The organism is Halalkalibacter sp. HAAS-P013, assembly GCF_056619925.1.
The window spans coordinates 114,179-171,849 of sequence record NZ_JBWQTU010000013.1; the positions used below are offsets into that span (position 1 = coordinate 114,179).

General features: G+C 36.5%; 41 protein-coding genes and 1 pseudogene (2 of these 42 running past the window's edge). 37 read left to right on the plus strand and 5 right to left on the minus strand.

Annotated features, from left to right (window positions below; translation table 11 throughout):
• From AC1FXP_RS17560 to AC1FXP_RS17575, 4 genes and pseudogenes are all read left to right on the plus strand, one after another.
• Nucleotides 1-845, plus strand: partial view of a Gfo/Idh/MocA family protein gene (locus AC1FXP_RS17560; RefSeq protein WP_480063285.1) — the 3' portion only. The gene continues 166 nt to the left of window position 1, outside the view; 845 of the gene's 1,011 nt are visible here — the last part of the coding sequence; the start codon falls outside the window, past its left edge; its stop codon occupies nt 843-845.
• A gap of 454 nt (nt 846-1,299) precedes the next feature.
• Nucleotides 1,300-2,253 carry a sugar ABC transporter substrate-binding protein gene (locus AC1FXP_RS17565; RefSeq protein ID WP_480063286.1) on the plus strand — a complete coding sequence of 318 codons (954 nt, stop codon included), beginning with the start codon at nt 1,300-1,302 and terminating at the stop codon, nt 2,251-2,253.
• Nucleotides 2,254-2,414: 161 nt separating this feature from the next.
• A pseudogene (locus AC1FXP_RS17570) lies at nt 2,415-2,603 on the plus strand (alanine dehydrogenase); the annotation flags it as partial.
• Between the two features lie 339 nt (nt 2,604-2,942).
• A complete protein-coding gene (locus AC1FXP_RS17575; protein ID WP_480063287.1) occupies nt 2,943-5,762 on the plus strand; it encodes a pullulanase in 2,820 nt (939 codons plus the stop codon).
• 186 nt (nt 5,763-5,948) lie between these two features.
• On the opposite strand, the gene AC1FXP_RS17580 is transcribed toward AC1FXP_RS17575, so the two are convergent.
• A complete protein-coding gene (locus tag AC1FXP_RS17580) occupies nt 5,949-8,306 on the minus strand; it encodes a glycoside hydrolase family 70 protein (protein ID WP_480063288.1) in 2,358 nt (785 codons plus the stop codon).
• A 1,037-nt stretch (nt 8,307-9,343) separates the two neighbouring features.
• On the opposite strand from AC1FXP_RS17580, the gene AC1FXP_RS17585 reads away from it, so the two are divergent.
• The 22 genes from AC1FXP_RS17585 to AC1FXP_RS17690 all read left to right on the plus strand — a co-directional run bounded on the left by AC1FXP_RS17585 (nt 9,344) and on the right by AC1FXP_RS17690 (nt 40,310).
• Nucleotides 9,344-10,651, plus strand: a complete 1,308-nt coding sequence (locus AC1FXP_RS17585; protein WP_480063289.1) for a sugar ABC transporter substrate-binding protein — start codon at nt 9,344-9,346, stop codon at nt 10,649-10,651.
• Between the two features lie 64 nt (nt 10,652-10,715).
• Nucleotides 10,716-12,164, plus strand: coding sequence for a carbohydrate ABC transporter permease (locus AC1FXP_RS17590; protein ID WP_480063290.1), 1,449 nt, complete (start codon nt 10,716-10,718; stop codon nt 12,162-12,164).
• Nucleotides 12,164-13,000 carry a sugar ABC transporter permease gene (locus tag AC1FXP_RS17595; protein ID WP_480063345.1) on the plus strand — a complete coding sequence of 279 codons (837 nt, stop codon included), beginning with the start codon at nt 12,164-12,166 and terminating at the stop codon, nt 12,998-13,000. Before AC1FXP_RS17590 ends, AC1FXP_RS17595 begins: the two co-directional genes overlap by 1 nt.
• Nucleotides 13,001-13,176: 176 nt before the next feature.
• Nucleotides 13,177-14,757 (plus strand): alpha-amylase family glycosyl hydrolase, encoded by a 1,581-nt coding sequence (locus AC1FXP_RS17600; RefSeq protein ID WP_480063291.1) that lies wholly within the window; start codon nt 13,177-13,179, stop codon nt 14,755-14,757.
• 257 nt (nt 14,758-15,014) lie between these two features.
• Complete coding sequence (locus AC1FXP_RS17605; RefSeq protein WP_480063292.1) at nt 15,015-15,959, plus strand: sugar ABC transporter substrate-binding protein; 945 nt, start codon at nt 15,015-15,017, stop codon at nt 15,957-15,959.
• Nucleotides 15,960-16,348: 389 nt separating this feature from the next.
• Nucleotides 16,349-18,076, plus strand: coding sequence for a sensor histidine kinase (locus tag AC1FXP_RS17610; RefSeq protein ID WP_480063293.1), 1,728 nt, complete (start codon nt 16,349-16,351; stop codon nt 18,074-18,076).
• Between the two features lie 11 nt (nt 18,077-18,087).
• Nucleotides 18,088-19,623, plus strand: coding sequence for a response regulator transcription factor (locus AC1FXP_RS17615; protein WP_480063294.1), 1,536 nt, complete (start codon nt 18,088-18,090; stop codon nt 19,621-19,623).
• 21 nt (nt 19,624-19,644) lie between these two features.
• Nucleotides 19,645-20,904 (plus strand): extracellular solute-binding protein, encoded by a 1,260-nt coding sequence (locus AC1FXP_RS17620; protein WP_480063346.1) that lies wholly within the window; start codon nt 19,645-19,647, stop codon nt 20,902-20,904.
• 283 nt (nt 20,905-21,187) lie between these two features.
• Nucleotides 21,188-22,957, plus strand: a complete 1,770-nt coding sequence (locus AC1FXP_RS17625; protein ID WP_480063295.1) for an alpha-glycosidase — start codon at nt 21,188-21,190, stop codon at nt 22,955-22,957.
• Between the two features lie 38 nt (nt 22,958-22,995).
• Nucleotides 22,996-23,259 (plus strand): hypothetical protein, encoded by a 264-nt coding sequence (locus tag AC1FXP_RS17630; RefSeq protein WP_480063296.1) that lies wholly within the window; start codon nt 22,996-22,998, stop codon nt 23,257-23,259.
• A 422-nt stretch (nt 23,260-23,681) separates the two neighbouring features.
• Nucleotides 23,682-25,466: a cache domain-containing sensor histidine kinase gene (locus AC1FXP_RS17635; RefSeq protein WP_480063297.1), complete on the plus strand. Its 1,785-nt coding sequence runs from the start codon at nt 23,682-23,684 to the stop codon at nt 25,464-25,466.
• The gene (locus AC1FXP_RS17640; RefSeq protein WP_480063298.1) at nt 25,444-27,027 is read left to right on the plus strand and encodes a response regulator transcription factor; all 1,584 of its coding nucleotides are present in this window, start codon (nt 25,444-25,446) and stop codon (nt 27,025-27,027) included. Before AC1FXP_RS17635 ends, AC1FXP_RS17640 begins: the two co-directional genes overlap by 23 nt.
• Before the next feature lie 43 nt (nt 27,028-27,070).
• A complete protein-coding gene (locus tag AC1FXP_RS17645; RefSeq protein ID WP_480063299.1) occupies nt 27,071-28,366 on the plus strand; it encodes an ABC transporter substrate-binding protein in 1,296 nt (431 codons plus the stop codon).
• A gap of 460 nt (nt 28,367-28,826) precedes the next feature.
• Entirely contained in the window at nt 28,827-29,450 is a 624-nt protein-coding gene (locus AC1FXP_RS17650; protein WP_480063300.1) for a YesL family protein, read from the plus strand.
• A gap of 401 nt (nt 29,451-29,851) precedes the next feature.
• Nucleotides 29,852-30,733 (plus strand): ABC transporter permease, encoded by an 882-nt coding sequence (locus AC1FXP_RS17655; protein ID WP_480063347.1) that lies wholly within the window; start codon nt 29,852-29,854, stop codon nt 30,731-30,733.
• A gap of 15 nt (nt 30,734-30,748) precedes the next feature.
• Nucleotides 30,749-31,708, plus strand: coding sequence for a carbohydrate ABC transporter permease (locus AC1FXP_RS17660; RefSeq protein WP_480063301.1), 960 nt, complete (start codon nt 30,749-30,751; stop codon nt 31,706-31,708).
• Nucleotides 31,709-31,732: 24 nt separating this feature from the next.
• Complete coding sequence (locus AC1FXP_RS17665) at nt 31,733-33,334, plus strand: extracellular solute-binding protein (RefSeq protein ID WP_480063302.1); 1,602 nt, start codon at nt 31,733-31,735, stop codon at nt 33,332-33,334.
• Between the two features lie 14 nt (nt 33,335-33,348).
• Entirely contained in the window at nt 33,349-34,794 is a 1,446-nt protein-coding gene (locus tag AC1FXP_RS17670; protein ID WP_480063303.1) for a glycoside hydrolase family 32 protein, read from the plus strand.
• Between the two features lie 126 nt (nt 34,795-34,920).
• Nucleotides 34,921-35,886 carry a carbohydrate kinase family protein gene (locus tag AC1FXP_RS17675; protein WP_480063304.1) on the plus strand — a complete coding sequence of 322 codons (966 nt, stop codon included), beginning with the start codon at nt 34,921-34,923 and terminating at the stop codon, nt 35,884-35,886.
• 42 nt (nt 35,887-35,928) lie between these two features.
• On the plus strand, nt 35,929-36,069 hold the full coding sequence (gene sda, locus AC1FXP_RS17680) for a sporulation histidine kinase inhibitor Sda (RefSeq protein WP_480063305.1): 141 nt from the start codon (nt 35,929-35,931) through the stop codon (nt 36,067-36,069).
• Between the two features lie 99 nt (nt 36,070-36,168).
• The gene (locus tag AC1FXP_RS17685; protein ID WP_480063306.1) at nt 36,169-38,853 is read left to right on the plus strand and encodes a GH32 C-terminal domain-containing protein; all 2,685 of its coding nucleotides are present in this window, start codon (nt 36,169-36,171) and stop codon (nt 38,851-38,853) included.
• Nucleotides 38,854-39,374: 521 nt separating this feature from the next.
• Nucleotides 39,375-40,310 (plus strand): sugar ABC transporter substrate-binding protein, encoded by a 936-nt coding sequence (locus AC1FXP_RS17690; RefSeq protein WP_480063307.1) that lies wholly within the window; start codon nt 39,375-39,377, stop codon nt 40,308-40,310.
• Nucleotides 40,311-40,787: 477 nt separating this feature from the next.
• Here the strand turns inward: AC1FXP_RS17690 and AC1FXP_RS17695 are convergent, their stop codons facing one another.
• On the minus strand, nt 40,788-41,540 hold the full coding sequence (locus AC1FXP_RS17695) for a PRC-barrel domain-containing protein (protein ID WP_480063308.1): 753 nt from the start codon (nt 41,538-41,540) through the stop codon (nt 40,788-40,790).
• A 727-nt stretch (nt 41,541-42,267) separates the two neighbouring features.
• Between AC1FXP_RS17695 and AC1FXP_RS17700 the strand changes: the two genes are divergently transcribed.
• The 4 genes from AC1FXP_RS17700 (at nt 42,268) to AC1FXP_RS17715 (ending at nt 46,202) form a co-directional block, all read left to right on the plus strand.
• The gene (locus AC1FXP_RS17700; RefSeq protein ID WP_480063309.1) at nt 42,268-43,563 is read left to right on the plus strand and encodes an ABC transporter substrate-binding protein; all 1,296 of its coding nucleotides are present in this window, start codon (nt 42,268-42,270) and stop codon (nt 43,561-43,563) included.
• 93 nt (nt 43,564-43,656) lie between these two features.
• Nucleotides 43,657-44,589 carry a carbohydrate ABC transporter permease gene (locus AC1FXP_RS17705; RefSeq protein ID WP_480063310.1) on the plus strand — a complete coding sequence of 311 codons (933 nt, stop codon included), beginning with the start codon at nt 43,657-43,659 and terminating at the stop codon, nt 44,587-44,589.
• Between the two features lie 20 nt (nt 44,590-44,609).
• Entirely contained in the window at nt 44,610-45,446 is an 837-nt protein-coding gene (locus AC1FXP_RS17710) for a carbohydrate ABC transporter permease (RefSeq protein ID WP_250095123.1), read from the plus strand.
• Between the two features lie 141 nt (nt 45,447-45,587).
• The gene (locus tag AC1FXP_RS17715) at nt 45,588-46,202 is read left to right on the plus strand and encodes a YesL family protein (RefSeq protein ID WP_480063311.1); all 615 of its coding nucleotides are present in this window, start codon (nt 45,588-45,590) and stop codon (nt 46,200-46,202) included.
• Between the two features lie 277 nt (nt 46,203-46,479).
• Here AC1FXP_RS17715 and AC1FXP_RS17720 read toward each other — a convergent pair whose 3' ends face one another.
• Nucleotides 46,480-47,157, minus strand: coding sequence for a YczE/YyaS/YitT family protein (locus tag AC1FXP_RS17720; protein ID WP_480063312.1), 678 nt, complete (start codon nt 47,155-47,157; stop codon nt 46,480-46,482).
• A 327-nt stretch (nt 47,158-47,484) separates the two neighbouring features.
• On the opposite strand from AC1FXP_RS17720, the gene AC1FXP_RS17725 reads away from it, so the two are divergent.
• Both AC1FXP_RS17725 and AC1FXP_RS17730 read left to right on the plus strand, forming a co-directional pair.
• The gene (locus tag AC1FXP_RS17725) at nt 47,485-48,333 is read left to right on the plus strand and encodes a helix-turn-helix domain-containing protein (protein WP_480063313.1); all 849 of its coding nucleotides are present in this window, start codon (nt 47,485-47,487) and stop codon (nt 48,331-48,333) included.
• Between the two features lie 336 nt (nt 48,334-48,669).
• Nucleotides 48,670-49,620, plus strand: a complete 951-nt coding sequence (locus tag AC1FXP_RS17730) for a sugar ABC transporter substrate-binding protein (protein WP_480063314.1) — start codon at nt 48,670-48,672, stop codon at nt 49,618-49,620.
• 170 nt (nt 49,621-49,790) lie between these two features.
• Here AC1FXP_RS17730 and AC1FXP_RS17735 read toward each other — a convergent pair whose 3' ends face one another.
• Entirely contained in the window at nt 49,791-50,654 is an 864-nt protein-coding gene (locus AC1FXP_RS17735; protein ID WP_480063315.1) for an AraC family transcriptional regulator, read from the minus strand.
• Between the two features lie 287 nt (nt 50,655-50,941).
• Between AC1FXP_RS17735 and AC1FXP_RS17740 the strand changes: the two genes are divergently transcribed.
• From AC1FXP_RS17740 to iolG, 4 genes are all read left to right on the plus strand, one after another.
• A complete protein-coding gene (locus AC1FXP_RS17740) occupies nt 50,942-51,805 on the plus strand; it encodes a sugar phosphate isomerase/epimerase family protein (RefSeq protein WP_480063316.1) in 864 nt (287 codons plus the stop codon).
• 491 nt (nt 51,806-52,296) lie between these two features.
• Nucleotides 52,297-53,739, plus strand: coding sequence for a sugar porter family MFS transporter (locus AC1FXP_RS17745; RefSeq protein WP_480063317.1), 1,443 nt, complete (start codon nt 52,297-52,299; stop codon nt 53,737-53,739).
• 310 nt (nt 53,740-54,049) lie between these two features.
• Complete coding sequence (locus AC1FXP_RS17750; protein WP_480063318.1) at nt 54,050-54,904, plus strand: sugar phosphate isomerase/epimerase family protein; 855 nt, start codon at nt 54,050-54,052, stop codon at nt 54,902-54,904.
• Nucleotides 54,905-54,961: 57 nt separating this feature from the next.
• Nucleotides 54,962-55,999 carry a bifunctional inositol 2-dehydrogenase/D-chiro-inositol 1-dehydrogenase gene (iolG, locus tag AC1FXP_RS17755; protein WP_480063319.1) on the plus strand — a complete coding sequence of 346 codons (1,038 nt, stop codon included), beginning with the start codon at nt 54,962-54,964 and terminating at the stop codon, nt 55,997-55,999.
• A gap of 139 nt (nt 56,000-56,138) precedes the next feature.
• Here iolG and AC1FXP_RS17760 read toward each other — a convergent pair whose 3' ends face one another.
• Nucleotides 56,139-56,975, minus strand: a complete 837-nt coding sequence (locus AC1FXP_RS17760; RefSeq protein WP_480063320.1) for a helix-turn-helix domain-containing protein — start codon at nt 56,973-56,975, stop codon at nt 56,139-56,141.
• A 220-nt stretch (nt 56,976-57,195) separates the two neighbouring features.
• Between AC1FXP_RS17760 and AC1FXP_RS17765 the strand changes: the two genes are divergently transcribed.
• On the plus strand, nt 57,196-57,671 hold the 5' end (the start) of the coding sequence (locus AC1FXP_RS17765; RefSeq protein WP_480063321.1) for a Gfo/Idh/MocA family protein. The gene runs 703 nt beyond the window's last position; only the first 476 of its 1,179 coding nucleotides appear in the window; it begins with the start codon at nt 57,196-57,198; its stop codon lies beyond the right edge, outside the window.

Below are 57,671 nucleotides of genomic sequence, written 5' to 3' on the forward strand. Positions count from 1 at the left end.
ACAAGGTACTCAGTGCAAAAGATGTAGATGGAGTTATTGTAGAGTGTGCCACCACAAAGCACAAAGAAATTATTGTAAAATGTGCGAACGCCAAAAAACATATTTTCTCGGATAAAGCCTTGGCGCTTACAGTAAATGATTGTCTGGAAATTAAAAAGGCCATTGAGGAAAATCAAGTGAAATTTATGGTGTCGTTAGAATCCAAGGTCATTGGTGCATACCGCTATGCAAAACAACTGGTGGACGATGGAAAGCTCGGTAAAGTGACATCCGTTTACTTTAGACGTGTTCACCAAGCGGCATTGGATAAAAACATGCTGCCTGCTTACTGGTTTGATCCTGCACAAACTGGCGGAGGAGTAACATTAGATTTGGGATGTCACGGATTATATCTTCTGCCACACTTTTGCGGAACACCTAAAAAGGTTACCTGTATGATGAATGAACTGTTTGGAACTGGCAGTGATGAAAATTCGACCACCGTCATTGAATTTGAAGGTGGTGCTATCGGTACAGCCCATACCTCATTTGTAGGCTATCGTATGGATAATATGCTGGAGATTGTCGGAACGGAGGGTATTTTGGTGATTTCTGGTGTAGATGATTCTAATTTCAGGGTATTGTTACAATCAAAAAATGTAGCTGGACACGAAGAATTGGTACCTGTTCAAAGTGAAAGCCTCCCAACAGATGATGAAATACCAAGTGCCCAATTTGTGAAATTGCTGTCTTCTGACAAGGGGCAGAGTCTACCATACTTTGATATAGATACTGCGATTACCTTAACCCGTCTGATAGAGTGTGCATATGAATCTTCAAAAGAACGAAAAACTGTTTTGTATTAGGTCGATTCTAGGGGGGAGTGCGACGACGGATATTTGTAGATTTGCTTCGATATGTATCTGGTGAGATCGTTGAGGTTCAATCGCTATTCGGAAATCGAGTGATGCATATGAAACTAGAATCTTTAGTGTAGCGGATGTGGGAATCGTGAACATGAAATTAAGTAACGGAATTGTAGCCAATATATCAAATACCTGTGTTCGAACTAGTTTGTTTGTACTCGCATGTCTATTGTTGTGAATTGGAGTCTTTCGCTTGGAGTTTATATTGAAATAAAAAATCACTTGTAATAGTACTATGGTATTATGTTATTAACACTTGTGATGGATGTGGTAGAAGGACCATACAAAAAGGTGAGAAATTTTAACTCTCCATCATCTGAAGACTTAGAGGTATAGCGTTAGTTGCTATTTGCTTAGTGTTACTGAACATCTTAGATAAAATGGGGATGATTGAATGTTGAAAAGAAGACAAATAATTATGCTTATCACTATATTAGTTCTTTCCACCAGCTTAATAGGTTTAATATCTAACCCATTTGTTAGTAACAAACCTACAGTAGTTGTAGTATTAAAGGACTTACATACTCAGTATTGGGAAATTGTAAAAGCAGGAGCAGAAAGGGGTTTTCGAGATTTTGGTGTGGATGGTAGAGTAATTGCACCTAGTTTCGAATCAGGAGAAGATGTACAAGAGTATCTTCTCAGAGAAGTCCTTAAAGAAAAGCCAGATGCATTAATTGTCTCTCCGAATGACTCCTCAATAATTCCTATTTTAAAAGAGTTTGATCAAATGAATATCCCTGTAATGTTATTAGATACAGATGACCCTTGGGAAAATAAAGTTTCTTATATTGGGACTAACAATGTCGATTTAGGCCGAATGGGTGGAATGTTATTAGCTTCACAACTTCAACCAGGAAATAAAGTGGCCCTGATTGCAGGAGATATGAATCATCCAATTTCAGGTGAGCGAATCAACGGGGCTAAAAAAAGTTTAGAGGCTGCAGGAATTAAAATAGCAACAGAAAAAACAGACTTACCAAATGAAACAGAGCCGATAAAAGAAGTAATGGAAACAATTTTACAAGATCACCCGGATATTAAAGGTGTCTTGACCGAGACGGATATCAAAGCACTAGCAATTTATGAGGTTATTGAAGAGCACGGTCTTAGCATTCCAGTTATAGGAGCGGACGGAATTATCGAGATGTTAGAGTTGATAGAAGAAGGGAAATTATCAGGGACAGTAGCACAGAATCCGTATGACATGGGATATTTAAGTGTTGAATCCGTGACTAAAGTAATTGAAGGTGAAGTAGTTGAAAATAATATTGATAGTGGTGTAGACATTATTATCAAAGGGAATGCAAAACAAAGGTTAGACTTTCAGAGAAGATTGTTGAGGTGAAGTATTAACCTCTGTTGAAAAGTGTGCTAGTTAACTTTAGCCTATAAAAACATTTCTATAATGTTTTTATAGGCTATTAGTATTTGACTGTAACGCATGGTTTCACAAGTAAAAGCCCTTTTTAGCGCCTTTTGCATCATAAAAAAAACCTTGACCCTTAGAATGTTACAGTTCCTTACGCATTACAGATTGCAAATAAAGGTGTATCCCAAGCCATTTCCGATAATCATTCTTTGAAATCTGGATTAAACGTAGCAAATGGAGAAATCACTTACGAAGCTGTCGCTAAAGTTCTTGGATATGAATTTGTTTCACCTGATAAAGTTTTTGAAAAGGTGCCTACAGCGTAGTAGAATTAGGTGACCTTCAACGTTGGTTGTAAAAGACAAGTAATGAAACGCCTTCTCAGGTTTTGAGGAGGCGTTTTTGGTGTCAAATGATAACGATCTTTATTGAGGACTTTCTTCGTGGTAAAAAATAGACTCAGTGTCTTATATTCTAATGGGAATAATAAAAAACACCATTAAAAAATCAATTGGTAATTATAGGCAATTAAATTGTAATATATGACACATCAACTATAAAGAAAGCGGTTTCATTTAAAGCGGTTTCTCGTAGATAATAAATATGCACTTTAAATAAGAGGGGGTGAAAAGTAAGAAGGTAAAAAAACAAAAGGAGGAGAGTATATGAAAAAATCTTTATTAGTAGTACTAGTTTTTCTAATAACATTGTCATTAGGAAGTTTTTTATTTAATCAACATGGGACAGCTGAACTGTCAGGAGCGAACCATCTAGAATCTAATGATATTCCCGAAAATACGCTCAGAATTCACTATCAAAGAGAGGATAATAACTTTACGGATCTTGGTCTTTGGTTATGGAACGATGTAGCTATACCTTCTGATAATTGGCCATCAGGTAGTACATCTTTTAAAGAAGACCAAATGACTAACTATGGTGCCTACCTAGATATAGAATTAACGGAGGATGCTAAAAAAGTAGGATTCCTTGTAATAAATACGACTACTGGAGACAAAGATGGGGGCGACAAAGTACTTGATCTCTCATCTTCAGACATTAATGAAGTATGGATTAAAGAAGATGATGACACGGTTTATACTTCTGCAGATGGAGAAGTTTCGACTAGAATCATTTCAGGAAAAGTGGTATCAGACACTAAAATTCAACTAGATTTTACTAATATAGGAGAATTAACAGAAGTGGATTTGGCAGAGGCTATTAAGATCTCGGATAAAGATGGCAATGAAGTAGAATTTATAAGTATAACAATTAAAGATAATAAAACGATTGAGATTAAGGGGGACTTTGACTTAACTCAGACACCTTTTACTGTAACTTACAAAGAGCAAACCATTACTGCTGTACTAGGATGGAAATTGATTGATGAACTGTACGCTTACGATGGTGATTTGGGTGCAAGGTTACATGACGATGGAACAGCGACGTTGAAATTATGGTCACCTATGGCTGAAAATGTCTCTGTCATTTTGTACGATAAGGATGATCAGTTTGTTGTTGTGAACGATAATATAGAGATGACAAAAGGTGATCGTGGGGTTTGGGAAGTCATACTTACAAAAGATAATACAGGAGTGGAGAATGTTGCAGGTTATTTCTATCATTACGAAATTGATCATGATGGAAATAGAAAAATAGCACTAGACCCCTATGCTAAATCTATGGCAACGTGGGATAACTTAGGAGAGTATCCAATTGGGAAAGCAGCGATTATCGATCCTTCAACGATTGGACCAGAGCTAGAGTTTGCGAAAATTGAAGGGTTTGAAAAGAGAGAAGATGCGATTATTTACGAAGTACATGTAAGAGACTTCACATCTGATCCTAGCATTGAAGATGAGCTTAGTGCACAATTTGGAACATTTGCAGCTTTTGTTGATAAACTAGATTACATTGAAGATTTAGGTGTGACTCACGTTCAGCTTTTACCAGTGATGAGTTATTTCTGGGGAAGTGAATGGAAAACTGCTGAAAGAATGTTAGAGTATGCTTCTACTGGAGTGAATTATAACTGGGGCTATGATCCACATAGTTATTTTTCTCCAACTGGTATGTATTCAGAAAATCCAGATGATCCAAAGTTAAGAATTAAAGAGTTAAAGATGTTGATCGATGAAATTCACAGCCGCGGTATGGGAGTGATCCTGGATGTAGTTTACAATCATACAGCTAGAGTCGAGATTTTTGAAGATCTTGTTCCAAACTACTATCATTTTATGGATGCTGACGGTACTCCAAGAACAAGTTTTGGTGGTGGACGTTTAGGGACGACTCATGAAATGGCAAGAAGAATTCTTGTAGATTCTATTACTTACTGGGTTGACGAGTTTAAGGTGGACGGTTTCCGTTTTGATATGATGGGAGATCATGATGCAGAAAGTATTCAAATTGCCTATGACCAAGCAAAGGAACTCAACCCGAATATCGTTATGATCGGAGAGGGCTGGAGAACATTTGTAGGGGATGAAGGCGACGATGTTATGCCAGCAGACCAAGACTGGATGCAGCATACAGAAAGTGTAGGGGTTTTCTCTGATGAGTTTAGGAACGAATTGAAGTCTGGCTTTGGAAGTGAAGGAGAACCAAGATTCATTACTGGAGGGGCAAGAAATATCGAGCAAATTTTTGACAACATAAAGGCTCAGCCACATAACTTTGTTGCAAGTGATCCTGGTGACGTTGTTCCGTATATTGCAGCTCATGATAATTTAACGCTCCATGATGTAATTGCTCAATCTATTAAGAAGGATCCAGAATTTCATCAAGAAGAAATTCACAAACGAATCAGAATCGGAAATGCAATGGTTTTAACCGCTCAAGGCAAGGCCTTTATTCATGCAGGCCAAGAGTTTGGACGAACGAAGCAGTTCAAAGCTGAAACTTCTGAGCCGCCATATAAATCTACTTATATGGAAGAAGAGGATGGAAATCCGTTTACGTTCCCATACTTTATCCATGATTCTTATGACTCCTCAGACGCTATTAATATGTTTAATTGGGATCAAGCTACGAATGAAGAATTGTATCCTATTAACAACCTAACAAGGGAGTATACAACAGGTCTGATTGCTTTAAGAAGATCAACAGATGCCTTTAGATTAGGAACAAAAGAATTAGTTGATTCTAATGTAACGTTAATAGATGCTCCAGAAATAAAGGAACAAGATTTAGTAATAGGCTATAGAAATGAAGCAACAGATGGAACAGCTTATTATGTGTTTGTTAATGCAGATACGAAAGAAAGATCATTAACAATTGGTGAAAATCTAATTAGAGGCACCGTTTTAGTAGATAGTGATGAAGCTGGAATAGAAGAGGTATCAGAAAGGTCTGGCTTTAAACTAACTGGCCGCAGTATAATGATCGATCCTTTGACAACAGTGGTAATAAAGATGGATAGTGAGAAAGGCAAGGATAACAAAGGTAATAATGGAAAAAAGGTAAATCAAAAGAGCAAAGGGAAGTAGGAATTCTTTTCAATGAAGGATTGCTTGATTACAGCAGGTAGTAAAGGGAAGCCCTTCATTCACAAAAGTTGACCGTGTCAGACCTTGGGGTGGAGTGAGCACAACTGATGTCTAACAAGAAACGAAAGGAACCAGTACGATTCTAAATACTGGTTCCTTTCTCCTTATTCTAAAGGATAATTTGCTTTATTGACTTTGATTGCGTCTTAGCCATTGTTGCCATGCATTCAATTCATTTTGTCTCCATGATTGTCCATTATTTCCTCTGTTGTTTTGAGGTTTGGTCTCATTGTTATCTTTATTGTTCACAATTGCTTTGGTTCCGTTGTCAGCATTTTTAGCTTTATTGCCCTTGCCGCCAACAAAGCCATTGTCTCTAGGTACCCAAACACCTAAATAACCATGTACTTGTGGGTTGCTCACGCCTTTAACGTCAACTGTTAAAATACCATTTTCATCTGTTGTTAACACTTCAGAGTTAAATCCAGTTATATCGACAAACCTTTGGTTGGCATGTAGCTCACCCATGTTGACATTGATCGTCGTATCCATGTCTGAATTATTTCCTATTACTGTTGCGATACCCGTGCTGCGATCTGTTCCAAAACGCACACTTGCAAGCAGGTCATGTCCTGGTGTTTCAGAAGTATTAGATGAGTAATACGTAATTTCTTGGTCACCCGATACATAATCAGTTCGTGCTTTCATTAGTTTATCGATTGTATCATAATAAATCGTCTTTTCTGACATGTAAGATGCATTTGATTTATATAGATCGCCATAAAAGACTGTAGGAACAGTATCTTTATTCGTTAACATATATGCATATTGACTCGGAACATTACGAGGTGCATACTGCTTATCTGTTTTTTCCATGTCTTTAAAATATTTTTCATATTGATACTCTTCATACTCACGTGTACCTGGTTCTGTACCATTAGCTTCTTCTTCTGTTAACGTGATTTCACGTAAGATGTTATGCTCCTGGTCATGGTTATTGACAAATGACCAATTTGGAATAGCCTCGGCACCACTAGTATCGGTACGGTTAACATAAGAAGAACTGACGATATCACTTAAAGGTCTCCAGCTTGATGCACTTCCTAAAGTAGCCATTAGAGCTCCATAAAGATGGTGATCATATGCTAACTGACCATTGTTATTATTGTTTAGAAAATCTACTTGGTTATCTGTGTAGGATTCAATATAACTTAAATGGTTGTTCAAGTCGTCACCATAACGAGAACTCATAAGCTCTGCTAAATCGGTAAGGATCTTTGTATTGAAATGAGACGCAGCATCAATACGGAATCCATCAAAATTATATTCATCCAGTAAAAATTTTGCCCAATTGAGCTGCTCTGCTTGGACAGTTGGATTAGAGTTGTCAATGTCTGATCCAACTAAAAATTCGTATTGTAAATTATTTTTGTTTACATTACTATTGTCTTCCTTGTTGAAACGTAAATTTCCACGGGGGTCGGTTTCAGCCGAATATCCTGGTTGAGCATGGATATAATCAGATGTTAATTGAGTGATTTCCTCACTATCAGCGGCAATAATGTTTTCCCTAACTTCTTGATCCGTTTCCCCGTCAAATCCATTAGCTCTCATATAATCTAGGTAGTTTTCATTAATCGCACCTGGTTGAGGATCCTCATAGTGAAGCAACAACGGAACCCATACTTGGTCATCAGTCGTATCTGCATTCTCAGCAGCATAATAGCCATCTACCGTTAAATAAGTATCAATCGTATTGATCGCATCGTACTTTGCGGCATCTGAATGAGCAAGCCATTCAGGAAGATAATTATTTGAATCATCAGGACCGAAATAACGGTAATGTGTACCATCTTGATCTACCATTAAACGGTATCTGCCTAAGTGTTGGGGACTAGTTCCATTTAAAAATGTGTGATTCCATTCTTTAATTAACCCATATTTTTCTTGTCCTTTGCCTCCGCCTTTACTATAAACAGGAACTAACTTATCAACAAAGTCAGGATCGTTCGGGTTTCCATAGTTATCAACGGAGGTGACACTGACAACTTCAGGTTTGGCTAGTCCAATCATTTGATTTGGAACAAGGTCTGCTTGAACACGAATCCCTTGATTGTGTAGTCTCGAGATTAAACCTTTTAATTCATCACTTGTTCCATATTTAGTTGCTCTTTCTCCATTTGGACCTTGTGGAAATTCTCCTAAATCATAACGATCCGCTACTGAATACCCTTCAAAGTAGTAGGAACCTTCAAATGCTCGATAAGCAGGCGGTGCCCAGACATCTGTCACACCCCATCTTTTTAGCAAGTTTATATTTCGACTAAAAGTCGTATACATATCCTTTTCATCTGGCAAGTAAAGCGTAAAACCTTGGAAGATCAAGCGCTCGTCCAATTCTTCACTGGAAACAAAGCCTTGCATATTATCTGTTGTTTTAGCTGACACAGGTGTAGAAGGGAATTGTACACTTGTCACAATTGTTACAACTATTAGGTTAACAATAAGTGCTATTGTTAACCCTTTTTTCATTTTATTAATCATATTCTCCTCCATTTTTACGAAACTATATTCGTAGGTTTAATCCCATACATACACATCATATGAATCCAGATCTAGATCCATAGTGGATACAAGTGTTTGCATAAATTCATTCTTTAAGCATAATTCTTTTTTTATTTCGATTGTCCCTTGCGCAAGGTAGTTACAGTGTATGGATTATTTGAAATTCGGTCAAACTACTTAATTATGCCTTTCGCTAAGAGGGCATAATTACTATGCAACTGATTGCATAAGGGTTTGCAAACGTACTCATTTTCTTTGACAGCGTTTTATTTATGTTTAAAAAACAGGTATAAGTTACTGGTTCTAGGCAGCGGCAATGTGATTTTTCTCAGTATAAAAGTCATGAATATTCTCAATTTTTCGGATTTTGTCCACTAAATAATGTAAAAAAAGAATTTAATTGGTTATTTTTAAGGGAAAAGTGTTTTATTTTACCTTTATAGAAGAAAATAAACCACTAGAAAAATCAAAAGAGACAGAAAACAGTTAGTTAATCCTAACAAAAAACACTACCTCTCAAATAATAATGGTTTCTTAAAGGGTGTGTCACTTAAATACTGATTGTTTATTGAACCAGCAGGAAATAAACGAATTATGTATTATTTTAATGATTGAGATGTGTTTAGGTTAATTTTAGAAAAAAAGAAACTTTTCCTGTTCTTTCTTTAAAGAGTGATGAAACTTTGAAGATCGAAAAGAAGAAATTCTTAAACTAGATTTAGATAAGGACGTTTTCGACCATAATCATCAGCAAATGAAAAAGTCATGACCTTCCTAGTATGGAGGTCATGACTTTTTATAGTGTGTAAAGTTCAACTTGAAATTTATGAATGTTTAGACAAACGGTGTCTTGTATTTTTAATTTGAAGAATATAAACCACCATAAAAGATAGTTGGTAAATATAGGTAAAACAATTGTAATAAAAGACACATCAATAGTAATGAAAACGGTTTCTTAAATGTCGTATCTGATAGAAAATTAGCATGTACTTAATAATTAAGGGGGAGTAGTAAAGATGAAAATCAAAAAATTTTTAAACGTATTAGCAACAGGTGTTTTATCGATAGGGATCCTTGCAGCTTGTTCCGGTCCGCCCCAAAGTGCACCTCCAGTAAGCAACCCTATAGATGGGGATGGAGGTTCAGACAACGAACTCGTTGATTTTGAAATCACCCCTGAAGAAGGAGCGGAACTGCTCGTATGGGACAATGGTGATGAACATCGAGAATGGGCTGAATATGTTGCTGAGAAATTTACTGAAGAATATGGTGTTCCTGTAACAGTAGAAGAATTAGGACATACTGATGCTCCTGGGGTTTTACAAACGGATGGACCAGCCGGACTTGGAGCAGATGTATTTGCAGGCGCTCATGATCATGCAGGAACTATGGACGCTGCAGGTCTTATTGTTGAAAACTTTTTTCCTGAGTACTATGAAGAGAATTTCATGGAAGCTGCTGTTCTTGGAACATCAGTAGATGATACATTGTATGGCTATCCTTATGCAATTGAAACGTATGCACTTTATTACAACAAAGATCTTGTAGAGGAAGTACCTGAAACATTTGAAGAACTTTTAGAATTATCAAGGGATTTTACAAATGTAAGAACAGATCACTACGGTATCATGTTTGAACCTGGAAACTATTACTTTACACATGCATTTTTAGGTGGTTATGGAGGCTACGTTTTTGGTGAAGACAATACTGATCCATCGGTTACTGGATTAAATAACGAAGGTGCTGTACGTTCTGGTGAATTTATGCGTGAAATAAGAGAAGCGAGTTTGCCACTTAATACGGAGGACATTACAGGAGATGTAATCGGAACTCTTTTCAATGAAAATCAGGTTATGTTCCGTATATCTGGACCATGGGATGTAAATGCACATATTGAGGCGGGAGTGAACTTTGGTGTTGCTCCACTGCCACTATTAAGTAATGGCGAGAATCCAACGAGTTTCTCAGGTGTAAAAGGTTACTATGTGAGTGCTTATACAGATTATCCTGATGCTGCTGCTCTTTATGCACAATTTGCAACGAGTGAAGAAATGCTAGAAAAACGTTTTGAAATGACTGGTGAATTACCACCACATTTAGCTTTACTCGAAAGTGATGTTATTTTAGACGATCCGATTTTATCGGCTTTCTTGGAGCAAGCACAATTTGCACAACCAATGCCGAATATTCCTGAAATGCAAATTGTGTGGGGACCAATGGGTGATGCATTTATAAGCATTTGGAATACGGACCGTGATATTGAAGACATTTTAGATAGTGCGGTAGATCAAATAAGTGAGTCAATTGATGTGTTAAACAATTAATGAAATGAAATTCCCAAGTTGGGAGTTCCAACTTGGGAATTATTTATAAAGGAGGCTGAAAATAATGGCAGGATTGCCGGCTCCAAAATTAAACCCAAATGAACAGGAACCAAAATTAAACCGAGTTGAAGAGGAAAAAAAAGTAAACCCAAATGAACAGAAACCAATAAAGAGTGTATTTAAAACGAAAGCATTTATTGCTTCTTTTTTATCATTGCTTTTTATGGGATTGGGGCAATTTTACAATCGACAAATTGGCAAAGGTCTCTTTTTCTCCGTTTTATGGCTCTATATCATCATTTTTTATGCTCAACCTTTTCAGTGGGCAATGTGGGGACTTAGAACACTAGGAGAAACCCCACAAATTCGTGAACGAGGCAGAGTTGTATTTGAAGGACATCATTCTATTTTCCTTATGATTGAAGGAATCATTGCTTTATTGATTGCACTAGTTATTTTATGTATCTATGTTATTAGTGTACGTGATGCCTATAAAGTTGGGAAAGAACGAGACAAAGGAGGTACACCGCGTACGTTAAAACAATCGCTTCAAAACAGTTGGGAGCATGGATTTGCCTATATTCTATTAACTCCAACTGTTATTTTCACGTTATTCTTAACGATTTTACCATTAGTCTTTTCTGTTATGATTGCCTTTACCAATTACTCAGGACCGAACTTTTTACCGCCGCGGAATTTAGTTGATTGGGTGGGTTTTCAGACCTTTATTGATCTCTTTAATAGGAACTCATGGAGTAGAACATTTTACGGTGTATTCATGTGGACTATTGTCTGGGCAGTACTAACAACCTTCACCACATTTTTTGTAGGTTTTTTCTACGCCGTTTTGATCGAGTCAAAAGGGGTGAAATTCAAGAAGTTTTGGCGTGGAATCTTTATTTTACCGTGGGCGATTCCGGCATTTGTTATGATTTTAATCATGCGTAATATCTTTAATGGACAATTCGGACCAATTAATAAATATATTAATAATTTGATTGATCAATATCCAATTTTAGCTGAATGGGGACTAAGTGCAATACCTTTTTTCACCGACCCAACATGGGCGAAAATCATGTTAGTTGTTGTAAACATGTGGTTTGGATTCCCGTTTTGGATGATTTTAATGGCTGGAGTTATGACAGGAATTGATAAAGAACAATATGAAGCGGCTGAAATTGATGGTGCTAGCGCTTGGCAAAAATTTCGTAATATTACGTTTCCAATAGTCATGTTTTCAACATCACCATTATTAATTATGAGTTTTGCAGGAAACTTTAATAACTTTAATATGATTTATCTTTTCACGGAGGGGCGTCCAACAAATCCTGACTATAGTTATGCAGGGTCGACAGATATTTTAATTAGTTGGATTTATAAAATGACCTTTGATCATAATCAGTTTGCAATGGCATCTGCTGTTGGTTTGTTAATTTTTATCGTAGTGGCGATTTTCTCTGTATGGAACTTTAGCAAAACAAGAGCATTTAAAGAAGAGGATATGATGCGATGATGAGTAAAAAATTAAAGAATTTCATTCGGATGTTTGTCATATATGGAGTGCTGGTGATTACGTGTATCATGATATTATATCCTGTTTACTTTGTCATCATTGGTTCCTTAAATCCAGGGAATACGCTTTTCGCCACAAGCTTACTTCCTGAAAACTTATCACTTCGACACTATATTTATTTATTTAATGAAACCGATTATCTACGTTGGTATATGAACACACTGAAAATCTCGTTTTGGAATATGCTTATTTCTACCTTTTTAGTGTTAACTGCAGCTTACGCTTTTTCGCGCTTTCGTTTTCCTGGTAGACGAGCAGGGCTGATGGCCATTTTGGTTCTACAAATGTTTCCAAGCTTTATGGCGATGATTGCGATCTATATTTTGCTTCTACAAATGAATCTATTAGATAACCATTGGGGATTAATTTTAGTTTATGCTGGTGGGTCAATCCCGTTTGGAGCTTGGCTTGTAAAGGGATATTTCGATGGAATGTCCAAAAGCTTAGAAGAAGCTGCCAAAATAGATGGAGCAGGTCATTTAACGATCTTCTTTAGAATTATGATGCCTTTATCGCTGCCAATTATGGTCTTTATCGCGGTAATGAACTTTATTGGACCATGGATGGACTTCATATTGGCGAGACTTGTGCTTAGGTCCGATGCCAATAAAACGTTAGCTGTTGGTCTGTTTGAAATGGTACAAGGTCTTGGTAACACTGAATTTACAACCTTTGCAGCAGGAGCAGTCCTTGTTGCCGTTCCAATTACCATTCTATTTATGGTACTTCAAAAACCACTAACAGAAGGGTTAAGGGCAGGAGCAAATAAAGGATAAGTTACAATGGAAAAGCTAAACTCCACCGCGGCCGTCTAATGAGACTAACACTCAAAGGACGGTCTTAAAAATGACAGTGGAATTGTTAATTGTTTCGAGCTTGTTCAAAAAAGCAAAATCGGCCTTTTTTGAGTAAGCTCTAATAGAGAAGAGTTAAAATGGGAGATGACTTTTTAATGCATAATAAGAAAAAAAGATTAATTTTAGCAATCGTACTTACTGCGACACTTTTGCTAGCTGGATGTTCAGAAAAAGCAAACAATCCAATAACATTTGAAAATGAAGATCTAAAAACAATAGAACCGCATGGTGTATATTATGAAATGTTCGTAAGGGCTTTTTATGATTCTACAGGTGACGGGATCGGGGATTTTAAAGGGGCTACATCGAAGCTTGATTACTTACAAGAGTTAGGTATAGAAGGAATTTGGTTGATGCCGATTAATCCTTCTCCTAGTTATCATGGGTATGATGTAACTGATTATAAAGAGATTAATTCAGAGCACGGAACAATGGAAGAGTTTAAAGAATTTGTGGAAGAGGCAAATAAAAGAGGAATAAAAGTCATTAAAGATTTTGTAATCAACCATTCAAGTGAAGAACACCCATGGTTCCAAGCGGCATTACAAAATGACGAAACCTATCGAGATTATTATGTATGGGCAGATGAGGATACAAACACAAGTCAAAATGGAGAGTGGGGACAACAAGTATGGCATCGAGCGGAGAATGGTTACTACGAAGGAGTGTTTTGGCACGGAATGCCTGATTTAAATATGGATAATACAAAGGTAAGAAATGAGATTTATGAAATAGGAAGGTTTTGGCTTGAAGAGGTAGGGGTGGACGGCTTTCGGTTAGACGCTGCCAAACATATTTATAGTTCTTATCATGGCAGTGATTATCAGGAGAAGAATCATGAATTCTGGAGAGAATTTAGACGTGAAATGGAAAAAGCTAATCCGGATGTAATTTTAGTAGGAGAAGTTTGGGACTCAGCTTCAGTTGTAGCGCCTTATCTAGACGGGGGGTTACAATCAGCATTTAACTTTGATTTATCTGATAAACTATTGGCTTCTGTGAAGTCGGAGAGTGATGCTGGTTTAGTTACAGATCTTGAAAGAACAAGGAATTATTTTAGTACGATGTCTGAAGATTTTATTGATTCGACTTTTATCACAAATCATGATTTGAACCGAGTAATGAGTGAAGTAAATAGCAATATGAACCACGCAAAGATGGCAGCTTCATTATTGTTAACGTTACCAGGAAATCCTTACATTTATTATGGGGAAGAGATTGGAATGGAAGGGAAGAAACCTGATGAAGATATTCGATTGCCAATGAGATGGTACGAAGATCCAAATGGAACGGGACAAACAACTTGGAGACAAGATCAATACCACGAAGGAGATGAAGGGATTAGTATAGAAACACAATTACACGAGAATGATTCCTTGTTAAATCACTACAAAGAATTAATTTATGCTCGTCGTGCTAGTGAAGCGCTAATCGCAGGGGAAATAAAAAGTACGACCATTAAGGAGAGAGGGGTCTTAGCGTTTGAAAGAGTAACTAATAATGAAGAGAAGCTTGTGATTCATAATTTAACAAGTGAAATAAAACAAATAGACTTGGAAGGTGATCTAAGTAATTATCAAGAATACTATTTTTATATTGGTGATATGGAGGAAATAGATTTTAAAAATAGTACACTAAAAATCCCCGCTTACACAACTGTTATTTTACAAAGGTAACAGCTATAAAGGGATCATTTCGATAGTTACTTTAATAGAAATAATCTTACATCATTAAATTTATGGACATGAAAACTGTGATCGAATTTGATCACAGTTTTTTCTTATTCAATTTTAGTCTAGTTAAAAGACTATAATATAAGACACTTTATTCTTAATGGAGATGGTTCTTAACAAAAACTATATGTTCCATAATAAAGCAGACTAGTAATCAATACGAACACTAAATCGAGTGAATGTAACAATATGGGGATTGAATGATGAGAAAAAAGTATATAATTCTTTTAGCGGTTTTTGCGTTTTCCATTTTAATTGGTGTTTTATTCCAAGTATTTGATACTGAAAAACCAACAGTAGTTGTTGTTTTGAAGGACTTAGATACACAATATTTTGAAATTATAAAAGCTGGAGCTGAAAAAGGTTTTCGTGATTTTGGTTTGAACGGGACAGTTGTCGCACCTAGTTACGAATCAGAAGAAGATGTGCAGGAGAATTTGTTAAAAACAATTCTTAATGAAAATCCAGATGTATTAATTGTCTCTCCCGTTGCATCCAATATTATTCCTACATTACGCAAGTTTGTCAAAAGAGATATTCCTGTATTGTTGTTAGATACAGATTACCCTTGGATATATATAACCTCATATATTGGAACGAATAATTTTGAATTAGGAAGAATGGGTGGGATGCTATTAGCTGCAAGTCTTCAGCCAGGAAATAAAGTAGCTCTACTTGCAGGTGAATTAAGTCATCCAATTTCACGTGATCGGATAAAAGGAGCTAAAATGAGTTTAGAGACTGCTGGAATCGAGATCGTTGAAATAGTCGATTTACCAAATGAAACAGCACCTGTTAAAGAAGCGATGAAAACAGTTTTACAGGAACATCCTGATATAAAAGGTGTATATACGGTAACTGACATTATGGCATTAAGTGTTTTTAATGTTATTGAAGAGTATGGGATTTCTATTCCTATTGTCGGAGCAGATGGAATTAACGAAATGATTGAGTTAGTAGAAGAAGGGATCTTGCCTGGAACAGTAGCACAGAACCCTTATGATATGGGGTATTTTAGCATTGAAGCTGCCACGAAAGTAATCAAGGGAGAAAAAGTTGAAAGAAATATGGATAGTGGTGTAGATGTAATTATTAAAGGTAATGCAAAACAAAGACTAAAATTTCAAAAAAATATATTGAGATGAAAGAATTATTCCTCACTAAAAAGGTGATTCTCTAGAATGTTAAATTCTAAGCTCCAAATCAAAAACAGTGTCTTATCTTTAATAATATAAGACACTGTTGGGATTGTATGATAGTTTACGGTTAATCGATTGTAATAAAAGACACCACCCTCATAATGAAGACGATTTCCTGAAAGTTATATCGTATATATAATAGAGTATATGAAAAAGTAGTAATTAATGTTTTCTTAAAATTCGGAAAGTTATATAAAAGAAGCAAGTATACCTCACCTTGCTTGATTAATGTGTGAAAGTTATGATGGTACCAAGAAATTGAGTTAATAAGGGACTAAATGATGATAAACAATAAAAACTTGACTAAAAATCGTTTCGCTACAAAGGTTGTTTTTGTGGTATTAATAGTAAGTTTAATCCCCACTCTGTTTAATAGCATTTTCTTTTATGTATCTTCATCAAACATCATTAAAGAAAATGTAAGAGAGTCTTCAATTCAGACTACTCGCCAAGCAGCAGATTCCTTGTCTAATGTTCTCACAGCTGGAAGTGACATGTCGAATCTCATCTATAGTAATAAGAGGCTGCAGGAAATTGTTAAAGCGGATCTAGATACTGAACTTTCAGAACATGAACGTCACCAAAATAATGAAATGATGAATTCATTCTTAAACGCACATATACAATCAAATTCTCATGTACAGATGATTTATATTTTAAGGGAAGAGGGGACAAGTTGGGTAAGTAGATTTTTCCATTGGGAAAAGTTCTATCAAACTAACTTGAGAGAGTTGGACTGGGTGATTGCATCAAGGAATTTAGATGGTGAATTGTATTGGGAAGGCCTTCAGTTTGAGTGGTTTAGTGGTTTAGAAGAGAGCACCGAATTGGTTTTACCGATTAGTCGCGTAATGAAGGATTTTGATACTTTAAATAATATTGCCTATATTCAAGTGTTTCTTGATGGAGAGGCAGTACTTGATACGATTAACCAGATTAAGTTAGGAAGAACGGGGCGTTTCTTTGTTGTTGACCAACAAGGTAACATTATGATTGATTCAAATATTGAAAAGATCAACGAAATGATCTCGAATCAGCAATTATATGATCGAGTCATAGATGGAGAAGAAATAGAATTTGAGTATGTAGAAGATGGGCTTAATTACTATGGAGTAAAACAACCACTTGCAAACGGCTGGACGATCGTAGGAGTCGTTCCAATTAAAGAAATTACAGGTCAATTACTTACGATTCAAACGATTGTAATTTTATCTTCTATTACGTTTGGCATAGCAGCTATTTTGATTGGTTTGTTTTTTGCAAACCGGGTAACAAAGCCTATCAAAGTACTTACAAATCAAATGAAGCTTGTCGGTGAAGGGGACTTTAATGTTCGGACAAACGTACAAACATCTGATGAAATTGGGATGATGAGCATGGAGTTTAATCGGATGTTAGAAAAGCTTGAGCACCTTATGGAATTAGTGAAAAGTGAACAAGTTCAAAAGAAGGAAGCGGAGTTGCGTGCGGTGAAACACCGAATCAATCCACATTTTTTATTTAATACACTCAGTACAGTAAGGTGGCTTGTGAACTTTAAACAGTTTGATCGTGCAAATATGGCTTTATCAGCATTAACGAGGTTACTTGAAGCAAATATGGGAAAGAAAGGAACATTTGTTACAGTCAAAGAAGAGATCGAAATTATCGAAAAGTTTATTAACATTATGCAAATTCGTTATGAGCAAACCTTTCAATTGCAATTAGATGTTGATTTGGAAGTAAATGATTTTCTAATTCCACAAATGCTGTTGCAGCCTATTGTTGAAAATGCTATTTTTCATGGGATTGTACCAACTGACAAGGAAGGCATAATCAAATTATCAGGACGAAAGATAGATGGTGGAGTCGAAATAGGTATTTCTGATAATGGCATAGGGATGGACAAGGATAAATTAAACAAAATTCAGCAAGCAACCTACACTCCTAATATGTCTGTAGGTATCGGTTTTCTTCATGTTTTTGAGTCAGTTAAGCTTTATTATGCATCGGATTCACTTGTGAAAATTGATAGTAGCACAAATGGAACAACGGTTACATTGGTCATAAAACTAAAAAGATAGAGGTGAGAATCATGTATAACGTTATGATCGTTGATGATGAGCCTGTCATCCGTTTTGGTTTAAAGGCTTCTGTAGAATGGGATAAAGAAGGATTATTTTTACTAGGAGCTTTCCCGAATGGGGAGGAGGCCTTTAAAGCCATGAAGGAAAATCGTGTTGATATTTTAATTACAGATATTAAAATGCCAGTGATGGATGGTTTGACTCTAATGAGGAAAGCGGTAGATCTTTATCCGAAAATAAAGGTCATTTTAGTAAGCAGCTTTAATGAGTTTGAATATGTCAAAGAGGGAATAAAATACGGAGCGATTGATTATGTTTTAAAACCTACACTCGAGCAAGAGGAGTTTGTACAATTAATTCAAAAGTGTGTGAAACTCTTGGAGGAAGAAACGTATATAAAGAAAAAGTTAACTCTTGTTGATCAGTCTACCTCTTTACTCGAAAGAAAAAAGGTTGAACAAGATTTAAAGCGTATCCTTCTAAATGAAAAAGATTTTTCTGATTACGGAGAAATCAATTATTTAAATTCTGGTTCCATTCTCGTTATCTATATGAAGATGAACGATATAGCAAAGATTGAAGAGCAATATGGAGTTTTATTTAAAAGCTTCACACTTGAAGAGGTTCAAGAGCGTTTTTATAATCAGTATGCAACAGGCGTTTGCTTAATAATTGGCGATGTAGATATACTGTTTTTCGTGAATATCGATCTTGATCCTGTAAGAGTACTTCACCAACTACAAGGAGTAGTGATGCAAGAGTTAAATGTACGCTTTTCATTTGGTTATGATATTATTTCAAGTGTATATGAAGCTAAAGAAGGCTTTAGGCGAAGCTTTTTAGCTTGTGAGAGGCGATTTTTTTATCCTGAAGACGTTGTGTTTTCTTATAAAGAGTTAAAAGAATTTTCAAATAGACGATCTATAGCAGATGAAATGAAACAGTTTGTTATCCCTGTTGATAAGGAAAAGGTAGTTACGTTTATTGAAGAACGTTACAAGCAATGGAAGCAGGGAGAATTTCAAGCGTCAGTAATTAGACAGGAAGCAAGTGATTTATTATCGAGTTTATTTGGAAATAAGTTAGACCTCTCATTACTAATTGCTAAATGCCATGAACTTCAACAAACCGAAACGCTTGACGAGTTGTATATTTTGCTTATTAAAAATATTGATGAATGTATTCAACTTATCTCGGAACGAAATCGTAAGCCAAGTAGTGATAATGAGCTGATGGAACGTGCAATTAGTTATATACATCAGCACTATACCGAAGAATTAACGCTTCAAAAGGTTGCTGATCATATTCATATAAGTAGAAATTACTTTAGTATTTTGTTTAAGCAGTATAGTGATCAAAAATTTATTGATTATGTGATTAACCTTCGAATTAATAAAGCAAGTGAGTTGTTAATGAACACTTCATTAAAGGTATACGAAGTGGCACAACAATCTGGATTTAAAGATGTTAAATATTTCAGCAAACTGTTTAAGAGAATGACAGGCAATTCACCAATTGATTATCGGTTAAAACAGCAAAAATAGGAGGTGGCGATTGTGGGGCTTATGCAACAAAAGAATGTTCTTCTCTTGCTTGTGGGATTTTTCTTGATTACAGGTTGTGGCAACCAAACCATTATTGGAGATAATAGCCCCGCATTAGATGCTGAATCCGAAAAAGAAGTGATTGTTTATTGGCATACGTATAATGAAAAGGAGACCTATATTTTTGAAAATAGCATCATTCCTTTATTTGAACAGGAATATCCAATGCTTGAAGTGAAGTCAGTTAGACAACATTATAATCATACATTAATTTCGGAGATGGTTTCTAGAGCTTCTACTAATAGAGCGCCTGATGTTATTAGGTTGAACATCGCTTGGACTCCGGAATTTGCACAACTTGACCTTTTACATCCCCTAAGTGATTTTGAAGAATTTGATGAATTAAAAGATCAGTTTGATGAGCGCCTAATGCAATCTAACTATTATAATGGGAAATATTACGGTGTTCCTTTAAATATTTACACAAAGGCTTCCATCTACAACCAGGATTTACTTGAAATTTCAGGTGAGGATACCCCGCCTGAAACAATGGATGAGCTAATAAATTTAGTTGAAAGAAATCAATATGTTATTGGGATCAGTGACTTTTCAATGTGGGCAACGTTACAATATTTTTATGGCTTCGGCGGGATGTTAACCGATCCAACCTATTCACAAGCTACAGGGTATTTAAATAGTGAGAAAAGCATTGCTGCTGTTAATAAGCTTTTATCATTTTATCAAAAAGGGAATTTAGTAACATCTGGAGGGTTATGGCAAGGTATCTTAGACGGTAACTTTTTTATGATTGATGAGGGACCTTGGTTTTATAGTAGTTTCTCTGAAGAGCAGATTCAATCGATGAATCAAGAAACTGTGGCTGCACCATTTCCAATCCATGATAATAAAAGAGCAATTTTGGGTGGAGAAAATATCGTTATTTCAAAAGCGGCAAAAGATAAAGAAGCAGCATGGACCTTTGCTAAATGGATGACTAATATAGGACCTCAAACGTATATGGCACAAGCAGGTCTAAAGCCAACAAATAACAAGGTTGAGCTCTCAGAATTATATGATCATTTTCCACATTATCAACCATATGTAGACAGTCTTGATGAAGTTCTTTTCCCACCTATTGTACCAAAATGGTGGGAAGTTGATGAAATTTATAGTAAATACTTAGAGTTGATTCTTACTGGAAGTGTCAGTGTAGAGGAAGGTTTATCAAAGGCTGCAAAAGAGATTGATCAGGTGCTTGCTAAAGAAAGAGTAGGAAGATGAATCTAATGTTTTTAAAACCTGTTGAGACACAGGTTTTTTTATAGGTGAATTACTTATACTTTACTTGAATTTTTGTTTACTTGTTACTAATGTGAGTGTCATATTTATCTATTAGAAGGTGAAAGAAAACACCATTTAAATATTCCGGGGGTTAAATCAAAATAAAAGACACCTACTTCTGAATGTAAACGGTTTCTAGTGGTTTGATTTCGTTAGATAATGGAATAATCAAATAGTCTTTATTCTAGTTAGACAACTTAAAAATGATTGGTGGTTGGTATAAATGTTAAAAGAAGCAATTTATCACAGACCGAAAAATAATTATGCTTATGCCTACGATAGCGAAACCCTTCATATTCGTTTGAAGGCAAAAAAAGGGGACATAACAAAAGCATACTTGATTTTTGGAGACCCTTATCAGTGGGAAAAGGAAGAATGGGTAAACAGTACAAAACCAATGGTATTGGAAGGAACGGATGAATTGTTTGATTATTGGTTTGTAGAGGTGAAACCTGAGTACCGACGATTACGTTATGGCTTTGAACTTTACTCGCAAGATGAAAGGGTTATTTACGGTGAGATGGGATTCAAAGAAAAGGATCCTAAAACGACTAACTTTTATTTTTGCTTTCCATTCTTAAATGAAGTGGATGTATTTAAAGCTCCAGACTGGGTGAAGGAGACAATATGGTATCAAATTTTCCCTGAAAGGTTTGCAAATGGTAATCCAGATTTAAACCCTGAAGGAACATTGTCTTGGGGGAGTGCAGAGCCAAAGGTAGATAGTTTTTTTGGTGGAGATTTTGAAGGGATTATTAAAAACATTGATTACTTAAAGGGCTTGGGGATTAATGGGATTTATTTTACCCCAATATTTAAGGCAAAATCTAATCATAAATATGACACAATTGATTATTTTGAGATTGATCCTCAATTTGGGGACAAGGAAACATTTAAGAGTTTAGTAAAGGTTTGCCATCAAAACGGGATACGAGTGATGCTTGATGCCGTGTTTAATCACAGCGGCTTTTACTTTGATGCTTTTCAAGATGTGTTGAAAAACCAGGAAGAGTCAAAGTATAAAGATTGGTTTCATTTAAGGGAGTTTCCAGTGAAACCTTTACCTGAACCAAATTATGATACCTTTGCGTTCACCCATGCCATGCCGAAATTAAACACGGAACATCCAGAAGTAAAAGAATATTTGCTTCATGTTGGCCGTTATTGGATTGAAGAATTTGATATAGATGGCTGGCGTCTTGATGTCGCAAATGAAGTAGACCATCAATTTTGGAGAGAATTTCGACAAGTAGTTAAGTCTATTAAGGCAGATGCCTACATACTTGGGGAGATCTGGCATGACTCGATGCCTTGGTTACAAGGGGACCAATTCGATGCAGTCATGAATTATCCTTTTACACAGGCTACTTTAGATTTCTTTGCAAAAGATGAAATAAATGCTGAGGAATTTGGTCAACAATTAACAAAGGTACTTAGCTCTTATCCGAAAAATGTTAATGAGGTAGCCTTTAATTTATTAGGTAGTCATGATACCCCGAGAATATTAACAATTTGTAAGGAAAACAAAGAAAAATTAAAGTTGCTCTTTTTATTTCAACTTTCTTTTATTGGTACTCCATGTATCTATTATGGAGATGAAGTTGGTATAACTGGTGAAAATGATCCTGGTTGCCGTAAATGTATGGCTTGGAATGAAGAAGAACAGGATTTAGGATTACTTGAGTTTGTAAAAAAAGTCATTGCTTTAAGAAGAGAACACGTTGTTTTAGGTAATAATGGGGAGTTTACAATACTTGAAACAAATGTTGAAACAAACCATGTAATTTACTCGAAAAAATCTGACGATGAAACGATCTTGATAGCTATAAATAATTCAGATAAAGACGTACAGATCAATCTACCATGTGACTTTACAGATAAAAAAGCAATAGATCTATGGAGTAAAAAAACGATAAGAAGTTCTAAGGTAGAATTAGATCCATTTGGTTTTTCACTCATTCAAATTAAGGAACATAGACAAATAATTGAATAGTTGGTAGGTTGTTTAATACTTCAAAGGTGATGAATCTAATGAGCATCTGGATAGGAAAAATCAAAGGTCATAATGCAGATGGGGAATATATTGGTACGTATCGAGCTGTCATTTCAAAAGAGGATCATTTTCTGTTCAAAATGATCCTTCATTTTGATGGAACTAACAACTCTAGTAATAAACCTTATAAAAAAGTAGAATTCATCAGTTCAAATGTCAATGTATTGAAAAGAAAGTTCAGGATGTCTTTGCCTACAAAAGAAAAAGAGAAAATACTTTGGATACAGAAAAGTTTAAATTAATTTAGTCACTAGTTCGATACGAGTAGAGGTCATTATAACACAATGAGAAAAGTCCTTGGATAGAGGGCTTTTTTGTTTTGGATTAAAGAGTAGTACAAATAAATGGATGGGAAATTATATCAAAACAATTATTCTTTTAAATAATTAATGCATTTGAGCGAGGGTACTTGTCTATTTTTATTGAACACTGGCTCTCTATAACTGATTAACAACCACCTGCTAGCGGCGATTACTTTAAATTTCCATGTGGTAAAATTGTGGGCGATATGCTAATGTTCTATACAAAGAATTTATAGGTAGGAAGACTTAATTTACTGATTGATCATTTAACAGCGAATGAACTAGACTTATAGTGACGGATAAAATCTTAAGATAAAATGTAAGGGGTTTCTTTTTTTATCTTATTGAGAAAGAAGGCTGAAATGTTTTTTACATTACGCAATCGTTTATTTCTTATTTTTACATGTTTGCTAACGATTCCATTTATTCTATTATCAATTATTATTCCAAGCTGGTTTACAACTATTATTACAGATCAGGCACAAGACTTAACAATTGAAATGATGGATCAGTATTTGTTGTATGTTGACTCGATTACGACACAGGCCGAGGATTTAGGTAAGCAGGTGCTCATTAACGAAACGACTCAAGAGTGGTTAAGGCTGGAAAAAGAGAATGGTGCGGATGATGAGACTTTGCTGGTGAAGAATGAACTAAGAAGATTGTTATCTTCCATGATGGTAAACAATTCAAATTTTATGTCCATTTCCGTACTTTTTTATGATGGTACTGGAATTTGGGGGAATAATCCAGACCTCGATGAGGAAGAGTGGTTCCAAGATTTTATTGAACATGAACAACAGCTTGCAAAGTCACATATCGATCAATTGCAGCCATATCCAGGTGAAATAAACAGTTATATATTGCCTCTCTTTGATACAAATACGTTAGTTCCAAGTGGGATCATAAAAGTTAATTTTCCATCTGACTTGCTAGAGAAGGCTTTAAATAAAATTAAAATTGGACAAGAAGGTCGAGCCTATTTGATCGACCAAAAAGGGTCAAATGTTTTTCAAGGGCACGTCGATCTCCCTCATAATATTTTAAAACAAGGTTTGGCTGAAATAGCGAATGGTTATCAACAGAAAGGGTTAATCGAAGCGGACCATAATGGCGAAACTTACTTTATGTTTTTTCAAAAATTACCGGTAGGAGATTGGATTTTAATTAGTGAAGTGACAGAGTCTGACTTGTTTTCAAAAGTGAACAATTTGCAGCGCAACTTACTACTGACGAGTGGTGTTGTATTTATGCTAACAATAGTCGCTTCTTTCATGCTTTCTTCAACGATTACAAGACCACTTGGAAATTTGGCGAAAGCGATGGGATATATCGAACGGGGGGATTTTGCTGGGGCCAAACGCTTTATGCCGACAATAAAATCGCATAACGATGAAGTCGGTTATCTAATTAAAGTGTTCGATCGCACTATTGAACAATTAAAAAAGTTAATCGAAACAGAATACGAGGCGAACCTGCGCCGGAAAGATGCTGAGTACAAAGCGTTATTACTGCAGATTAATCCACATTTTTTAAACAATACTCTAGAAATCATTGGGGGATTAGCCGTTCAAGGAAAAAATAGAGAGGTTATGAATGTCAGTGTTTATTTAGGCAGAATGATGAGGTATTCATTGAATACAAAAAGCAACGTTGTGAAGTTAGGTGAAGAAGTAAGTTATATTAAAAGTTACACAGACATCTTAAAGCTAAGATATGAGGATGCGATAAAAGTTGAAATTGACGAGGATCTGAAAACAAGACGATTTCCGATTATAAAATTTATTTTACAACCGCTCGTAGAAAATGCAGTGAAATATAGTTTTATTGAAAAATCGTCTGCACAAATCTATATAAAAACGGAAAATGTTGGAAAAGACGTATACATTGTTGTTGAAGATAAAGGGATAGGAATGTCTGAAGAGGTTATTTCGAATTTAGCTAACGAAGAAATGGATGATGAAACGATGACTGTACTAGAGAGTAAGGGCAACAGTATTGGCCTAAAAAATGTAATTGGGCGATTAAAGCTTTACTATGGAAAAGATTTTTCCTATCAAATAGAGTCTGAAAAGAATGTTGGGACACGGATTACATTGTGTATTAATTTTAGGGGGGATTGTGATGAAGGTCATAATTACGGATGATGAGGTTCAAGTTCGTAAAGGCTTACGGTTTAAAGTCGACTGGAAAGTAGAAGGCTTTGAAATTGTTGCCGAAGCTTCCAACGGTCAAGAAGCACTTGAATTACTAAAAAACATTGATGTGGATTTAATCATTACTGATATGAGAATGCCGATTATGGACGGAGTTGAATTAGCTAAACGGTGTTACGAACAATATCCACATGTAAAGCTGATTGTTTTATCGGGATATTCTGATTTTGACTATGTGCGCGGCTCAATGAAGGAAGGAGTTAGAGACTATTTATTAAAACCCGTTGCCCCTGATGAGTTAGAAGAAGCATTAAGAAGAATACGGAAAGAAATTGAGGAAGAGAAGAAAAGTCAAATTGAATCAGATCGGATGCGTCAGCTTGTCCATTCTCATCTTCAGCAAGTACAAGAACAATATTTCCTTCAATTAGTAAAAGGAGAATGGTTGCAACTTAGGATGGTGAAAGAGAGGCTTCTGCAGCTGCAGTTAGAGGAACTGGCAGATGAAAATGTAACAGTGCAGTTTGCAACGGTAGAAATTAGAGAATCAGAGGATAATCCGAATCGATTAAAGGAATTATGGCTTCCTTTTCAAATGTTATGTAAGGAAATAGCGAAAGAACATGAAGGAACGTACTCGTTTTACGATCCGAGTTATACGAATATGGTTCAATTCTTGCAGCTGCTCGATTCAAAAACTCCAGAGCAGACACCAAACTTAGTAAAGTCCATTCAAGAAAAGGTCAAGAAATACTTAAACTTAGAAACGGTCATAGGAATTGGAAATGTTGTAAAAGGTCTTGAAGAATTTAGAAATGGGTATATCTCTAGCTTGCTTTCTTGGAGTCAAAGTCAACTTGGCGGTCAATCACAAGTAATCGATGAGACGGCAGCGAGAGAGGCAGTTTTTGATTTTTCTCCTGATTTTGAACGAAAGTTAACAAATGCTATTGAAAATGTTGATATCGAGATGTTTAAAGAAAATCTTAACAATGTCCTTGGAGGAGCAAAGGCGCAATCTGTTTTATCTTTTACCTTTGTAGCCAACCGAGTACTCTTTCTATTAGGTTCATTGGTGAAGAAATACGATACCGAGACGAAAGATATCCAAAACACGATTTGGAATTGCCAACAAAGTATTTGGGAGCTAAATTCTCAACATAAAGTAATCGAGCTTCTAATTCAATTAGCCCAGTTAATTATTGAAAAAGTACGATTAGCTCGTTTTTCAAACAGCAAATTAATTGAAAGTATTAGACACTATTTGGATGAACATTATGCTAATGAGATTTCGCTTACTTCATTATCTAAATTATTTCATATAAATAGTGCTTATTTATCAGAAACGTTTAAACATCAAGTTGGACAAAACTTTAGTGATTATCTCGTTCATTTACGAATGGAGAAAGCGAAGCACTTTCTTAAAGATCAACAACTTAAAATCATTGATGTGGCTAATTTAGTTGGTTTTTCGAATTCAGGCTACTTTAGTACCGTTTTTAAAAAACATTTTGGGCAAACACCTTTGGAATTTCGTAAATCCGAATTGTGATAAATTGAAGGCTAAAGGAAGGCAATAGAAAGGGGGAAACCAGGTGAGCAAAAGAGCTGTAATCGTCATTATTCTATGTTTTCTTGCAGGGGGGGCGTTAATTTATGTTGCCCCGTATTCTAATGAGCGTGATGAAAAAAATGAGAAAGAACTAGTTGAGCTTACGTTTTTACGTAATTTAGCGAACCACGCGTCTAATCAGGCATATGAAGAATTGGTTGCTGAGTTTGAAGAAGCTCATCCTCATATAAAGATCAATATGCTTTCCATGCACTGGGCTAATGAATATGAACTCAGGCTCCGAACGGAGTTAGTTGCTGGAAACCATCCCGACATTATGTCCATTGATAGTCCTAACTTAGCTTTATATGCCAATGCCGGTACGCTATTATCGTTAGATCGATACATGAAAGAAGAAGGAAATATTGAAGACATCTTTGAGCACACATTGAAAGGGTTAACCTATCAGGATGAAATTTATCTTGCCCCTATCGCAGAATCTAGTATTGCCTTATTTTATAATAAGCATCTATTTAACGAGGCTGGGATCCCTTTTCCGTCAAGAGAACAAGCGATGACTTGGGACAAGGTACTCGAAATTGCCCAAAAAATTCATAATCCAGAACAGGGTATTTATGGGATCGACCCGGCTCAAGGCTTTGGTGAAGGAGAAGGCCCTGCTTATTTTAAATTGCCATTCCTTTGGCAGTTCGGAGCAGATGTATTAAGTCCAGATGCGACAACTGCTGATGGATATTTAAATTCTGAAGAAGCATTGGAAGCCCTTAAGTTTTATCAAGATTTATATTTGAAGCATCGTGTAGCAACGGTCGAGTTGCCTCCTCTTCCTTTTGAATCGAATCAGCTTGCTATGACGGTCATGGGTTCTTGGCACTTGGTAGATTTTGAAAGTTATGGTTTGGTGTTAGGAGAAGACTTTGGGATCGCACCATTGCCAAAAGCTGATTACCAAGTTACACCAAATGGAGGTTGGGCTCTAGGGATTTCAGCAAAGTCTGAACATCCAGATGAAGCGTGGGAATTTATTAAATTTGCTACAAGCTATAATGCTGTCAAAAAGCATTCGGAGATCACAGGAGATATCCCGGCAAGGTACTCCGTAGTCCAGGACCTGCCTGAGCTAAAAGAGTATCCAAAAAACATTTTTATTGAACAAGGACAAACCTATTCAAAGAACCGTCCAGTCACCCCAGCTTATCCAGTTATTAGTAAGGCTATTAAGGAATTATTTGAAGACATCGTTCTCAACGAAAAAGACGTAAAAGAAGCCGCAGACGAAGCCGTAGAAAAAATTAATAACGCACTCAACTCGACTTAATGAGCAAAGCTACTACATGGTTTTTAGCATCTCTAAAGCGGTTACTCACAAATGAGAGCAGCGAGCGTAGCCATTACCAAGCTACGTTGCACTAGAAAAACCCCCTAGAATGACGAGGCCATTGAAAAAGGTATGGTTTTAACCTTTTTCAATGGCCTTTAAGCAATGAGCGGAACCGTTGCTTTGTCTTAAAGCCTGCTATGAATGGGTTTCTCATAGCAGGCGCGCAACGTGTGGAGCCATTGCTGCTTCCTCGAATCTGCTAAAAAGGACTTTTTCAGTGGTCTCAGAATGACTAGGGTTTTTTTGTGGGGTTTTGCTAAGTATGCTGAGTGTGTCAGGGACACCTGAATATCTTAAACATCCCTAACCAAAAATATTAAACTATTATTTTCGCTGCTTTTGGTAAAGTAAAGAAGAGGTGGACAAACAAATGCTATCACGATGGAGGTGTACAAACATGTTTGATCGGTCACCATGGTACATGCGACTAGGTACATTTGCATTTAATTTAGTTCTATTAAACCTTCTATGGATCTTATTTTCTTTTTTAGGTGTTTTTGTATTAGGATTTTTCCCGGCTACTGTAGCATTATTTGCTGTATTGAGACAAATCATTATGGAGGATGAGGATACCCCCATTTTGAAAGTATTCTGGAGCAAATTTAAATCTGAATTCATTATGTCAAATCTTATTGGATACCTTGTCTTGATTGTTGGAGTTATTTTATACGTAGATATTAAAGTACTGCAGCTGTTAGACAACAACATTCTCCAATTAACGTTGGCAAGCATAACGGTTGTGATCGGCATTGTCTATTTACTGACCTTACTCTATATTTTTCCTTTATTCGTTCATTTTAAATTGAAGTTTCTGCAATATCCGAAACATGCCTTAATTCTTGCTGTTGCAAAACCACTTCAAACAATCATGATGATCGGTGGGCTGGCTATTGTATTCTTTTTGTATCTGAACTTTCCTGTATTAATCCTTGTTTTCGGTATGAGCTTAATCAGTTTCGTCATAATGAAAGTAGCATCGTTTTCTTTACCGAGAAAAGACTTTAGTCAATCTGTTGAATAAACAAGAGGAGTTATCCCAAAGGTCAAAACATATCTTTGGGATAACTCCTTTCTTTTTATTTTAAGAATCGGAGAAAAGAAGTCTTAGATAACGTCACATTGCTTATTTGTATCCGGTTTCAACTACCGAAAATATTAAAAGGCCGAAACCAAAGATATTGAAATAGCCGTAAGTACGATTTTGTTATACTGAATTCAAGAAAGCGTTACCTTAATTCTTACTTAAGATGACAAGCTTTCAAGTCGCATTTCGTATGTTTGATAGATTCCAAGACTGCTAAGAAAGTTATTACTTAAGGGGGGAAAGACATGGCTCAAAACGGGGGCGCTACAACCAAGACAGCTGCTGATTCGAATCAGTTGCCTAAAATAAAGAAAAAGAAAGAAAGCCGATTAGAGTTTATGAAGAAAAATTTTATCTTGTATGTATTTTTAGCTCCTGCCGTCAGTTTAGTGTTTGTATTTAATTACATTCCGATGTATGGAGTAACGATTGCTTTTAAGGACTTTAGTCCAACACGGGGGATCATGGGAAGTGAATGGGTTGGGTTGACTCACTTTACAAATTTCTTGAACTCGCCCAATTTCCATCAGATTTTCGCAAATACGATTAAACTAAGTGCGTTTGAACTTCTTATCGGTTTTCCTGTTCCAATCATTTTGGCTCTCATGTTAAATCAGGTAAGAAGAGCAAGCATAAAAAAGAATGTTCAATTAATGATTTACGCACCGCATTTCATTTCAGTCGTTGTCATCGGCGGGATGGTCTTTATGTTTCTATCACCAGCAGGACCGATTAATGCTCTATTATCTGTTTTCTTAGACCGTCCGATATCGTTTATGTCTGATCCAGACTATTTTAGAACGATTTTCATTGCATCTGGAATCTGGCAAGGTGCTGGATTTGCATCGATTATTTATGTAGCCGCCCTATCAAATAGTGATCCGCAATTGCATGATGCTGCAACGATTGACGGGGCATCACTATTACAAAGAATCTGGCATATTGACGTTCAAGTGCTGAAACCAGTTATGGCGGTCTTGTTCATTCTAGCAGTTGGAGGAATCATGGGTGTTGGTTTTGAAAAAGCCTATTTGCTACAAACAGACATGAATTTACCTGCTTCAGAAATTATTGAAACCTATGTATACAAAAGAGGGTTGCAAGCAGGAGATTGGTCATTTGGTGCAGCTGTTGGATTATTTAACTCCGTTGTTAGTTTGATGTTATTAGTTTCAGTAAACTATGTAGTGAAACGATTAAATGGTGAAACACTTTACTAGAAAGGAGTTAGTAGGATGAGTAATTTAAAAAAAGAAAAATACAACAAAAAGAAAAAAAATCGACTGCTGCTTCAAAGTAACTCGAACAAAAATAGGCTGATCAATAATTCGAAAACAGACCGACTAATCCTTCTATTAAATAAAGTCTTGCTGAGTTTAGTTGTCTTAATTGTTATGGTTCCTCTCCTATATGTACTGTTAGGATCTTTTTTACAGCCTCATATTCTAGTAACGAGAGGCATTTCATTTAATCCTGAACATTGGACGGTTGATGGATATGTACGTATTTTCACGGATGGGTCGATTATGAGAGGATTTTTAAATTCCATTCTATATGCTGTAGGATTTACGCTCATATCGGTTGGTTTTTCGATCCTAGCTGGATATTCGTTATCGGTTGATAAGCTCGTTGGGAAAAAGGCCTTAATGATTTACTTCCTCTTTACGATGTTTTTCAATGGAGGGATGATCCCAATGTATCTACTTGTCAGAGAGTTAGGAATGATTAATACACCTTGGGCGGTCATTTTGCCAGGAGCGGTCACGGTTTGGAATATAATTTTGGCAAGAACGTATTTTAAAGCGCTGCCGAATGAGTTGAAAGAGGCGGCAAGAATCGATGGTGCTTCTGATTTTAAAATTTTCTTAAGAATTATTTTACCATTGTCTAAGCCAATTATTTTTGTGCTCGCTCTCTATGCTTTTATCGGACAATGGAATTCTTACTTTAATGCGATGATTTTTCTTGAAGACAAGTCACTGTACCCGTTGCAATTGATTATGCGTGACATTCTCATCCAAAACGAAGTCCAACCAGGAATGATTGCCGATCAACTGGCAAGGGCTGAAATGCAAAGAATTGCCGAAATGATCAAGTACTCATCGATTGTTGTGGCAAGCTTACCGTTATTAATTATGTACCCATTCTTCCAAAAATACTTTGAAAAAGGTGTTATGGTCGGGTCATTAAAATAAAAAAAAGAAAAGTGGGGGTTTGTTATGAAGAAATTTGTTAAAGCGATGTCAGCAGTGTTAATTGGAACGTCACTTCTTGTAGCTTGTGGAGGAAATTCGAACCAAACATGGTCCGAGGATTATGAGTTGTCTGATATTACGTTTCCATTAGAAGAAAAGGTATCATTAAAATTTTTGACAGAAAGTTCACCATTAGCACCTGAAGACCCTAATGACAAGTTGATTTTTCAACGTTTAGAAGAACAAACAGGGGTCGAAATCGAGTGGAGAAACTTTACAGGGGCACAATTTACTGAAAGAAGAAATTTAGCAATGTCGAGCGGTGAAATGCCCGATGCGATTTTGAATGCATACTATAGTGACTATGAGTTATTAAACTTAGCAAAAGATGAAGCGATTATTCCGCTTAACGATTTAATTGATCAATATATGCCTAATTTACAAAAAGTACTTGAGCAGGCACCGGAGTATGAAGCAATGATGACGGCTCCAGATGGAAACATATATGCCTTTCCATGGATTGAAGAATTAGGTGAAGGCAGAGAACGTATTCAATCTGTAGATAATTTTCCTTGGATTAATGTTGAATGGTTGGATCAATTAGGCTTAGACATGCCAACGACAACAGATGAATTAAAAGATGTCCTCATTGCGTTTAGGGACAATGATCCAGCAGGCGACGGACAAACGATCCCGATGTCTTTTATTATTAATCATGGTGGAGAAGATTTAGGGTTCTTATTTGGCTCTTTTGGTCTAGGTGATAACTGGGATCGTACGGTTGTAACGAATGATGGAGAAGTAAAATTAACAGCAGCTGATGAAGGCTATAAAGAAGCGATTAAATTCATGAACGAGTTATATGAAGAGAATTTAATGGATATTGAAGGATTTGAACAAGACTGGCCTGTGTATGTTGCCAAAGGACAAGAAGGACGTTATGGTTTGTACTTCACATGGGATAAAGGAAACATTACTGGTATGGGTGACGACTATGATTTAATGGGTCCTTTAGCTGGTCCAGATGGTCATATCAATGTAACAAGAACAAATGGAATAGGCTTTGACCGTTCGCGCATGGTCATTACGAGTGCCAATCAAAATCTTGAATTAACAGCCAAATGGATTGACCAACTATATGATCCGATACAATCTGTTCAAAACAACTGGGGTACGTATGGCGATGATACGCAACAAAACATTTTTGAATTTGATGAAAGCGCTCAAATGTTGAGACATCTAGATTTAGAAGGGACGGCGCCTGTTGAATTGAGAGAGAGAACATCTATTGGCGGACCTTTAGCGATACTAGATAGCTATTATGGCACGGTGACAACGAAACCAGATGATGCAGCATGGAGATTAGGTTTAATGAAAGAAGTGATGGTTCCACACATGAAAGCAGATAATATTTACCCGAGAGTATTACACGGCCTTGAAGAACTGAATCGTCTGTCTACGATCGAGGCAGATTTAATGCCTTATGTAAATAGAAAACGTGCGGAATGGATTACAAATGGAAAAGTAGAAGAAGAGTGGGATGACTATTTAGTAGAATTGGATCGTCTAGGTTTACAAGAATGGTTAGAAATTAAACAAGCAGGGTATGATCGCACGACAGAGTAAAAATGGAGGTTACTATGACAATTAATAATTTAGCAAAATATAGACCCAAATTACACTTTGCACCTAAGGAAAACTGGATGAATGATCCAAATGGAATGGTCTATTTCGAAGGTGAGTATCACTTATTCTATCAATACCATCCAAATGGTACAACGTGGGGTCCCATGCACTGGGGCCACGCGGTTAGTAAGGACATGATAACTTGGGAGGAGCTCGATATTGCATTATATCCAGATGAACATGGAACGATTTTCTCTGGCAGTGCGGTTGTCGATTGGAACAATACGTCTGGTTTTTTCCCAGACGAGCCAGGACTAGTCGCTATTTTCACGCATCACTTAGAAGGAACGGAAGGAAAACCTTCAGTTCAAACTCAAAGTTTAGCTTTCAGTCATGATAAAGGAAGAACGTGGACAAAGTACGAAGGGAATCCAATTCTTGGTCATGATACAAAAGTAGACTTCAGAGATCCGAAAGTGTTCTGGCATAAGGAAACTGAAAAATGGATAATGTCATTAGCGACAGGTCAAACGATCACCTTTTATTCTTCACCAAACTTAATTGATTGGAAGTTTGAAAGTGAATTTGGTGAGGGATTTGGTTCTCACGATGGCGTGTGGGAATGCCCAGATTTATTTAAATTAAAGGTAGAAGACAGCGATGAAGAGAAATGGGTGTTGATTGTAAGCATTGGAGATAATCCTGAATTTGATAATGGGTCATTTACACAATATTTCACTGGCTCCTTTGATGGTTCCACCTTTACTTCAGATCATGAATCGATTAAATTGCTCGACTTTGGAAGAGATAATTATGCAGGTGTGAGCTTTTCGGATATCCCTGAAGAGGATGGAAGACGCATCTACCTTGGCTGGATGAGTAACTGGAGGTATGCGAATCAAGTCCCAACAGAGGGATGGCGCAGTCAAATGACGTTGCCGCGAGAGCTTTCTGTTCGGAAAGTTGGAGAAGACTATAAAGTTATTCAAAAATTAGTAAAAGAACTAGATTGCTATTTCTCTAAAAATATTAATATTGACGAGTGTATCGTTGATGGAACGAAAACAGTAAAGCTGGATGAATCGTATGTCGATCTAACTTTAAATCTTGAACGTGTCGATGCAGACCAGTTTGGGATCACTGTGCATCATACGGAGAAACAATACACGACACTTACGTTTGATAAAGCAAAGAATGTATTAGTACTAAATCGTAAAAACTCTGGACAAATTGATTTTTCAAATATGTTCTTACTCGATCAAGAGGTGAAACTGGAGGATACAAAAAACGTGCAACTGCGTTTGGTTGTTGACTCTGCGTCGATAGAACTACTTGTCAATGATGGGGAATATTCGTTAACAAGTTTAGTTTATCCAGATAAAGCATGTGAAGCGATCTCGATCCATGCGTCAAACGGAGCGATCAAAGCTTGTGGCCACGTATCATCTCCTGGGAAATAAGTAGGATTTTGTATATGGCGTAAAGGAGAGTAGGAGGAAACAGTTAAAAGAGGTGAGACATCCTCTACACGTTTCCTCCTTTTTCTATCAAGCTACTCACAATATAGAACAAAGAGGGAGAAGGAAATGAATAAAAACTCATCAGTTATTTGTATCGGAGAGTTGTTAATTGATTTTTTCTGTACAGATGTCGGAATCGATCTAGTCGGCGGTCAGCATTTTGAGAAACAGGCAGGCGGCGCCCCGGCCAATGTGTGTGCAACGATTGTAAAACTGGGTGGTACTGCGAAGTTTAGTGGGAAAGTTGGAAATGATCCATTTGGCCATTTTTTAAAAAAGACACTAGATGAAGTAAAAGTGGATACAACCATGCTCGTGTTAGATGAGACACATCCGACAACAGTAGCATTTGTCTCGTTAAAGGAAAATGGAGAAAGAGATTTTGTTTTTAATCGAGGGGCGGATGCCTTTTTAGCTGAAGATGAGCTCGATCAAGACAAACTAAAAGAAGCGAGTATATTGCATTTCGGCTCAGCGACAGCTCTATTAGACGACCCATTTCGTTCGACTTATTTGAACGCGATTCAATCGGCGAAAACGGAAGGACAGTTTATCTCATTCGATCCTAATTATCGGGGAGACCTTTGGAAAGGAAGAGAAGCTACTTTTGTAAACTTAGCTAAAGAGGGAATTTCCCAAGCTGATTTTGTCAAAGTCAGTGATGAAGAACTAAGCATCATTTCTGGAGCTGATGAGTTAACAAAAGGTGTTCAAGTTCTCCATCAACTAGGAGCATGCTTAGTTGCTGTGACATTAGGGAAAAACGGTACATTGATATCAAATGGAGAAAAGCAAGAGATTGTTCCTAGTATAAAAGTCGATTCAATCGACTCAACAGGGGCAGGCGACGCATTTGTTGGCACGATGCTCTATCAACTAGCAAAAGAAGAAGAACCAAAGAAAACAATAGCGGACTTTGAAAAAATCAAAAAGGTCACGACGCTCAGTAATAAGATAGGAGCAATTGTTTGTACGAAAGTAGGAGCCATATCTGCGATACCAACAAATGAAGAGGTTTTTCAAAAAGGGTGACTGTCCCTTTTTGAAAAACCTCGCAAAAGGAGACAGTATTCGGTGTTACATCATGTACTAAATGAAGTCTTAATTGAAGCATACAACAAAGCCGTTGAAAATGGTCTGAATGAAGAGTTTATAGAAATATTGGAGATGGAGTTAGCAAAAAGGGGGGCTCTCTTTCAGCCTCTTAATCATTAGTAGATAGGGTTAAAGCCCGAAAGTTATTGGACCCATATGAAGCAGATATTGAGTCACTATTATCCTGTTTTAAGATTCTTGAGGAGGTTGTCGTTTTTTATGAAGAAAAGATACGTACTAGTTGTTGTTACGGCACTGATTATGATTATAGGGTATGTTAGTGAAACGAGGTCAGATGTTGCCTCGGTTGCTGCTGTTACTGATGATTATTACACAGAAAAATACCGTCCGCAATATCACTTTTCAACTCCACAGGGGCGACTTGCTGATCCAAATGGACTCATTTATTTCGAAGGAGAATATCACTTGTTCCACCAGAAAATGGGAACTTGGGCACATGCTGTCAGTAAGGACATGCTTCATTGGGAGCACCTCCCCATTGCGTTAGAGCATGATGAACTGGGCCAGGCTTTATCAGGAACTTCAGTCATCGATTGGAACGATACGACTGGCTTTTTTGATGGAGAAGCAGGTATGGTAGCTATTTATACAAGTACAGAGGGAGGTGAGTCTCAAGGGATTGCTTATAGCAAAGACAATGGGCGAACGTGGGAGCGCTATGAAGGAAATCCAGTCATTGAAAATCCGGGAATAAAAGATTTCCGTGATCCGAAAGTATTTTGGCATGAAGAAACGGAAAAATGGGTGATGGCTGTCACTACGGATAAAAGTGTTACATTTTATAACTCTCCTAACTTAATTGATTGGCAATACCAAAGTAAATTTGGCGTAGATGAACAAGGCAATGAGCACGGTACTCATGTTGCTGTATGGGAAACGCCGGATTTATTCCGTTTACCGGTCGATGGGAATGAAGAAAAGCAAAAATGGGTGCTTACAGTAAGTGTTGGAGACAATCATGTCACGGACGGGTCGACCAATCAATATTTTATTGGAGAATTTGATGGATATACATTCACAAATGATAACCGACCTGAAGAGGTACTAATTACAGATTTTGGTCAAGATTTTTATGCAGCTCAGTCATTTAACGAACTTGCAGAGGGGGACGATCGACGTATTTGGTTGGCGTGGATGGCTAATTGGCGTTACCCTTATCAGTCGCCGACCTATCCTTGGATGGGCTCGATGTCGATTCCACGTGAAGTAACTTTAAGAACAGTTGAGGACGGTAGCATTCGCTTATTCCAAGAGCCGATTAGGGAATTAAAGGACATTCGTGCAACTGAATATTCGATAGACTCCTTTACTCTAGAGGGGAAACAGGCAATAGAAGACTTTTCTGGAGTATCCTACGAGTTTGAAGCAGTAATCGAATGGAGAGACGTTGAAGAATTTGGAATTCGCCTCCGACAATCTGATGAGGAAGAAACGGTAGTTGGTGTTGACCTGAATTCAGAAACTGTTTTCCTAGACCGAACGAAAGCTGGTCTTGATACGTTAATTGATAGAAATGGGGAGCGGTTTCAATTTGGAAAGCGGTTTGAAGCTGACTTTCCAGTGGAGAGAGAACAGATTAAAATTCACGGTTTGGTGGATGAGTCCTCAGTTGAACTCTTTATCGATGACGGGGAAATGGTTTTTACGAATTTGATTTATACTAAACCGACAAATAGTGGCATTGAGTTGTATGCAGAAGGTGGTAGTGTTGAGGTCGTCTCACTCGATTTCTTCCATTTACATTCGACGTGGCGTGAAGCTCCGGCCGAAGGGGAAATCGAACGAATTGTGGTCAGTGAAGAGTATTTGAATGTAAACATTGGCGAGTCAAAGGAGATTATTGCAAACGTTAAGCCAGATTGGTTAGGTGAAATCGAACCACTTGAGTGGGAAGTAAGTGAGCCAGGAATGGTCGAAATGAACAAAATCGATGATACAACTGTATTGATCACCGGTGTTGAGCCAGGATTAACAAACCTAACGATACGTGATCCGAATGGAGATAGTTCAAAAGAAATGATTATTCGGGTTTCAGATGGCAGCCATTCAGCTTATATAGATGGCTGGGGACCTTCTCCTCTATCTGGGGAGCAGTCGGGTCATTGGAACATTATTAATGAATCAAGTGTGACGAGTCGCCTTGAACATAGCCATGAATGGGCCAAATTGTATAGAGAAGAACTTATGACTGGTGACTTTCTCGTTTCTGCTGATATCGAATGGGTCAATCAAGGAGCAGAGGGCTTCCCAAAATACGGACTTACGATTACGGACGAAGAAAAGACAACGGTGTCTGCCTTTTTTAACAAAGATATCAATATGTTAGAAACGTATGCAGAATTTCGTGGTGAAGCGATTGGCTGGGAAGGAGTCAGATTACCACAAGACACAAATCTTCAAGAAGCACAAGCATTAAAAGTCGAGAAATTTGGGGATACGTTTACCTTCTATTTTAATGATAAAGAAATGTATGAAAGAACAGTAGAGATGGTAGGGAACATCAGTGTAGGGGTAATAAGTGAAAATACGGAGGCCGATTTTACAAATTACGTCATACAGAGTACTACTTCAGAAAGTTACTGTCTTCAGGATGTAATTGAAATGGTTAAAACAGCTGATATTACTCCGGTTGGAATCAAGCAGTCTTCTTTGTCTCATTTAGAAAACGCTAAAAAACATTTTGAGCGCGCACAACAGCTTTATGATGACGGAAAAACAAATCAGGCAACAATGCAAGAAGAAAAAGGCTATAAAAGCGTCCAAAATTTTCTGGAATACATTCAGCAAAGGATTGAAAGACAAATTGCTGAAGAGGTAAAAGAAGAGTTGGTCAGAATGGCGAATTATATTATCGAACACAAGACGGAGTCATTGAATAAATGACAGCTAAAAGGATAATCAATACACTCAATAGATAATCGTATAAAAAACGCTTTTCTCAGATTTTGAGAGACGCATTTTTTTACGGGTAGAAAAAAGTAGTACAGGATAAGAGCTGACACAATCAGAAAGAGAAACATCGAAAAGAAAAATAGATACAATCCATATGAATGGTGCATTGAACAAGGAATTACGGTAGAAGAAATAAGGCAGCTATAAGGAATTCCTCTAGTTACGCAACTAGGGGATATTTTTTAGGCTTACGTGGTGCTTGCGAGCTTAGAGAAAGGGTCTTTCCCCTTAATTATAATCGATTTTAACTCCCGAATATTTTAAATGTTTACATCTAAATAAATTGAAATCTCCGCTCTAGCATTTTTGTTATAGTGAAAACAAGACAAGAATAGAACTTAAGCGTTATCTTTTCTAAAAATAAATTAACAGGTAAAGGTGTTTATGGTTATAATTTATTTCCTTATTAATGAAACAGCATTGCCTAGAAATATGAAATGACGGGGTATCAAATGGTAAAAAGGTTATTCGTTCTGCCTCTAGTTATCTTTGCATTGACTTTTATGTTTAAACCAGTAATAGATGAAAAACCTACAGTAGTCGTTGTATTAAAAGATTTAGATTCGGAATATTGGAGGATTGTTGAAGCGGGTTTGAGAAAAGGATTTGAGGATTTTGATATAGAGGGTGAAATTATTGCTCCCACTAACTTATCATTTTTAGAGCAGGTTGATATGTTAGAGCGTGTTCTAATAGAAAAACCTGATATCTTAATAATCTCCCCTATGTATCCACATTATAGTATTCCTACTTTAGAACGGTTTATTGAAAAGGATATTCCTGTTTTTTTATTAGATACCGATCATCAATGGGATAATAAAACAACCTATATCGGTACGGATAATGTTGCTTTAGGTAGAAGAGCAGGAGCGTTACTCGGTTCACAGTTGCAGCCTGGAAATGAAGTAGCCTTAATAGGAGTCGATTTATATAGTCCGGTTGCATCTGAACGGATGGAGGGAGCTAAACTAAGTTTAGAGGCCGCAGGAGTGAAAATTGTCGCGGAAAAAGTAAACATTTACTCCGAACCTTTGAAAATAAAAGAGGAGATCGAAACCATTTTAGAAAATCATCCTAAAGTGAAAGGGATCATGGCCACCAATGACGCACTGGCATTAATGGCATTTGAGGTGCTAGAAGAATATGGGCTTAAGTTACCAATCACAGGAGCAGATGGAATGAACGATATGATTGAATTGATCGAAGAGGGAGCACTACCTGGGACTGTAGCACAAAACCCTTATGATATGGGGTACTTAAGTGTTGAGACCGTAAAGAGAGCACTAAAGGGTGAGAATGTCGAAAAGTATATTGATAGCGGAGTCGACATTATCGTTAAAGGCAATGCGAAACAAAGGTTAGAGTTCCAGAAAAGAATGTTGAAATGAAAGAGTCTAGCGAAAAAGGTCGTAAGCAATGAGCATAAACGATGTATTGTTTTCAAGCCTCTTGCAGTAGAGAATCCGACCAAAAAGAGCCGCTGATACCCGGTCTGTTCAAGCATATCTACAACAACCACTCTTAAATTTTTATCAGGCGACTAACTCCACAGCTCTCTCAGTAGTTACTACATACATTCCAATTCAGCCATCGAGTAAAAATGCAAGAATGAGTGCATAACTTTCTGCAAAACGTCCATCAGTTAATCTTACAAGCAAATAAACGAATCAAAAGAAGGGTGCCTTTGACTAAAGGGTATCGGTAGTATCCGTTTCCTTTCTTTTTTGGTGGTGCCTGATCAATGGTGCGGTAAGGCATCAAAGGGACAGTTTTACGTTTGAATAGTACGAATCCGTACAGTGAAAGAAGGAACCGCCATTAATACAGTGGTGGTTCCTTCTTTTTCACCGTCTACTTATCATTATTTATTTAGATAGATGTCTTGTTCTCAAGTTATCGATCCGAATCTCTTCTAATTCCAAGACAGAGTCACTCTCGGTGGACTGTTCTTCCATTTCCTCAGCTTTCAAGCTAATCATGATCTCTTTGTCAATCCACTGAATAGAGTCGATCGATTCAGGTGATATGGCTACTTTTCTACCAGGTAACCAATTGCCTGTATCAACGATTAAGTAATGTATGACCCATGAGTTATCGTCAATGACAAAGTCGATGACACGTCCAAACTCTTCATAGTCCATTCCAACAACGTTATATCCAAACATTTGACCTGATAGTTCGTTGACACTTCTTACATAGGAATGATGATCATCCAATTGAGTAATGTAGTGTTCCTCTTCCTTATTAGATAAGATCGGGATATTGCCAGGTCCCCATAGACCTCCTCCAATCCAATAAGGTGTCCAGCCATAGTAGCGATGAAGTTCCATCTCCTGCAGACGAGTGATCGGTTGGTGTTTTCTTTCTCCTACAGAAGGGCTGTTTTTAATTTGATCTGTTGATGCGAAAATCGAAATTCTACTATCAACTAACTCAACATTATCGAAGGAGACAGGCGATACTAACACTTGTTTCCCTGGAAGCCATTTACGTGTATCGATAACTAAGTAGCGTATCGTCCATTTTTCACTATCAAAGTATAAGTCTTTTATTTTTCCTAATTCTCCGTCTGTGGCTTGTACAATACAAGATTGAATGGAACTAGCTTTGTAAAGCATGATGAACTCCTCCTTTTTAGTTGGTGTATTTGTTAGATAACCATTTTTCGGACAGGCTAAACATATAGCACGAGAAAAGGGAAAATATACTTGTTACTAGACTTTTTTTGGTGGTGCCAATCCTTGTCACCACTATTGAAAAAAATCAAAAAAACTTCGTTGATCCGATAGACAAACTAAGTTAATAGTGATACAATAACTTTGTGAACGAAAAACAATCAAATTAATGTAAAGTTTACTAGACTAAGGATGTAATACATAAAGATTTGTCTATCAAAAAAATTTCTTCAATATGAAAGCGTTAACAATTAAAGGTTTGAAGGAGACTGCTATCAATTGCTGCATCGTTAAGGTGAATGGCGGGGTGTCTCAAAGCAGGTTATTCATTGGTGTTAGTTAGCCTTGCTAATTAATATAAAAAAACAGAAAAAACAGGAGGTCGGTTGTGTTGTTTAAAAGGGATGCTTACGTTGCTTCAACCTTAGCTTTATCGCTTGGTCTTAATGCTTGTTCATCTTCTAATAAATCAGGAGGGCCTGAAACCATCACTGATAGTTAAGAATTATCTTTAATATGAAAGCGCTAACAATTAGAGTCTAAAGGAGACTGCTATCAATTGCTGCATCGTTAAGGTGAATGGCGGGGTGTCTCAAAGCAGGTTATTCATTGGTGTTAGTTAGCCTTGCTAATTAATATAAAAAACAGAAAAAACAGGAGGTCGATTGTGTTGTTAAAAAGGATTGCTTACGTTGCTTCAACCTTAGCTTTATCGCTTGGCCTTATTGCTTGTTCATCTTCTAATGAATCAGGGGGAACGGAATCTACTACTGATAGTTCAAACGCTTCTTCTGGTGAAAACGTCGAATTAACGATGTGGGCATTCCCTGGTATGGGTTTAGATGAACAAATTAAAAGATACCAAGAGGAAAATCCAAATGTAACGATTAAGTTACAAGAAACTCCTTACGGTGACCATCACCAAAATCTAGTAACAGCTCTAGCATCAGGTTCTGGAGCTCCAGATGTAGCGGTAATTGAGTCAGAATATATTGAAAGGTTAAAAGAGAATCAAAATCAGTTTCATAATTTAAAAGATTATGGTGCAGATGACATTGCAGGTGATTACCTAGAGTGGAGATGGAGAGAAGCATCTTCTGTTGATGGATCATTTGTACTAGGTATCCCAACAGATGTAGGTCCAATGGCAATGGCTTATCGTGTCGATATTTTTGAAGAGGCAGGACTTCCAACTGATCCAGATGAAGTAAGTGAAGCTCTTAGCACATGGGAAGAGTATATTGAAGCTGGACGTCAGATTAAAGAAGCGACTGGTGGATATATGTTTAACTTCGCTTCTGATATGTTCCGCGTTGTGCGTGATCAAGGTCAAGAGCAGTACTTTGATATGGAAGGGAACTTTATCCTTGAAGAATCAGAACAAATCAAAAGAGCATGGGATCTAGCAGTAGAAGCACAAGATATTTCTGCAAATATCGAGCGTGAATCTACAGAGTGGGGTGCAGCGGTAGCACGCGGCGACTTTGCTACAGTATTCCTGCCGCCTTGGATGTTACAACAAATTAAAGATAATGCACCTGAAACAGAAGGTTTATGGAATGTCACACAAATTCCTGAAGCATCAGGTAACTGGGGTGGATCACTATTATCGATACCAGCTCAAAGCAAGAATGCTGAAGAGGCATATGAATTCATTGCGTGGTTAAATGCACCAGAACAACAACTAGAAATCTTTAAAGAAAGAGGGAACTTCCCATCAACGCCAAGTGTTTATGACAATGAGGAATTACAATCTTTCTCTGATCCATTCTTCACTCGTGACGACTTAGGAAGCATGTTAGCAGAAGCTGCCGAGCGTGTTGAATACGTGTACAGATCTCCTGAAACAAGAGCCCTCAATATAATCATGCGTGATGCTGTAGCATCCATTGAAGATGGCACAGCAACAGCTGAGCAAGCATGGAATACAGCTGTAGAAGAAGCAAAGAGACAAATATCTCGTTAATGAAATTGTTCTAAATAGTAAATATAAGAAGCTGAGTTTACACAGCTTCTTATATTTTTAAAGGAATTTTGTCTAAAAAGGGAGGTTTTTGCTGTGGCGACAAAGAGTGCATTAGAAACAAGTACTACTAAACCGGTATCCGTTACGAAAAAGAAAAATCCTAAACTTTTTGATCAGCTCGCTGGGTATGCGTTTATATCACCTTTTTTTATCATATTTGCTATATTTGGTGTCTATCCTCTTTTTTTTACCGCGTATCTTTCTCTACATAGATGGGATATTTTAGGTGAGAAGGTATTTATAGGTTTCGATAACTATATCGCTTTGTTCACGAATGATCCGTTGTTCTGGAAAGCGGTTGGAAATACATTTAGCATTTGGTTTATTTCAACGGTACCTCAGCTTATGCTTGCATTAGTGTTAGCCTTCTTATTAAATCAAGCGTTTTTAAAAGGAAAAGGACTATTTCGATTGGCAGTCTTTATGCCGAATATTACGTCTGTTGTAGCCGTTGCCATTATCTTCTCAGCGATGTTTGGAACGAATTATGGTGTCATCAACTATGTCGTGACTCTTTTAGGATTCGATCCAATCAATTGGAGCGGCTCTTATCTTGGAACACATGTTGCCATTTCTGCAATGGTTATGTGGCGTTGGGTAGGGTATAATACCATTATTTATCTTGCTGGTTTACAAGGGATTTCAAAAGATATGTATGAAGCGGCAACGATCGATGGAGCTAACAAAACACAGCAATTTTTCTTTATTACGATCCCACTAATGAAACCGATTATTTTATTTACAGTGATCTTATCAACAATCGGGGGAATGCAAATCTTCGCAGAGCCTTTCCTATTTGGACGCGGTGCAAGTAACCAAGGCTTAACGATGACTCTCTACCTCTATGAAGAAGCGTTTACTCGTTTTGCATTTGGATATGCATCAGCGATTGCATGGGTGTTATTCTTAATCATTATCATCTTTTCACTCATTAATCTGTTTATCACTCAACGGATTAAATCTTAGTCATTAGGGAGGGACAAACAATGAACGAAGCAGGACAAAGAAAGTTACCTAAAATAGCCCTTTATCTTTTTTTAGGTTTTACATCGATTTTGTCAGTATTTCCGTTTTACTGGATGTTTGTAATCGGATCGAATACGAATTCGGAAGTAAATAAAATTCCTCCAGTGCTACTTCCTGGGGAGCAATTTATGACAAATGTGGCGAAAGTGTTTGAGCGGATCGACTTTTTCGGAGCGCTTTGGAATTCGTTTGTGATTTCAACCGCCATTACATTTTTTGTACTATTCTTTAGTTCATTAGCAGGGTATGCTTTTGCCAAAATAGAGTTTAAAGGAAAGAAGTTCTTTTTTATCTTTTTGCTGGCAACGATGATGGTTCCGCCGCAATTAGGTTTGATCCCATCGTTTATGATTATTAGTTCATTAGGATGGGTCGATACGCTACAAGCTGTAATCGTACCAGGTATGGTAAGTGCCTTTGGCGTATTTTTCATGAGACAGTATGTTGCGTCATCGATACCGAACGATTTAATTGAAGCGGCAAAAATAGATGGTTGTAACCACTTACGAATCTATTGGAATATAATTGTACCTGCAATCAAGCCGGCATTTGCTACACTAGGCATTATTACGTATATGAATGCATGGAACGATTTCTTATGGCCATTAATTGTTTTAAAAGACTCCAGCGTTCATACCATTCAAATCGCGTTACGAACATTAAACGATGCCTATACGACCGACTATCCAATGGTATTAGCAGGGACGTTTTTAGCAACGATTCCAATATTGATTGTCTTCTTAATTTTTAACAGACAATTTATTGCAGGAATTACAGAGGGTGCTGTGAAAAGTTAAGTGAAATGTAAAGATAGAAAGGGGATGCTAGATAGAAGAAAGAATCTAGCATCTTCCTTTCCTTTCCCTGCGATGGGCTATGTAAGGGACTGTTCCTTACGTTTAGGTATCCGTTTTTAATAGTTGAGAGGGGAATTTTCAATGTTTAAATTTACGACTTATGTTGAATGGCTGTGGGAAGTAATCAAGCTCCATATTCTATGGATTGGCTATTTGTTTAGAGGAGCGGTTGTACTTGGCTTCTTTCCTGCGACAACAGCCGTCTATGCGGTCGCTCGCTACTGGCTGATATATGGAGACACGGAAAGGGTAAGCGTCTTATTTAAAAAGTTTTATAAAGAAAACTTTAAAACATCTAATTATCTAGGCTGGATCGTCTTGTTTGCGAGTTTCATTGTTTGTTTGAATTGGTTTTACATACCGTATGTGGAGCAAATGCTGCTTAAATTCGTGATGTATGGGATTGTTATTACCTTTACCTTCTTGTTGATCCTAACAAGTTTGTATGTATTCCCTGTGATCGCAAACTATCAGCTTCAGCTCGTTCATTACGTCATTATTGGAGTAAAGATTGGTCTTTCCTATTTCCCATATACCATTTTACAAGTCGTACTGATAACAGGTTTAACGATGATGTATGTCAGGTTTCCACAGTTGACGCTCATCTTTGGAATTGTCCCTATTACATTCGTACAAATGTATATATGCAACCATGTGTTTAGAAGATTGAATCATGAGCAGATAAGTACGACGTAATAAAGAGATGTAAGAGTGCCAGCGGTATTAGTCTGGGGGGAGCATATAGGCCTTAACTGGATTTAAGTGGATGTAGAGACTAACTTCTAAGAGACCAATTCGGGCAAAAGCGGGTTTAGAAAAATAACGCCCTTGATAAAGGTGTCCAGTAACGCTGTATTTACGGTTGAGCCCAGAATCGTTTGTTTCTTGGCATGTATTCACCTCTGCTTCAAGGGTTTGTACAGCTCTGAATTATTTACATCTTATGTTTAATAAGCTAGTAATGACACGCCTCTCACGTTTTGAGAGGCGTACTTTTTTTAGGTCTAAGTTTAACGAAAAACAGAGTAAACTCACTTTTACACAATACCTGACGAGTATTATTGAATAAGAATTCAAATTTTGGATAAAAAAACTGAATGAAATATCCCGTAGTGAAGGCTACAAGGACGGTCGCCATTCCCATCGCGCCATCGAAGAAAAATGCAAGAGTGAGTGCAAAACTTTCTGCAATTAATTTTGCGATTCTTAAACTAAAACCGAACCTTTCATGGATAACCTCCATCAGACGATCCATTGGGTTTGCAGGAAATTTTGCCTGCAGGTAAATTGAAACTCCCATCCCTAAAATAATGATGGCTGTCAACAACACTATAATTTGAAAAATGAGATTTTGAGGATCAAAGTCTTTTAGACCAATTAACAGCCAAAAATCAATCAGAGATCCGGTCAAAAATATCGTTAAAACAGAAAGCATTTCTGGTTTTTTCTTTAATATTAAGGAATTAATAAATATGACAAAAACTCCATTAATCACCGCGCATGTACCGATTGTTAAATTCCATAATTGTGATTGCCCAATCGCAAGAGCTTCCCAAGGTGATGCCCCTAAACTCGCTTTTATAATTAACGAACATCCTAAGGTTAAAATAAATTGACCTATAAAAAAGAACACGATCCTTCTTAACAACATGGTAATCCCTCTAATCTTCTAGTTATTTAATATGAAACATCTTGCTCTTCTTTCCGGCTGTTTGATTACTCCAATAAACATTTATATCTTCTTCAGGATGAACGAAGTGATTGGTTTAATCAGTTCAATCCCCATTAAATCGGTAATTGAGGAGGTTGATAAGTCCCTTTAAACTGAAATAATCATAAAAGGATTGAAGGAACAAAACAATTAAACATCTTGTTATTATGGTTAAAAATGTTCCATATCTTGCTTTATTTTATAGAAAGGGTTTTCATAAAAGATGATAGAATAGAGAGAGATTTAGGAACGAAAGAGGGGATTTACATGAAAAATAAAATGATTACTCAACCCCCTATCCTGGCATATATCGGGAAAATAAGTGATAAACCTAATTGGAGTTTCCCAAGCCACAAGCATGATGATCTTAGTGAAATCATTTATATATTTGGTGGAGAAGGAGAGTTTCGGATAGACGGGCAGCCATTTACTGCCCAAAAAGGGGATATGCTGATTTATAACAAAGGGGTACTTCATGAAGAAAGGTCTTCATCTGTGCACCCTTTAAAGGCTTTTTATTGTGGTGTTTCAAATTTAAAAATAGAAGGTTTTCCCGACTGTTTTGTTCTCCCAACCGGAGTGTCCCCGCATATTGAAAGAAACAAATACTCAGATAAGGTAGAGACCCTGTTTTCGATGATATTTGAAGAATCAACGATTCAGGCCCAAGGACACAAAACGATCAGCGAAAACTTTTTAACTTCGATCATTCTTCTCATTCAAAGAATGGTTCAGCTGGATAACATTAATCCTACAAAAAGTGATACGGCCGTACTTGCGCTGCAAATTAAAGAATACTTGGATAAGAATTATCATAAACATTTGACCTTGAATGAAATAGCACGCGAATTTCATATGAACCCATATTATCTATCGCATGTATTTAATGACATGTACAACGATTCGCCTATTAATTACTTGATTTCTCGAAGAATGGGCGAAGGGAAAAGACTATTAATTAACACCAATATGAAAGTACGGGAGATCGCTAGTCTGCTAGGCTATGAAAACCCAAACTATTTTACGAGAATCTTCACAAAAACCATGGGTGAATCTCCTCTTCAGTTTAAAAGAAGTGAAACAAAAGAACGTTTGGATATGAATGGAAAAACATAATAGGGAATGGTTGGATTTTCTTTGATCCCAAATTGGATAATAATATAAATATTCTTCGAAGGAACAGGCTTATGCTTGTTCTATTTTTTTACTCTGTCGAACCAAATATTCAAAATGAATCTCCGTGACTTCATCTGCACTGTCCAAGACGTGACAATATACTAATTGACGGAAAAGGGTTTTCATATTAATATTATCAAAAATAACCAAAAGTTAATCAAAATGTAACTATAATTCAATCATTCTTGTGGCTAATGTTATATTCTTCGGCTGAGCATGATATAGCCGGTTACAAATTCTATATCTACAAGTATCTAAAGAGAGTAGGGGAAAGAATTGAAGAAACGGTCGATATTTTTACTAATAACCTTCATTTTTACTGTTATTATAGTCAGCTTTATTTCGTTTAAAGAAGAAAAAGAAAAAAAGAACGTTGTTGTTGTTGTAAAAGAGTTAAACTCACAGTATTTTCAAATTATCAAAGCTGGTGCTGAGAAGGGATTTCAAGACTTAGGATTAGGAGGGAGTGTAATTGCTCCTATAAATGGTACTGTTGAAGAACAGGTGGAAATGTTAGAGAACGTTTTGAAAGAAAAACCGGATATATTAATTGTCTCTCCTATCTCTCCAGATCCGATAATACCAGTTTTAGACCGATTTGCTGACCAGAATATACCAGTTCTTCTTTTGGATACGGATGACCCTTGGGAAAATAAGACGGCCTACATTGGTACCGATAACTATGATTTAGGTAGAAAAGCAGGGATGTTATTAGCATCCGAACTACAGCCTGGTGATAAAGTTGCCATGATAGGAGGAGATAATCCGGTTATATCAGGTAGACGTATGAATGGTGCAAAAATTAGTTTAGAGGCGGTAGGGATCAATATTGCATCAGAAAAGACGAGTATATCTGAATTATCCAATGATCCAATTCAAATAAAAGAAGCAATAGAAGAAATTTTACAGAACCACCCCGATTTAGCTGGGGTAATAGCCGTCAATGATATCATTGCTATCCATGTATTGGAGACGTTAAAAGAAAATGGTTTAAACATACCGGTTATTGGAGCGGATGGAATTGTTGACATGCTTGAATTAATCGAAAAAGGCACGTTACAAGGTACTGTCGTACAAAACCCATATGATATGGGATATTTAAGTGTTCTAACAGCATTAAAAGTAACCAATGGTGATATGGTCGAAATGCATGTCGACAGTGGTGTTGATTTAATTGTTAAGGAAAATGCAAAGCGAAGGCTAGAGTTTTTAAAGGAATTGCTCTGATTTAGCCCTTTTTTTCGGACAAAGTGTATTGAATCATCAAGTGATAACCAGCCGAACGCCTTGCCATGTTCTAGTAACAAAAGAAAGCAGCAGGGGACTAATCTCCTGCTGCTTTCTTTTGTTACTCAATACTATATTTACGAAAGAAAAATCGGTTAAAAAAACGTTAATTAAAAGCAAACTTTTCTGAACTTCCCTGGAGTCATCCCCCCCGTAGATTTAGAGAATGCTTTAATAAAATGACCTATCCCATAAAATCCACAATCCTCACTTATCTGCTCTACGGAGAGATTGGTTTGCACTAATAAATTCTTAGCCTGGATCAATCGGTAATTTAGTATATATTGGTATGGACTAGTTCCCATATATTTCTTAAACGTACGGCAAAAATGAGAAGTACTTAAGTTCGATATGTCACTAAGCTTCTCGATCGTAATTTTAGATGAAAAATTTTCATTTATATGAGTCAGAGCTGCTTGAATTTCCGGTGGAACTTTGGCCATGTTTGCATCTCTACTTTCAAAAGTGTTACGTGTACTTTCTAATAAATTCCCTAACAGCTCATAAATTTCTAAGGAAATGTTAAAGTCAATTTCTTGGTTTGATGCCAAGAGCGATAAAATATTAGGAATATTGTTTTTATCGGAAGGGAGTGTAAATAGACACCCTTGTCTTTGGTATATCTCGTTATATAAATCTTGTGTACCTTTTCCTGAAAAATGAATAAATTGGAACTCGGCTTCTTCTGTTACATAATAATTGTTTTTTTCTTTGCAATCTAATAGGACAATATCACCTTTTTTTGCAACAAATGATTGATCAAGATAATGAAAGTGCATCGATCCTCTTTTAATAAAAAAAATGAGAAAAGAGTCCATATAATCACGCCTAATGCTGTAAGGCGCATCTACGATATATTCCCCACCCCATAGTACATAAAAGTACAATTTTTTCGTTAATTCCGAAGGTTCATAAAAATATAATCCCTTTTTTGTCTTGAGTCCTGGTTCTACATTTGGAATGTAATAATTCATTTTTATCACCCTTAGAAATAAGTAAATTTCAAAATAATCATGTGTTCATTTAGTATATTTCATCAATAAAAGAATGTAAAACGCTATAGCCAACTAAAAATAAAATAATCAAAAAGCAAGAATATACATTTTTCGAGTAAGGATTTACAGGGTGGTAAAGAGAAATATGCATTAAACTAAAGTTGTAATTGCTGATGAGCACAAGAAAATGCATCTAAATTGAAATCGATTACACATCAAAGGGTGCTTTAAGGACTTAATTAGGTTTAAAGAAAGGAGAAGTTTACATGCGTTTAGCTTATGATCCGTCACATTATCGTGATAACACAAATTTAAAAGATACGATCGATGCCGTAGCTCGGCTAGGGTATGAATATGTAGAATTATCACCGCGTAAAGATTTTATTTGGTTTTATGAATATCCAAAGGTAGATAAGCAGCTGATCAAAGATCTTAAAAAATATTGCTCAGATGCTGGTGTGAAAATCTCTTCGGTCCTTCCTGTTCAACAATGGTCTTCTCCAAATGAGGAAGAACGTCAAGCGGCAGTGCGAAATTGGAAGCGTTGTATTGAAATCACTTCTGAATTAGGAGTCGATTTAATGAACAGTGAATTTGCCGGTGACATAAGCCGTCCGGTTGAAAGTGAAGCTGCTTTTGTTAAATCAATGTACGAATTAATGCCACTTTTTGAAAAAGAAGGCATCAGACTTAATTTGCAATCACATCCGAATGATTTTATTGAGTTGAATACAGAAGCGATTCGAATGATTCGTGCACTAGATAAAGATTGGATTAAGTTGGTATATTCAGTTCCCCATGCCTTCTTCTATGATGATGGTATTGGTGATGTAGAGAAACACTTAGAAGAAGCAGGAGATTTACTAGATCATGTTCTAATTGCTGATACTCTTAATCATAAAGCTGCATTTGGATTACGTTATATTGTGAATCCTCCTGACGCAAAAGTAACCATTCATCAACATTTAAATCCTGGTGAAGGGGAAATAAACTTCGATGCATTATATCGCAAGCTAAGAGAAATGAAGTTTGATGGGATTGTAACAAATTCAGTATTCGCATATCCTGATAGACCAGAATGGTCAAATGAGCTAACGCTGAAATCCATTAAAGAAGGATTAAACATTTAAGTATATAATGTAACTGTGTAGTATGATTTTATTAGATTAATGAAATTAAATATGGAGGACACACTCCTTTCAAGTTTTTTGTAAATTAGCAATTTTTGCTTCAGGGGTGTGCCAAAAGGACTGTTTTGCCCTTTTGGTACACTTTTCTTTATTAGTAGAATCGAAATTGTATTTCATGTTCTCAAAATAAAGACAAAAAGCTATTAGAAAAAAAATCTACTTTTTTTATTACACTAATGGAAAACGCTTTCATTAATTGTTAGGCTTTTTAGTAAAATAAAGGCTTCAGCCCACTAACATAATAAATAATAATTTCGTTAAAAAATATATTTGATAACGATTTCATTACAGTTTTAAAAGTTAGTTTTAAGAATCTATTCAAAACAATGGGCTGAATTAATTTTTAATATTGGGAAAAAGTCTGAAAAGTTGCAAGGGATTATGGCATTTGAACTTAAATAAAGGGGGAAGAAGGAATATCCTTCACTTTTATGAAAAATAACAAACGATATTACATTTTATTTGTAGCTGCAGTTGCTTCGTTAGGTGGACTTCTTTTTGGTTATGATACTGCGGTTATTGCAGGGGCAGAGCAATCTATACAATTATACTTGGTGGACAGCTTAGGGTTAAGCTCCCTTGTTCATGGGCTTACTGTATCTAGTGCATTGATCGGGTGTATTATAGGAGCAGTCATTTCTGGAATATTGTCCAATAGAATAGGTCGACGCAATACACTCGTGATTGCAGCTGCGTTATTTTTTCTATCGGCACTAGGCTCAGCTTACCCAGAAATCCTATTCTTTACTGCAGGTGAACCTAGTCTAGCATTATTAGTTACTTTTAATATTTATAGAATCATAGGTGGTATTGGGGTAGGTTTAGCTTCAGCCATCGCGCCAATTTACATTAGTGAAATGAGTCCTCAGAAAATTAGAGGAAAAATGGTCGTTTTGTACAGTATGTCTGTTGTATTTGGCCAAACAATTGTATACGTTGTCAACTGGCAAATAGCCTTAGGTAAGTCCAGTGAGTGGATCAATGACATTGGATGGAGATTAATGTTTGCTTCAGAATTAATCCCAGCCGCATTATTTTTCTTCCTGCTGTTATTTATTCCGGAAACGCCAAGATATATGGCCCTTAAAAAGGAATATGACAAAGCATATAACTTATTAGAAAAGATCAATGGTTCTAAACAAGTAGCAAGTGAAACTTTACAACAGATCAAACAATCTTTAAACACGAAAACAGAAAAAGTCAGCTTGTTTTATTATGGAAAGTTAGTTTTAATCGTAGGTATGACTTTGGCAGTATTACAACAATTTATCGGCATTAATGTTATTCTATATTATGCTCCTCGGATCTTTGAAAACCTTGGTGCTGATCAGTCAACATCGATGTTTCAAACGATATTTGTTGGAGCTATAGGAGTTCTTGTTTCATTCATATCCTTCAAACTCATTGATAAAAAAGGAAGAAAGTTCTTGCTTCTATTTGGTTCTGCAGGATGTGCTATTTGTTTAACAGCAGTAGCAGCACTTTTCTTTGCAGGTATTCAAGGGATTCTTACACTATTATTTATTTTAGGGTTTGTAGCTGTCTTCCAGATGACTTGGGGACCTGTTACATGGGTTATCCTCTCAGAGCTATTCCCTAATAAAATTAGAGGCCAGGCTGTTGCGATTGCTGTAACATTAGTATGGGGAGCGAATTTAGCTGCTTCTTCTACATTCCCGCCACTAAATGAAGCTTTAGGCACAGGAGTTTTCCTTATTTACGGCCTTATTAGTACGTTCGCCTTTTTCTTTGTACTGAAATTCGTTCCTGAAACGAAGAATAAATCACTTGAAGAAATTGAAGAGACATGGCTCGCTGAAAAAAAAATTGAACTAGAAACAACCGATATGGCTCCTGATAGAAAAGCAAATTAGTAAGAAGTTCAAAATCATTGTAATCAAACTAAATTAATTTTTGTAATAGGAATGAGGGATTATATATATAAGTAAAAAATATAACTGTATAGTATGTTCCTTTAGATTACCGTAATGTAAGCAGCTAGAGACGAAACTCTAGCTGCTTTTAGTCGGTTGCAATAAATCAAAAGTTATCCAAAAAATAATCAAAAAAGCACTATTCTACAGTTTTCGAGCAAGATTTTATAGAGTAGAAATGAAAAATATGCATTACACTAAACTCAGATACAAAAACAAAAAGCCTTATTATCGTGAGGGGGAACAACCAATGAAATTAGCATTCAACGAAGGGACAACATGGGAAAGTGCATCTCTGGAGCAGAATCTAGAGTATTGCGAAAAACATGGTTATGATTATATTGAAATTCGTGCAATTGACCAGTTAATTGACTATTTAAAAGAAAATACATTAGATGATTTAAAAGAGTACTTTGACAGCCATAAAATTAAACCGCTTTCTTTAAACGCATTATGCTTCTTTAATAATCGTACAAAAGAAGATGAGGAAAAAATTATTGAAGAATTCAAAGACTATTTAGAGATTTGTAAAAAAATAAATTGTGAATATATCGCTGTCGTACCTTCAAATATTGATGTAACGGAAAAAGGAAAAACATTAACAGAAGAAGTTAATGCAAATTGTGTTCGAGTGTTAACACATCTATCTGATTTAGCAGAGCCTTATGGAGTAAAGATTGCATTGGAGTTTATTGGAATTCCAGAAAATACGGTAAACACTTTTGCACAAGCATATAGCATTGTAAAAGAAATTGATAGAGATAATGTTGGTCTTGTGTATGATACGTTCCAATTTACTGGAATGGGATCAAGATTTGAGGATGTAACAGAAGAAACTGCAGAAAAAATATTTATTTTCCACATTAATGATGTAGATGGTTTTCCGGTTGGGCAAATGCGTGATACAGATCGTGTATGGCCCGGTCATGGTGTAATTGATTTAGAAGCCCATTTGAATAAATTGAAAGAATTAAACTATGATTTTGTAGCATCTGTTGAGTTATTCAGACCAGAATATTATCAAATGGATCCTGAAGAAGTGATTAAAAAAGCAAAAGAAACTACGTTGGAAGTATTGGAAAAGTATAATTACTCTCACGCATAAGTGAAGGTTTTTACGATAAAAATGAAATCGTTTTAAATTATTAGGAGGAATATTATTATGACGTTAAAATTTGGTGTAGTAGGTACAGGTGCAATCGGAAGAGAACATATTAATCGAATTACAAACTCTTTATCTGGTGGAAAAATTGTAGCTGTAACAGATGTTAATCAAGATTCGGCGAAACAAACGGTTGAACAATACCAATTAGATGCTGTTGTATATCCAGATGATAAAACATTAATTGCAGATGAGAATGTCGATGTAGTTGTTGTAACAAGCTGGGGACCTGCTCATGAAGCAACTGTATTAGCAGCTGTTGAAGCTGGAAAATATGTATTCTGTGAAAAACCTTTAGCAACAACTGCAGAAGGATGCCTACGAATTGTTGAAGCAGAAATGAAACAAGGAAAAAAACTAGTTCAAGTTGGTTTCATGCGCCGTTATGACAGCGGTTATGTTCAATTAAAAGAAGCGATTGATAAAGGAGAAATTGGCCAGCCTCTAATGGTTCGAGCTGTACACCGTAACCCAGAAGTGGGTGAGTCTTACGTCACAGAAATGGCTGTAGTAGATACATTAATTCACGAGATTGATGCATTACACTGGTTAGTGAATGATGATTATAAATCAGTACAAGTTGTATTTCCAAGAAAAACAAAATACGCACATGATAAAGTACAAGACCCACAGCTATTTACAATTGAAACAAACAGTGGAATTGTAATGAATGTTGAAGTGTTTGTAAATTGTAAGTATGGCTACGATATTCAATGTGAAGTCATTGGTGAAGACGGTGTGGCTTATTTACCAGAATTCCCAAGTGTTGTTACGCGTAAAAACGGTAAATTAAGCTCTGGCATCTTACAAGATTGGAAATACCGTTTTATGGATGCATACGATGTGGAAATCCAAGATTTTATCGATTCTGTTGTTAAAAAAGGTGAGCCTCAAGGTCCAACATCATGGGATGGCTATATCGCAGCTGTAACAGCTGACGCATGCGTGAAAGCACAGAAAACAGGTGAAAAAGAGTCTATTTCACTTCAAGAAAAACCTGCGTTTTACAGCGAAAAAGCTTTTTGCGAAACACTTTAATTAATAAAGCTATTAGCTAAAAGTATATTACGTTAGATCGTTTGTTGGCATGAGCCCAGTATTGTACTGGGATCATGCCTTTTAAGTTTGCAGATGTTTTATAAAGATCTTATATGAATTTTATTAAAAAATTACAATATTAAATGTTCAGATTTCGGAATTCTGTTGGAGTAAAACCGACCTTCTTATAAAAGATATTTATAAACCCCGAGCTACTGCTATAGCCTACCTTAAAGGCAATATCAGCGATAGAAGAAGTCGTCGTTTTTAATAAAGTTTTGGCCGTATCAATTCGGTTTTTTGTAGCAAATTCAATAGGAGCATATCCCGTTTCTAATTTAAAAATATGAGAGAAATAATAAGGGCTTAAATTGACATAGGTAGCAATCTCTTTTAATGTGATCTGTCTATCTATATTTTCTTTAATATAGTGAATCGCTTCGTCAACGGGTGATCTTTCATTCTTTTGTTTTTCGGGTTTTATCGTGAGACTATTAATCATTGTATAAATCCTACATGTAGAATCAGAGATGGACATTTCCTGTTCATGATAATAGGTGTAGATCATTTGATAAAGCTGCTTTCCAATTTCTATATTGCGTTTATTTTGAAAGAAAAATCCGTGCTGCTTAATAATATAGCTACATAATTCATGCGAATTCGGCCCATCAAAGTGTATATAGATAAATTCCAGTCCATCAGTACCGTAATAATGGTGAGGTTCACGACAGTCAAGTAACAAGATATCCCCTTTTTTGGCCGTTACTGATTTATCTTGATAGTTTACATGAAGGTCTCCATTTCGAATATAGACTAATAGAAAGTAAGGAAAATAATCTCGTTTAATATTGTAGTCAGCATTACAATAATAATGACCGCAGCAGATCAAATGATAATAATACTTTTTGATTGTTTCAAATGGTGTAAAAAAATAATAATGGGAGCCATCCAGTACTCCAGGTTCATTAAGCAGCATTTTTTTCTCTCCTCCTTTCAACCGTCTTTGAACTCATTATATGGTTGCGCTTTCAAAAAAGCAAGAATGATGAATGAAAAAGCAACTTCATGTATTTTTGTTTCCGGTGATTATAGATATACTTAGATCAGTAATAGAACATCACTGCATATTTCATAAGATTCCTTTAAGTTACAAAAAGCAATATTAAGATATTTATATGTGAAAGGGAGGAATTGGTATGTTGAATGGAGAGAAAAAAATTGCAAGACCTTTACGTTGGGCAATGGTAGGTGGGGGAAGACTTAGCCAAGTAGGCTATAAACACCGTACAGGAGCACTTAGAGACAATACAGCTTTTCAATTAGTAGCAGGTGCGTTCGATATCGATCCAGATAGAGGAAAAGACTTCGGTGTCAATATAGGTGTTGAGGAAGAACGCTGCTATTCAGATTATAAAACGATGTTCGCCGAGGAAAAGAAGCGAGAAGATGGAATTGAAGTTGTTTCTATCGCGACACCAAATGGTACACATTATGAAATTTGTAAGGCAGCACTAGAGGCTGATCTTCATGTCATTTGTGAGAAACCTTTATTTTTCACTAGAGATGAGGTATTAGAAATTAAGAAACTTGCAGAAGAAAAAGGAAAAATAGTTGGTGTTACATATGGGTTCTCAGGTAATCAAATGCTGCTTCAAATGCGAGCGATGATTGA

Coding starts and splice junctions, on each gene's coding strand:
- AC1FXP_RS17565 (WP_480063286.1), top strand. CDS start 1,300: ATGTTGAAAAGAAGACAAATAATTATGCTTATCACTATATTAGTTCTT.
- AC1FXP_RS17575 (WP_480063287.1), top strand. CDS start 2,943: ATGAAAAAATCTTTATTAGTAGTACTAGTTTTTCTAATAACATTGTCA.
- AC1FXP_RS17580 (WP_480063288.1), bottom strand. CDS start 8,306: ATGATTAATAAAATGAAAAAAGGGTTAACAATAGCACTTATTGTTAAC.
- AC1FXP_RS17585 (WP_480063289.1), top strand. CDS start 9,344: ATGAAAATCAAAAAATTTTTAAACGTATTAGCAACAGGTGTTTTATCG.
- AC1FXP_RS17590 (WP_480063290.1), top strand. CDS start 10,716: ATGGCAGGATTGCCGGCTCCAAAATTAAACCCAAATGAACAGGAACCA.
- AC1FXP_RS17595 (WP_480063345.1), top strand. CDS start 12,164: ATGAGTAAAAAATTAAAGAATTTCATTCGGATGTTTGTCATATATGGA.
- AC1FXP_RS17600 (WP_480063291.1), top strand. CDS start 13,177: ATGCATAATAAGAAAAAAAGATTAATTTTAGCAATCGTACTTACTGCG.
- AC1FXP_RS17605 (WP_480063292.1), top strand. CDS start 15,015: ATGATGAGAAAAAAGTATATAATTCTTTTAGCGGTTTTTGCGTTTTCC.
- AC1FXP_RS17615 (WP_480063294.1), top strand. CDS start 18,088: ATGTATAACGTTATGATCGTTGATGATGAGCCTGTCATCCGTTTTGGT.
- AC1FXP_RS17620 (WP_480063346.1), top strand. CDS start 19,645: ATGCAACAAAAGAATGTTCTTCTCTTGCTTGTGGGATTTTTCTTGATT.
- AC1FXP_RS17625 (WP_480063295.1), top strand. CDS start 21,188: ATGTTAAAAGAAGCAATTTATCACAGACCGAAAAATAATTATGCTTAT.
- AC1FXP_RS17630 (WP_480063296.1), top strand. CDS start 22,996: ATGAGCATCTGGATAGGAAAAATCAAAGGTCATAATGCAGATGGGGAA.
- AC1FXP_RS17635 (WP_480063297.1), top strand. CDS start 23,682: ATGTTTTTTACATTACGCAATCGTTTATTTCTTATTTTTACATGTTTG.
- AC1FXP_RS17640 (WP_480063298.1), top strand. CDS start 25,444: ATGAAGGTCATAATTACGGATGATGAGGTTCAAGTTCGTAAAGGCTTA.
- AC1FXP_RS17650 (WP_480063300.1), top strand. CDS start 28,827: ATGTTTGATCGGTCACCATGGTACATGCGACTAGGTACATTTGCATTT.
- AC1FXP_RS17655 (WP_480063347.1), top strand. CDS start 29,852: ATGAAGAAAAATTTTATCTTGTATGTATTTTTAGCTCCTGCCGTCAGT.
- AC1FXP_RS17660 (WP_480063301.1), top strand. CDS start 30,749: ATGAGTAATTTAAAAAAAGAAAAATACAACAAAAAGAAAAAAAATCGA.
- AC1FXP_RS17665 (WP_480063302.1), top strand. CDS start 31,733: ATGAAGAAATTTGTTAAAGCGATGTCAGCAGTGTTAATTGGAACGTCA.
- AC1FXP_RS17670 (WP_480063303.1), top strand. CDS start 33,349: ATGACAATTAATAATTTAGCAAAATATAGACCCAAATTACACTTTGCA.
- AC1FXP_RS17675 (WP_480063304.1), top strand. CDS start 34,921: ATGAATAAAAACTCATCAGTTATTTGTATCGGAGAGTTGTTAATTGAT.
- AC1FXP_RS17685 (WP_480063306.1), top strand. CDS start 36,169: ATGAAGAAAAGATACGTACTAGTTGTTGTTACGGCACTGATTATGATT.
- AC1FXP_RS17690 (WP_480063307.1), top strand. CDS start 39,375: ATGGTAAAAAGGTTATTCGTTCTGCCTCTAGTTATCTTTGCATTGACT.
- AC1FXP_RS17695 (WP_480063308.1), bottom strand. CDS start 41,540: ATGCTTTACAAAGCTAGTTCCATTCAATCTTGTATTGTACAAGCCACA.
- AC1FXP_RS17710 (WP_250095123.1), top strand. CDS start 44,610: ATGAACGAAGCAGGACAAAGAAAGTTACCTAAAATAGCCCTTTATCTT.
- AC1FXP_RS17715 (WP_480063311.1), top strand. CDS start 45,588: ATGTTTAAATTTACGACTTATGTTGAATGGCTGTGGGAAGTAATCAAG.
- AC1FXP_RS17720 (WP_480063312.1), bottom strand. CDS start 47,157: ATGTTGTTAAGAAGGATCGTGTTCTTTTTTATAGGTCAATTTATTTTA.
- AC1FXP_RS17725 (WP_480063313.1), top strand. CDS start 47,485: ATGAAAAATAAAATGATTACTCAACCCCCTATCCTGGCATATATCGGG.
- AC1FXP_RS17735 (WP_480063315.1), bottom strand. CDS start 50,654: ATGAATTATTACATTCCAAATGTAGAACCAGGACTCAAGACAAAAAAG.
- AC1FXP_RS17740 (WP_480063316.1), top strand. CDS start 50,942: ATGCGTTTAGCTTATGATCCGTCACATTATCGTGATAACACAAATTTA.
- AC1FXP_RS17745 (WP_480063317.1), top strand. CDS start 52,297: ATGAAAAATAACAAACGATATTACATTTTATTTGTAGCTGCAGTTGCT.
- AC1FXP_RS17750 (WP_480063318.1), top strand. CDS start 54,050: ATGAAATTAGCATTCAACGAAGGGACAACATGGGAAAGTGCATCTCTG.
- iolG (WP_480063319.1), top strand. CDS start 54,962: ATGACGTTAAAATTTGGTGTAGTAGGTACAGGTGCAATCGGAAGAGAA.
- AC1FXP_RS17760 (WP_480063320.1), bottom strand. CDS start 56,975: ATGCTGCTTAATGAACCTGGAGTACTGGATGGCTCCCATTATTATTTT.